The following is a 57,192-nucleotide window of genomic DNA, read 5'->3' as shown; positions in this document are numbered from 1 at the left end:
TTTAACCATGTGGAAATGCTATTGTCCGGTCTCATTTTGACCGGTGTGTTGGCCATGCGCCAAGCTCATGCTGATTGCTCAGTTGAGGTGAGTGGCAGTCGCAGCCGCTGGGCCTTATTTTTGGCCGGTAGTCTGGTGGCGATAGCGTTGACCTATACCTATGTGCTGACTCCCTATATGGGATCTATCGGCATCGTCCTTGATATGCCAGGGATTATTCACATTGTCCCTAGTTCTATGGATTGGATGCATGGAGCCTATTGGTTGCTAGAGGCGGCTAAGGTGCTAACTCTAGGATTCTTGCTACGCTTGTGCTACAGCGATATTGCAGCCCAGTTTAGTCGTCAAAACTAAATTTCGGTATCAGGCCATAAAAGTCGCATTGCCAACAGCGCAAATCCGATTGCAGCAACGCCCTTAACTAGTTGCTCTGGGAGGATTTGCGCTGTCCCTTCTCCCAGCAGAACGCCTAAAAAACTAGCTAATACTAGGGCGCTAGCAGTGCCCAAGAATACAGCTTTGGGGGATGAAGAACTCCCTCCCAACGCAATTGCTGCCAGCTGGCTTTTGTCCCCTAGTTCTGACAAGAAGACGGTGATAAAGCTAACGCTGAGCAGATTCCAATCAAAGAGCATAGATTGCTTTCCAGTCAATTTCTAATTGGGGCGCTTACACACTAAAGACCAATAACATCAGCTACTAAGCCGACAGAAATAATTAACAACAGGATCCCGGCCAGAGTGTCTAAGATATCTGGGGAGACCCGACGGGCTAGCCATTGTCCCACTAGCACCCCTACAAGACTAGTGGAGATTAAGGCTAGAGCAGCCCCTACAAATACGGTTAGGGGTTTATGGGATTCTGCACTGATCAACAGGGTGGCTACCTGGGTTTTATCTCCCAATTCAGCCAGAAAAATAGTAATAAATGTCGACACAAAAACTCCCCAAAACGTTGCCTTTGACGATGCAACTTCAGGCAATTTGTTTGTAGATGACTTTGCTTCCGGAGGGGGGGCAGATGTGGAGGACGTCACAGAAAGATCTTTCATATTTCTTTCATTATCTGCCAGGAAGATTGGAAGAGCAAGGTCTGGAGCGTTTTGGGCTTGAAGTTTGGAATTATCCGACGTTAAAACGTCCCTTGGTCGCAGGTTTATCCCTGTGCAAATAGGTTAAAACTAAGAGCTCAAAACTCAAGATTACTGTTGGTTTTCTAAACCAACGGCTGTGCTAAACCTTTCTAGTTCATCACTTGTGGGGCCATAGACGCCGCTGATTTGTTCCTGACAGCAGTCGATGGCAAAATCATTGACCTCATCCTCGGTGATGCCAAACATTTGTGAAAAAGTGTCTGCTTGGACACGGCAAAAGCTAGGTCGCTGATCATAAATCTTGCATAGGCGCTGTTCGGCATCGTAGTTGATGCACCAGCCATCTGACCCCACCAGTCCCATATAGATGTCTAACTGTTCTGGAGTGAGATAGTCTGCTAATTCCGGCCGATCGGCTGGAGTGAGGTTGCAGCAGGCTCCACAGGTATTAACACATTGCCATGTGGTCATATTCTTCGTCCTTGGTCAGATGGAGATGTGGTTGATACCAGAATAAAGGGCTGAGACCTCGGGATAGAGGCCAACTTTGTTATCAAAGTTTTTGGAATTTTGTAAACTTTCTTAAAAACGATGGGATCGAACCAGGTAAAATAGCGATGCGCTTGAGTGCGCAAAGGTCACGGTTATTTGGTTATCGGAGGTTCAATGGCTCTTCTGGGTTTCCTAGATTTTCTCGGCAATATTAATTTTCTGGTAATAGCTCAGCTCACTGTTCTAGCAATGGTGGTTATTTCCGGTCCAGCAATCGTGTTTTTGCTAGTGGCACGGGGCGGCGATCTTTAAGTACATCAAGAAGCCCGGTATCTCAGATACCGGGCTTCTTGATGTTAAAGTCGCTGGCGCAATATACATTCTGCGATCGCAAGATCGACAGGAGTCGTAACCTTTAAATTGGTTTCTTCGCCTTCGACAATGTGAACATCCAATCCACATTTTTCAAATAAAGCCGCATCATCAGTCACCGACCAACCATGGGTCTGTCCTTTTTCGTGAGCTTCTTTGAGTAAAGTGACATTAAACCCCTGGGGGGTTTGAGCTGCCCAGAGATGGGAGCGATCTGGTGTGGCTTTAATAATGCCGGAGTTATCTACCTGCTTAATCGTGTCTTTCACGGGTACGGCAGCGATAAAACCTTGGCAATGATTAAAGGCATCACTACAGCGCTCAAACAGTTTTGGTGTGGCCAAGCAGCGAGCCCCATCGTGGATTAAAACGTATTCAGCATCGATAGGTAGTGCTTGTAGGCCATTCTTGACCGATTCCTGTCGGGTATCCCCTCCACGGATAAACGCCACAGGTTTTTTGATCTTTAACTTCATTACGATTTCTTGAAATACCGGCTCATCTATGGATTGGCAGATGATGCCGATCCATTCAATTGTGCTAGCAGCAACTGCAGCTTTGAGTGTCCAGCCCATAATGGAATGATCGAGCAGTGACAAAAGTAACTTGTTGCCATCGGCTCTCATGCGTTTGCCAACGCCTGCTGCCGGTATGAGTAGGTGCATACTGTCTCCGCAAATTTCTGCAACGTTGAATCGGTCCCTTACATACTCTCAAAAACCTTAACCAAATGATGATTTTGAGAGGTCGTCAAGCTCTAGAGAAGATTTAATTTAAAGAAGTTCTGGTCAGTCAGAGTCGCTGCGGATCGATAACATTGCGTTACTCAGTAACGAAAAATTTGATGATTTCGCTGTTTAGTGACCTTTCGGCAGTCTTAGGATTGCCAGCTTCCTCTAGAATGAGTAGCGAAGTATTATCCAAAGCCCATGCGCGTCCTGGCTTTAGTCCCTGGTGGAATCAGCGATCAGCTTCAGTTTTTTCCAACATTAACGACCATTCAAGAAACCTACCCTAATGCTGAAATTGCGGTAGTTGTAGAACCTTCGTCTCAGTCAGCTTATCGGGTATCTAAGGCCGTCAGTGAGCTTATTCCCTTTAATTATCGGGGACACAATAGTCCGGCTGACTGGGCTAATTTACTCGGTATTATTCGCGATCATGAATTCGAAGTCGTTCTGTGTGCTAGCGATCGGTGGGAGGAGGCTGTGTTGCTCTGGCTCAGCGGTATCCCTGCACGTATTGGTTACAGCAGTTCCAAGGCTCCCTGGTTATACACCCATAGAGTAACTGCTGATGCCCAGCAGTACCCAGTTAGTCAATACCAAGCACTATTGCAAGGATTGAAATTACCCTCAAACCCTGCACCTATTAAGTTAAATGTGCCAGCAGGTGATATTAGCTGGGCTGATGATCAACGTAAGTCCCTGGGGATGTCAGGTAGTGGGTATGTCGTTATGTATCCTGGTCTGAGTGCCCAGGCAGATGGTTATCCGACGGCTAGTTGGATGACCATTATTGATGATTTTCAAGACAAGCAGCCCCAGTTACCTATCGTTGTACTGGAGACGGTTGATAGCGAAGATGTCGTAGCTTCAATTGGTCGTCAACGCAGTCTTAAGACCGTTGAAGCTACTAACCTTGGACAGATTGCTGCGATTTTAGCAGGAGCTGACTTAGTGATTAGTCCTGATAGCTATGTGAGTCAGGTGGCCATGGCACTTCAGGTATTTACCCTGGTACTGCAGACAAAATTAAGTAGAGCGTTGCCTCCTGCTGATGGAGAAAGCCGCGCTCTGGGTATACAGTCAGCGACTGATAAACTTGCTGACATCAAACCAGGGGATATATTGCAAAAAGTTTGGGGTGGCTAGGCCATTGTTTAAGTAAAAGCTTAAGACTATATACGATGTCTCAGGGGGGACCAGCTTTCGTTCGGTAGTATAACTCTGCCCCATGATGTTGGTCTCAATAATTTCATCCAGTTTTTCACTAAGTTTTAGATGAGGTAAAACCATGGATCGCGTTAAGTCTCAGGCTGCTGTGGTGTCTCAGCTCCTATTTGATCCCAAGACGGCAGATGCTTATAAGAATGTTCTTGCCTTGACGGGAAAAATTATTAAAGAAGTCGCGTTACTCGCTTGGTTGTTAATTTGTTCTGTGTTTGTCTTTGGTGCTTGGTTTAGTGATACCGCCATTAATTCTGGACGTAATGCACGGAAATGGTGGCAGAAGCAACAGACAGTAGATCCTCAGGATGGCGCTCAGACAGCTGCTGCCACGGGTAAGGCTTTACTAGATGTTAGCCAAAATGGAGCCTATTTTTTGTTAGACAAAGCGCGTGAGCAATTAGGTTTGGATAAAGTTGATCGTCCTGCCACAACTGAAGCGCCTAAGACTCAGCCGATTGCTAAAACAGTTACTCAGACTACTGAAACCATGACTGCCGACAAGGTTACTGCTGTTGCTAAGGAAGCTAAGACGGTGGTCACAAAAACTACATCTGATTTCAAAGCATCTGTAGATAGCTCTGTCGCTGAAAAATCTTAGGGGATATAGTTGGCAAGGCTTTTCAGGCTATGTCAAGGTCTTAATCGTCTAAAAAGCCCTGTTTGTAGAGCGGGGCTTTTTTAATTTTTAATATTTGAACACTATTTGAATGGGGTTGCTTCATTGTGCTGATGCTATGGATCTGGTTTGGTAGGAACCAGATCTAATGTTCTGATATCAGTGGGTAAATAGCTTAAGGATTCGGTCACAGCAATAGCCTCTTTGACCGAAATGTTGCTGCAGTTACTTTGACCATAGTCGTGAGTATTAACCAACCCAGCCCCCACTAATCGGTAGAACCCATCGTCTCCCTCTAGCCAATCGGTAAATAGATCGCTTTCTGGTAATTCTCCGGCACCCCCATTCGGAAATTTGCCATGGTACAGACTATAGTCCTTACCAAATAGAGCATGGTCTAAGGGCTCTTTATTTTCTAAAGAAATATCGCCGATGCCAGTGGCGGAATATTCAATGGCAAAACAGCGATCTTGGTTGTCTCGGTATACCAGCCAATAGTAAGGACGACCGGTGGCTGTTTCACCAATGCCGTAATTGGCTAAGGTCATATCTGCAGGTAAGTAGGTGGGAATAGCAATGTTGATAGCTAAACTGACAAGCTGATTGGTCGCGTCGGGTGGTAGCTGAGCTAGGTAGGAGTTGGCTGGTGGTGGCGGTGGTCCATTGTCTGATACGCCTCCGTTTGGCACTGACAAGCGTTCAGTAGGGGCTGTAGGTGTTGCTGGCGCGGCTAGGTCCTCATCATTAATGGGTGGTGGGGTCTGGCAGCTTACCAGGGTAATCATTAGACCTCCCATTAACCCGTTCAGACGGGTCTTGTGGGGAATGGCCCATGAGGTAAATATTGTCATTTTCTGGTCGAATGTCATCGCATACAACATCCTTAATAGGCCTGGCCGTTACGTTGGGTGAAATAATATCCTCCTTCGGCTTTAGGTAAGGCCAGTAAATCATCATCGGGGTATTCAGCGCGATCCCCTGGTGTTCGGTCTCCAATTTCTAGATAGATGGAGATTTCATTGGACCGATTAATTAGATGATGGCCATCGGCTACTCTGGCTGGAAATCCGGCCATCATCCCAGGCTTGAGCAGAGTTTCTCCAACATCAGTAACGAGTACCAGTTCGCCCGAAACCACATAGATAAATTCATCCTGGTGACTGTGCCAATGCCGCAGTGCAGATTGTGCATTTGGAGCCAACGTCGTCAAATTAACACCAAAATTAGTGAGCCCTGCAGCATTCCCGACACGCTGACGAGAACGTCCAGCTACCTTAGTCCTAAAGGGGGCTGGATATCCAGTTCCCTGGCTGACAGGTACTGTAGAAAGATCAATAACCATAGAGCAAACCTATCCAAACAAGATTAGTTGGAAGAATAGCCCACTTCTGCTGAACTGATACCTAAATAAAATTGGCAAATTATGAGTTGGAGCCCTGACCCTGGCTTGGTTGACGCTAACAAATTTGTCTGTAGTTTAATGACATCTGAGTTCATCAGCTCAAAACTTAGGAATGAGGATTTAATTCGAGCCTATTTTTTGACGTACAGGCGTTCCATGGAACGCCTCTTCAGTCCCTAATCAGCAACTTCCGCCATCTCGATAACTTCACCGTCATAGTCTTTGACCAAAAAATTCAAAGGTCGTTCGCGACGAATTTTATGACGGACACCGTGAGTCTGTACTTGCATTAATAGTAGTTCAAGGCAGTCTCGGTCAAAACAGACATGTCGTTGACGATTCTGATGCCCTCGGCTAGCTCCTGAAATGACGTGTAGCTGGGTATTTTTTTTCAATTGATACCAGAGACCCTCGGGAATACCCGCTCCTGATTCTAGCGGGTGGGGCATGCTGCCCATTCCCATCATTGGATCCATGCTAGTTCCCATGGTTTGCTCGTAGTTATAGTAGTAGTGCAGGGGGATATCGGCTGCGGATAGCCCCAGCATCCCTTCATAAAACTGTTGAGCAATATTCAAATCCGAGACCATCACTGTATGGACCTTGGGGGCACTGGTCAAGAACATCCACATGGCACCCGCGTAGGCCACCAAAAGCAATACCATGATGCCTTGGGTGGAAACAAGGCTATCGAGGGGAAGCCCCTGCCATATAGCAGCTATTGGTAAGTCAAAAACAGTGAGGCAAAAATTCATAGGTTTCTGTGAAAAACGATGCTTCTAGCGTCAGAGCACAGTGAGACTGCATCTAGTGTATCAAGGGTGAAACCGACTGGCCTTGGGGGCCATACCGGGTTAACCGATCCTCTAACCATCAGGTCTATTGGGCTACCTATAGCTTAAGAAGGACCTGATGCCAGACCAAAATTTTCCACCGAATCTTTAAGATTCGATGGATCCTGGTTATAGTAATGGCTATTTATACGGTAGTCTCAGTCTGGTTAATGCCGGTCTGTCCAGGCTGCCGGTGATTGGCGGAGTTCCGTTCGCAGTACTGTGGATATTCCTAATTTTCCTGAGTGTGATCATGCTGTTGTTAAGTCGCTTTTTGAATACAGCGACTACGATCTCGTACAGCACTTAAAGCAACATCCTGACGAAGGCAAGTATTTTACCGCGCTCTTCTGTCGCTATAGTCCAGTGGTATATACATTGATTCGCCATTCGGCCCGTTCTATGGTGCAGTCAGAGTATTTGTTTACGCTGACATGGCGGCATATTCTTTATGAGCTAAGTGGCTTGGACTTACCCCCTGATCCGCCAGTGGATTTTTCGTTGCAGGCCTGGTTAGTGAACTTAACGGCGGCTTGTATCAATCAAGCGGCACTGCCTGATGTCGAAGAAATTCATTACAATCTCCAGGAAGCATCTCCACCACTGTGGTGCTATGTAACTCAAGCCCTTGAGCGATTGCAACCTCTGCATCGTTTGGTCATTATCATGGCTCAAACATTTCGTTGGAGTAATACTCGAATAGCGGCGTATTTACAGGCAGAGGGGCAGCGTATTTCTCCCAAATCTGTGTCAGTGCTATTGGCAGATGCTCAGCAGTCGTTGAACTCAGCATTACCAAGTGATATCCAGGCGATTTACTTTGGGGATACTGATACTGTTACCGAAGAAGATTTAGCAGAAGAGTTGGCGGATTTATTGGATGTGTCCGATTTGGAGTTAGACAAGCCAAATCTATCCTCCGAAGCTTGAGCGCTTTAGTTTTTAGATAGGGAGAAACCTGATTGTGCACCGCACAGTTTGCTTTGGTTACGGTTTAGTGCTGATGGCATTAGTCGGTATGCCCGCAGCCTATGCCCAGGATAGTTTGGATGACCAGCTTCGACAGCCGGTTAATCGTGAATTGATTAGCCAACAAAGAGATGTGGCCGATCAACTTTTGCGTCTAGGTGATCGGCAGTCTAACCAGGGTGACTATGAGTCAGCCCTACGAGCTTGGAATCGGGCCGTTGAGATTTATTTCCAAATTGGGGATGCCGCTTCAATGGAGCGGATCTATGGCGATATTGCCAGTGCCTATGCCGAGCAAGGGGACTATAACCAGGCGGAAACAGCCGTTCGTCGTCAACTTGCGATCGCACGCGACAATCAAAGTTTCAGTACCCAAATTTTTGCTTGGAATGCGTTAGGCACATTACGACTGCAGCAAGGGGCGATCTCCTCGGCCACCCAAGCCTACGAAGAAGCCTTAAATATCGCTTATAGCATTGAGGATGCTGAAGGTATTGGTCTATCACTGAGTAATCTAGGCTTATTAGCCTCTATTCAAGAGGACTATGCCGCCGCCATTGACTATTACGAAGTTGCCGGTAATTATCGTATCCGTGCCGGTAATCTAGAAGGTCGTGCTAATACGAGTAACAACCTTGGGGATGCCTACTTTGCCCAAGGTCAACAGAGCCAGGCGATCGGTGCCTATCGACTCGCTTTGAGCTATGGTCGAGATACTGGAGATGTGACTGCTCAGCTCCATGCTATTGATGGTTTGACTGATGTCTATCGTCAGCGCAACGACTGGGAGCAGGTGCGTTACTATCTCGATGAACGTATAGCCCTTACCCTCAATACCGACAACGATTGGGGGCGTTTGATTACCTTTAAGCGTTTGGGCGAATTTTATGAGGCGATGGGAGAACTTTCCCTGGCAAGGGATCAATATCAGCAAGCCTATGAGCTAGCCCTTGTCCTAGAGCAAACCAATCTTGAAGTAGAACTGTTTAATCGGCTTCTAAGTTTTGAGGGTCGTCTAGAGACTGAATGATTAATGCGGTTTGACTTGATCAGTTTATTTCCTGACTTTTTTTCGTCACCGCTACAGTCGGGACTCATTGGTAGAGCCCTCAAGCGGGATATTGCCCAAGTTCATATTACAAATCCTCGGGATTTCACCACTGATAAGCATCATAAAGTCGACGATGAGCCCTATGGCGGTGGTGTGGGCATGGTGATGAAAGTCGAGCCTATTGTGGCAGCCCTGGAAAGCTTACCCCAAGAGCCTCGTCGTGAAGTTATCCTGATGACCCCCCAAGGTGAGCCCATGGCTCAACCCCTGTTTTGGCAATGGTCAACTGACGTGGATCAGCTAGTGATTATCTGTGGCCATTATGAAGGTGTTGATGAGCGTATTCTTGAGGTTGCTACTCGGGAAGTATCGTTGGGAGACTTTGTGCTGACGTGTGGTGAGATTCCAGCATTGGCTTTAATGAACGGTGTAATCCGCTTGTTGCCAGGCACTGTAGCTAAACGAGATTCATTGCACTATGACAGCTTTGAGGCTGGTCTACTGGATTATCCCCACTACACAAGACCGGCTGAGTTTCGAGGATGGCCTGTGCCAGAGGTGCTGCGCTCAGGTAACCATGCTGCGATCGATCAATGGCGTCGGCAGCAACAGATCGATCGCACTCGGGAGCGTCGTCCGGATCTTTTTGAGCGTTGGCAGCAGCATGGATGGGAAAATCAAGATGCGTGAGGGAAAATGCCCTTCCCCGCAAGTATTAAATTGATCCAAGGAGTGTCTTGTGAGTATTCGCATTGGTAATGGCTACGACATCCACCGTTTAGGGCCTGACCGACCCCTGATTTTAGGGGGGGTTACTATTCCCCATAACCTAGGACTAATCGGTCATAGCGATGCCGATGTGCTTACCCATGCCATCATGGATGCCATGTTAGGAGCCTTGAGTTTGGGCGACATTGGTCATTACTTCCCGCCTTCTGATGACCAGTGGAAAGGAGCGGATAGTTTAGAGCTATTGGACCAAGTGCATCAGATGATCAAGGCCCAGGGATGGTCGATTGGAAATTTGGATACCGTTTTAGTGGCGGAACGACCGAAACTTAAACCTCACATTGAGACCATGAGGAATCGGTTATCTGAGCGCTTATCTGTGGCCATGGATCAAATAGGTATCAAAGCGACCACCAATGAGAAATTAGGTCCAACCGGTCGCGAGGAAGGCATTTCTGCTTATGCGGTGGTATTGCTGACACAATAGCCGTATAAATTTTGTATGTTAAAAAGTTTTGAACAATACATAATTGTTCCCAAAAATTTTTTAGAATTTATGAATATTCTTCCGGATGGTGGTTGAGGCTTCACAGCCTATGCCACCATCCGTCTCTTACGCAACAATGCATCTATTTTTTCTGCGCCTAGGTGATCCTGGATGATTGCCTAGGCATAGAAAGCGCTAATTATTTATTGAAGCAGGGTGTCGAGGTGATGTTATGGATGGTTCTACCATTTCAATTCCTCTTAAAGGAGTTTATTCTCCCCATCAGTTGGCTAGTGACGGATTAAGCCGATGTAGGTGGTTTTCTTCTATTCCTCCAGAGCGTATGGGGCTGTATGGAGAATATGATTACCATGGCTTGTCTAAGCGTGTATTTCAATGTCTCAACAAGAATGTGGATGGCGAATTGAGGCGGTTAAAGATCCGTCAGCGTGGGCGGGTTGTGGTGTTGAGTGGACAGCTGGGGTCCCCGTATCAGTTGCGTGAGATCGTGACTTTGGCGCTTTCCGTGGATGGTGTTGATGAGGTTGAAACCTACGGTGTACGGCTGCTTGAGGCCTGCTAGCCGTGTGAGCTTTTCGCTGCAATTGAAGTCTAGAGCTTTGACTAGCTTGTAGGTATTCTTAGGGATTTTTAAGTGATTGTTTCCGTTACTTGATCTGAGGAGAGCCGCAGTCTGATTAGAGACAGCGCCAAAATAATAATAAAAAGTACCAGTCCAATGGTGCAGGCATAGCTCATCTCTAGATCTACAAATGCTTGTTCATAAACGTAATAGACCACGGTTTTAGAGCTACTTCGTGGTCCTCCTTGAGTCATGATGTAGATTTCTTCAAATACCTTTGTGGCAGATATGGCTGAAATGACAGCCACAAGAAACATGTAGGGCCTCATTAACGGTAGGGTAATATCCCAATGTTTTTTCCAGTTATCAGAACCGTCAATGGCAGCGGCTTCGTAAAGGTCTTCTGGAATGCCTTGCAAGCCTGCTAAATAAATCACCATGTAATAGCCGAGGCCTTTCCAGATGGTGACGGCCATGACGCTAAATAGCGCTAAATTAGGGCTGGTTAGCCAGGGAATGCGGATATCTTGCCCTGTTAAACTGGTCAGCAGCTGATTGAGTAAACCAGTTTCAGCATATAGCCATCGCCAAGCAATGCCTGCGACTACCATCGAAATCACTACTGGGGTATAGTAGGCCACCCGAAACCAGGTTATTCCTTTGAGTTGTTGGTTGACCAGGATCGCTAAAATCAGGGGTGCGATCGCAAGTATTGGTACAACACCAATCAAATAAATCAGCGTATTACCCAATGTTTGCCAAAAGGTATTGTCCTGCCATAGACGTACAAAATTTGACCATCCTACCCACACAGGCGGTTGGGTAATGTCATAGCCATATTCCGTAAAGCTCAAGTAAAAGGCCTGTAGTGCTGGCCAAAACACTGTCATCCCCAACACCACCAAAGCCGGTGCCAGAAAGGTATAGGGAATAAGCCACCGAGGGAATGCACGTTTCATCTAGGGAGGGGAATTCTCATGTTGATCAGCCCCTCCCAGCATACGGGATGAAACACCCGTATTGAAATTCCCTGATGCCCTGTGTCTGGCAGCTTATTTTGCTTGGCTGCTGGAGGATTACGCACCTATAGAAAGCGTCGGTAATCCTGCCCTAAAAATAATGCTCGCTCTGCATTACGACGACGTGTCAAACCAGCTAAGACCCTGCCACCTGCCCTATTCCAGCGTGGAAATTCGTTGGCTGCACCATAGATATCGCGACGATTGAGTTTGCGTAGCAGCGTAGAGCTTCGCAGGGCTCCAGCACCTACGTTGTAAGTAAATGACACCAAGGCCGCAAACTGATTGTCATTAATCGACACTCGTACTGCCTGGTTGATCGCATTTTCAAAACGATTGAGATCGGTCTTCAGGAGCGCTTCGGCTTGAGCCTCGCTAATCTCTTGACCTGGCCTGACTCCCCGCGTAGTACCGTAACCAATGGTCCAGACACCAACAGCATCCTGATAAGCTTTCAGCCGCAGTCCTTCAAATGACTTAATCAAACTGACACCGCTGGCGTTTGTCTGGCGTGATGAGCTAGACGGTTGATTGTTAGACGGTGTTGTTGCCTGCCGTGGAATCGGCTTAGGCTCTGGCCCACTCTGAGAAACCGTCATTCCTCGAGGAGAATCACCTCGACTAAACCACGATTTCATGCCACTGATATTGAGCACTTTCTCGTTCGGGTTTGATTTAGAAGGATACTTAGAAATTTTGGAGATGTAGTATCCGCCCTGCATCAAATAGATAGCCTTATCTGTTTCCTTAATCCAAGTACCCATAAATATCTCTCTCGTCTTGCTCTTAGTTGCTTTTACCCAGACTTTACTGTATCTAGATGACTAGAATAAGAAATAGAATGATAACGAAATTTTAGTTTGCCCATGGTTGCTACATCAGCATCCTCCAAAATTACTAACCAACCCGTTGTAAAACGCTTAGCAAATGGTCTAACGATAATTGCTGAGCAGATGCCTACAGCTGCTGTCAACCTTAACATCTGGCTACGGGTAGGATCTCGGGTAGAGTCCGATGCAATTAACGGCATGGCTCATTTTCTAGAGCACATGATCTTTAAGGGCACCCCACAGCTTCAGTGCGGTGAGTTTGAGCGCTTGATCGAAGAGCGTGGTGCGATTACCAATGCAGCCACTAGCCAAGACTATACTCATTACTACATCACGACAGCTCCCAAGGATTTTGCTACGTTGGCACCGTTGCAAGTAGAGCTCTTACTCAATGCCAAACTTCAAGATAGTGACTTTGAGCGAGAACGACCTGTCATTTTGGAAGAAATTCGCCGTTCCGAAGATAACCCACGGCGACGAGTATTCCAGCATTCGATGGCCTTAAATTTTGAGCAACTACCCTATCGACGCACTGTTTTAGGTCCTACCTCAGTGATTGAACGTCTGTCTGCAGGGCAGATGCGTGACTTTCATCGTCGCTGGTATCAACCGCAAAATATGACGGCTGTTGTGGTTGGCGATTTACCAGTTGATCAGCTGATTGCCACTGTGGAGCAGAGCTTTGACCAGGCCCTAACTTATCGCCATCAAGAAAGTATTAAGGAACCCTTAGAAGGCTTACCGATCAGCATTCCCGAAGCTCCATTTGAGTCTATTGCCCGAGCTGACTATACTGATGCCACTTTACAGCAAGCACGGTTGGTGATCAGCTGGCGTGTTCCAGGGCTAAGGCAGCTGTCTGAAACCTATGCTTTAGATGTAGCGGCATCGATTTTAGGCCAGGGACGCACAGCTCGTCTCGTTCAAGATCTGCGCGAAACTCGTTCCCTGGTGAATAGTATTTCTACCAGCAATATTACCTATGGTGAGCAAGGCGTCTTTTACATTTCGGCTAATTTAGCGATTGAGCAGTTAGAGGCTGTGGAGGCTGCTGTATTAGAGCATGTGCAATATCTTCACGAGCAGCCTGTCAGCGAGGCTGAACTCAGTCGAGTCAGGACTCAAGTGGCTAACCGTTATGTCTTCGGTAATGAGACCTCCAGCGACCGGGCCAGCATGTATGGCTACTATCACGCCATGACCGGTGATATCGAGAATGCTCTAAATTATCCAGCATCGATTAAGACGGTTGATGCTGAAATGATTCAAACTGCTGCCCAACGCTATCTACCGATTGATGCGTACGGCGTGTTGAGGCTACAGCCTGAAACGAACTGAAGCAGAGAGGTCATGGCGAAGTAGTAATGGCCATGCGTGGCGTTGTTAGTGCCAGAGATTAGTTATTTGCTACTCCGGGTTTATCTGCCTTAGTCTTAGACTTTGGTAGATGTATTGGTGTTGTGTTTTGGGGTGAAGGGGATGGCTGATATTTGGAGTGATGTTACTGCTCAAATCAGTCAGGTTACTGGACAAGCGTTTCGCGGCAAACAGACGCGCTCTGTGGGAGGCGGATGCATCAATCAAGCTTATGGTTTGAGTGATGGACAGATGACGTTTTTCGTAAAGCTCAACCAGGCTAGCAAGTTAGCTATGTTTGAGGCGGAGTTGGCTGGTCTACAAGAAATACATAGTAGTCAAACGATTCGAGTGCCATTGCCAGTCTGTACAGGGCTGTCAGGAGCAAACTCCTACATTGTTATGGAGTGGTTAGATTTCGGCGGTAGAGGGCATGCCTGGGCTGCCATGGGACGCGATTTAGCAGCGATGCATCGCACGTCCAGTGATCTGGGTTTTGGTTGGCATCGTGCTAATACGATTGGGGAGACCCATCAGCCTAATGATTGGCAGGAAAGTTGGTATGCCTTTTGGCGAGATCAGCGGTTGGGCTATCAATTTCGCTTGGCTAAACGGAGAGGCGGTTCCTTTCCGCAACAACAGGCCCTAATGGATGCATTACCGGAGCTGCTGTCGGAGCATGATCCTATGCCATCCCTGGTACATGGGGATCTTTGGTCTGGAAATGCATCCATTACAACGGTAGGGGAACCCGTTATTTTTGATCCGGCTACCTACTATGGCGATCGCGAAGTCGATCTAGCCATGACAGAGCTCTTTGGCAGCTTTCCAACCGACTTTTATAGCGCCTACGAAGCAGCTTATCCATTGTCAGAAGGCTATGCGACCCGCAAGATTTTGTACAACCTTTACCACATTCTTAATCACTTCAACCTGTTCGGTGGTGGATATGAGTCCCAAGCCAATCGCATGATTCAACAGCTATTGGTAAAAGTGAGATGATTTTTGCCAGGTTATTTTTCTTGTAATCACAGAAAAATATATTTAGCGGCGAATCCGAGTTAGAACACGCCGAGAATTTGATATATTGAAATTCTGCAATTCGGCGGCATGGCCAAGTGGTAAGGCAGAGGATTGCAAATCCTTTATCCCCAGTTCGAATCTGGGTGCCGCCTTTTAAGGACTTTAGGTTCTAAGTTCTGGGCTTTTCTCTTAGAGAAAAGCCTGCAAGATTAGCTTGTGTGTAGCTAGGCGAATATATCATTCAACGTTAAGAACGCAAACTTAGCCTAATCAATATCGTAATAAGTTGCGTTAGCTCGCTTCTGTCGTACCGGTGGAGGGGGTAGAAATTCTTGCTCATAGTATCGATAGCCACTAGGAGGTACAGGCATCTGGAAGGGATATACCACCGGCACAGTGCGCTCTTCACGTCGACGTCCAGAGACTAAAACCATACATAGAAGAATTGCGCCACCGCCCAGGATCATCACTAACAGTAAACCTCCCCCGATCCATAAGAGTGTTGTTTGAACACTATTGGAGGCGACTTGATCGGATTGTTGCGCAACCAGTTGGCCGTTTTGTAAGGATAGGGTATCAACCGAACGTTGATACTCCCTCAGTTGAGAAAGCACAGCGCGCGTTTCTTCTTGCTGCTGCTTCAGCTGGTTTTCCAGGTTGCGAGCCAGCATCTCTTGTTGCACTAGCTGATTTTCTAACTTTGCGGTCAGCTCACGCTGACGGTCAAGGTCCTGCCTGATATCTTCATTGATGCCATCATCAATGGTTTGGATGGGAGATTGCGGTACAGGGACAACAGACTCTAAGGTGGCTGCACTAGGCTGTGTCTTGGGAGAAGACGACGTTTGAAACCCGACTCGTGCCAGTAGCAATACCAACACAGCTACGCCCGTCGTGGCACACCCAGCCACGAACGCAGTGGTATCGGTCATTGACGATTTGGGTGACATTAATTAATTAACTGCTCCCAACAGTTCACTACGACTATGGCTATCTGTCACGACCTGCGGCATCTGTCAGAGATTACTACATACTATTTACTGGTTGGCTTTGTATTCAATCGTCACCCTGGGGGCACCTGAGACCTATGGAATTGTTTAACCTCAGGTGTCAAAGTCTACTTATACTACCGCACGGGATTAAAGTGGCATCTTTATAGCTAAAGATAGATTTTTCCACTGTATTGAACCGCATCAGGACTTTTAACACCCTAAGCATGAAAATGTACGTCCTGATGGACATGATGGCATTCGGTAGTATACCCTATGTTTCCAAGAAAAAGTGATTGCTATCAAGATTTTATGGTCTAAATAGACTGTAATGTTCCATAGAGTTAGTCATTTTCGAGAAAAGATGAAACCATACCTTAGTCGCTACAGTATGTCACGGTTTTATTGAATTTTTCTTGTTTTTATGAGCCTCAGCTCAAACCTTGAGGATTTTATAAAGAATAATAGATTAAAGTCTACTATTTTTATTCCATCTCTTTATGATTTCAATCTTGACAACAAAAGGTTAAATCAATAAGTAATAAGGCCTCTTAGTAGGGTGGGCGTTCTTAGGATGTAGAGGTTATTTGAGGATTCGCTAGCTCATGGATATTGGTACAGAAAAAGTAGCGCACTTATCAAATCGGGTAGATACTCTGCATCAGCTCCTAGAGCAAATAGATTGCAAAGTATCTGATCTGTTAGTGCGTCAAGATACAAGTAGTGATGGTGGGCGACCTAAGTTTGGGGTTAGTCCTCCTGATAGAGTCGTGGCTAATGGTTTGGAAGAGGCGTTTGACCATAAGGATATTTTGAATGATGAGCCTCATTTTGGTCTTGATCAGTTGACTGGGAATCAGGCGCTATCCCCTGAAATACAGGTACAGCGTTTGACAGCTCAGTTGACGGCTGCCTATAACCGCATTGCGGCATTGGAAGAACAACTGCTTGCTTTTCGTCACTAGATAGTTGTAGATGCTGTGGTGGCTTGATGTTGCTAGATTGAATCGAGTGACCACTATCCTTCCTATAGTGGTTTCGACTGTTTAAGGCAGCTTTCTAGTAATGCTTCCATAGCTTGTAAACTTTTAGTTTGCTGCCAGTTTTGGTACAAATGTCCTGCTATTAAACAGCCTCCTGCCCCAACGCCTTCTTTTACATATCCTTGTTCAAAAAGGGTGAACTGAGGATAGTTTGACTGCTTAAATGAAAATTGGCTACTCATAATTGGAGGGGTGGGAACGGTGCGGGCTAGCTTCATCAGCTGGCTAGTGGCATCGTTCATAATCCACTGGGTTGTTCCGATTACGATGTTATTTGAGTTCCATGGATAGCGTGAGCCGAGCTGCTGAAGCATTGTGTAAACAGCAATCATCTGACTGCCGCCAGCAAGAAGAACGCCACTATGCTGGCTAGCGGCTAGGGTCATGCCGAGGGCAAAGGGTTGCATGGGGTCGCCAACGGCTGCGATCGCTTCCCATACGCTTCGTTTGCTTTGGTTGGCTGGTTGACCCTGCAGACCAGTTTCAATTAACTCAGTTTTTTGCTTGTGGTTACAGATGGCATGACTGCTGCCGATTAGTCCGGCTACATTAAACCCTAGAGCAGTCAGTGTGGCCTGAGCGGTGGTAGTACCTGCTACCACACACTCCCCAATAATCAGGTAACTGTCACTAAAGCGTCGACCTAACGTTTTTCCCCAGCGCAGGCCGGCATTAAATAACTGGTCAACTTTGTCTAAAGGGAGTGCCTGTCCAGAGCTGACACAGCGGGCAATGGCCCCATCGATATCTATATGAGGGACGCTAGGGCTATAGGGTAAACCCGTGTTGAATAGGTAAACGGGTAGATTTAATCCGGTTGTTATGGCTCGTGTTAATAGTGCTGGAGAGACGCCTGCCTGGAGTGGAGGTAGGGGGTAGTGAGGATTTGGGCTAGGGCCATCATAGATAAATTCAGCATCAGCCACTGCCGTCATTCTGCGTGCTTTAGGCGTATTGCCAGCTGCTGAAATATCAGGAACGAGAGCTGTTTCTGTAAATCCTAAAATACAGATATAACAAGGGCGTTTCCCTTGATATTTTTGCTGCCAACGTTGAGTAATATCGATGTTTGTATGGTGAGCAATTAGGCAATGGGCGTCTGATGAATTTAATGGCATGGTGAGAGGACTACTCATCAAGGATCTGTTGAACCCATTGAGGGGGCGGTGGCATCTCAATGCCCATCCGTTCCAAGAGGATCCAAGCCGTCAGATGTACCGTAAAGAGGTAGACAATGCTGCTAAAAAACACCATGGAAACAGCTGCAATTTGAATGATGCCAGGACTAACCTGACCGATGGCTCCTAGCCCAAGCAGACCAAAATCTAACAAGCGATTTGTGATCCAATCTGTCAGCTGTACAACCTGAGCGACCAAATAGCCCCATAGATCTTCCCCAGCCATCCATGACAGCAGCCAGATACGAAAAAATATACCTAGGGTGACTATCAACGCTCCGATCGGTAGTGAAATCAACCAGGAAGCTTTATGCCGCCAGTGATAGCCAAGCTGTACCCCAAGCATGCCGTAAGGGATCACATACAGCAGACTGCGGGGGGGGCCAATCAAAATAGCCAAGAGTAAGCCGGATACCAGCGTAGTCATCCAAGCGGAACGATGATTCCAACGCAGATACGCCAGGGCGACAGGTACTGGAAACAAAATGCGTAATAGGGGTCCAGGGGGAAAATAAAGATTAATCAGCCACATCAGGCTAGCTGCACTGGCAAGAAACGCAGTTTCTACCATCGCTACAGGCCCTTTATTGTTCAGATCGTTAGGCTTGGTGACGGTAGGCCCAGGAGAGACAGGAGTAATATCCTCATCCTCTATCCAAGGGCGGTCTAGATCAAAATCGTCAACATCACTGGAGCTAATGCTATCAGCCAACTCTGACGGTTGTATCTCTGACTGATAGTCGTCTGGCTGCTCCATGGTGCTGAGGATACTCCTTTGCTTATGTTTCTAGTCTATTCTCTACGTACTAGAAACTGCTCCAGAAAATAATCGTTGTTGATTTATGAGCCTGTACCCACCTGACAGGTGACATGATCTCAAGGGGTAGCAACACCAGAAAATATTGGTAAATAGAAACTATCTGCTAAACCAGCAGACGGTCTAAGGCATCAATGGATGGAATCCGAATAATATCGCGCTCCCGATTGATCAGCCCTTTTTTTTCAAGCTTACTTAAAACGCGAGTGACCGTTTCCCTGGCTAATCCACTGAGGCTGCTGAGTTCGCGGTGCGGTAAGTTGGGAATTTCAACTCCTTGAGCGCCGAGGGTTCCCTGGCCGTCTGCAAGGAACAGAAGAACGTCTGCTACCCGAGACTGACTGTCTGATTCGCGCAGCCGTAATCTTCGATTGACCTGCCGCAGCCGTCGAGCCATGAGCTTGGCTAGTCGAATGCCTGCCTGGGGTTCACTGTTGAGTAGGGTGACAAAATCTTGGGCTGGCATGCTCCCAATCATAGTTGTTGCTAGAGTAATCACATCGGTGGATCGGGGCACTGCCTCCAAGGGAGCCATTTCGCCAAATAGCTCACCCTTACCCAAAATATTTAAGGTTACTTCCTTGCCATCTAGGTTATAGGTGCGAATTTTGACCCAACCTTCCAGGATGAAGTAAACAGAATTACCCCAGTCATTTTCTAATAGCAGAACCTGGCCCGCTGGATGTCGACGTGTGACAATCTGAGCGGTTGCTTGTTGAACCGTAGATTCAGGTAGCTCCTGAAAAAAAGGAGCGGCTGCGATCAGACTTTCGCCAGCTGAAGTATCTCGGTTACCGTATTTGCTATCCATAGTGTGAGGAAGCCACGGTTGGGTGGACTCAGTTAAACAATATGATGGGACAGTCGAGGGTCAGTCTGCTATGTGACAAAACCAGCTCCACTCAGGCGTCAGGCGCATGATAGAACTTAGCAAAGAACTCAAGCGGATCTCAATGGTTTTCATCTAAGTGATGTGAGGGCTTTAACTCCATGGGTTAGGCCCTAGCCTCAACCCATAGCTTAGTCCTTAAGACGATAACTCTCTGAAACATGCAGGATTAGTTTGTCTTTAGTTCGCCTCTGGTTTGTCTAAAACAGGTTACAGCACGATTGCATCATCTCCCTAACTCAAACTTTCGTTAACTTAACTTCATATCTCAAGCATCAGGTCTAATCACATCGATTAGGATGGCATCCATCTGCAGACGATGCATCCATCTTGATCTACATAGGCTTAGATGGCTCTATCAGGATTTTTCCTCGGATGCTCGTAGATAGGAGGAAATTGTGATTTTTTAGCCAGCCTGCTTTACACTTTGGGCATTCCATTGGTAGAGGCCGATGTGTCTATACTTGGGCTGGTGTGCCCACGCTTGGGCTGGTACTCCTCCGCTTTACAGAGTTCGTTGTTGAAAGGCCGCACTGTGACTTCTCAAAAGGATCAAATCCAACGCCTCATTGCTGAAATTGAAGCTACTCTGGCTAAACCGACTGCCCGCTTGCCGTTGGGTTTGTCGGGCGAGGCTGAACGGCAGCGTCAACTTTTAGGAAAACTATTTAGCTATTTGCAATCCCTGGAGCAGATGTTTGATTCTCCAGGGGGATGGGGGCCGATTGACCCAGGGACGGGGCAGTTTGTGTCTCCTCAGGCTGCTCCAGCCGATTTTGAAGAGTCTGCTTCTCAGGTGCTGCAGGGATTGCTGCTGGAGATGCGATATCTCAGAGAGAACTCCCTTAAACCGATGCGACAGGAGTTGGAGTCGCTACAACAGAGGCGGGATAGTGTACAGGCAGAGCTTAATGTTTTAGAGGCACAACGTAAGTCTGATCCTCTGCAATCGGAGCAGCAGATTGCTGACTTTTTAGAAGTGTTGATGCAGCGGCTCCAGGAGCAGCTATCGACTCAAATGGTGCAAAGTTTTGCTGCGATGGAGTCAGCCGCCATAGAGCAGTTGTCAACTGCCGATAATCCGATGCCGTTGTTATCGGGGCAGCGTCTAGAGCAAGTGCGATTGCTGCAGGCCCAGTCGGATCAGTTGCTATTAAAGTTGGACAATACCTTGACGGTGGTCTTTGACTCGTTGCAAAAAAGCGTTGACAGCTATCGTGAATCCTTGGAAGAAGGGCTGGACCAAATGCATGGCTTGGGCCGTCAAGGCGAAGTCATTTTCCATGCGTTTATTAATCATCTTGCTCAGCAACTGGGTCAGGATGCTTCATCTTATCTGACAGGAGATCTGGGTGCTGCTGTACAGCAAGCGGTGTTGCAAGATCAAGGGGTGGGAACAGGCACCACTGAGGTGGATTTGGGCGCTGTCCAGCCTGATGAGCTTGATCAAGCCTTGGATGATTTGGTTTTGGAGGTAGACGATGGAGCGGACATCGTTGATCCGGGTTTGGATATTGATTCTGATTTGGCTCTATTAGAGGATGGGCTCTTGCCTATTGATGAGGATGACGATATTACCCTGATCCAATCCGACGAGGTGTCTGATGCTGAGGCCGAATTGGCACTGTTGGAGGATGCGATCGCATCGGGCGACGTTGATATTGATGAAGATATTACGCTGATCCAATCTAGTAGCGTTCCATATCCAGGAGTTGACTTAGAAGAAGAGATTACCTTAATACAAACCGAAGACGACCCAGGGCTAAATGTTGATTCCGAACTAGCGCTTTTGGAGGATGCGATCTCATCGTCAGACATTAATTTAGAGGAACTCTCTGTCGCCATGGAGGATGACTTAGAGGTAGATGAATCATTAGACGATCCTGGGCAGACCAATGATGTAAGCACGGTTGATTTAGCAGGATTACCTGGATCGTTTGAGTTGGACTCAGCTCTGGGAGCGATTGATGAGAGCCTTGGCATGCTTGCCCTTGCCGCTGACGATGGCGACTCGTCAGCGCAAGGGGGATTCGATGATGCTTCAAATCCAGATACATTACCCCAGATAGAGGCTGAGGAGGAGCTATTTAATCTTGATGCTGGTTTGGAATTGGAGCCCCAAGCATCAGCTGCAGAACCGTCGGATTTATTGGAAGAGGCGGAGCTGTCAGATGACTTGATAGATCCGGATGAAGGAACCAATGACGTACTATTTTTTGATCCTTCGGATGTGGATGGTGAGAGCACCCAGACATTTGAGCCTAGCATTGTGTCCTTGACGGATACAGATTTGTTTGATGCTAATCAAGTGGCCGATAACTGGTTATTTGATCGAGGTCCCGTTGAAGCGCCAGATGATGCTTCACTATCACCATCTCCAGATGCTTTAGATGATAGGCCGACGGAAATAGGTTTTTTAGAGAGTTCTGGAGACGTTATCCCTGAGGACACTGGTGCGGAAGTACCAGAAGAGGCAACAGTCGAAAACCTCTTTGGTGACAGTCTGTCGAACCAGAATGATATTAGTGACGAGTCGCCTGATGTTAGTGATACGGTGAGCTCCCTGTCAGACCTATTGCCTGATGAACGAACCCCAGAGACGGTCGAGGACTTTCCAGATAATGTCCCTGACGATATTTATATCGCCGCATCGGCAGACGAAGATCTGATTAACTTAGTGGAATCAGGGGCTGAGCAACATCTGTTGATTGACTTTGACGATGGGCAGCTAGTTGAGCAGTTAGATGAGGATTTACAAAAGCTAGCCGATGACACCTTCTCTGCCGATTATGGTGTCGAAGAAGATGACTCTCTTGAACCCTTGGATCAAGTCACTTTGGAAACCATTGTTAATGACTTGAATCTGGAAGATTTGAACCTTGATGCTGAGCCAGTCTCTGAGCTGGTTAACCCTGGGGATAGTGCTATTGAAAGTACAACCCAGGAAGGTAGTGAGCCGGTTGACGAGGCTTCATTGCAAACCGTTGAGGATATGGGACTTGACCTGTTTGAGGGGTTTCCCACTGATACGGTTGATGTGGACGATCCGTCCGATCAAGAAGATGTGGATGTTATGGCTTTGCCATCTGCGCCTGATGATGGTGCTCCAGACTTAGACTTGCTAGGTCTGGGAGTAGATCCGTTAGAGGTGGATGAGTTTGATGATGGTTTGCCCGATTCCCTTGCCGATGAATTGGGTGGATTAAGTGAGCGTTCCAATGCGTTATCTCAGGAGTCGACTGATGAGATTGTCGGTCAGCTCCTTTCTGATTTAGAAGAACCTGTGATAGTTGAGGATGAAGCCTTTGTGGTTCCTTCGGTAGAGGAAACAGAGCCACGATTAGACTCGGCTTCCACGCCAGATTTGCCACCCGATTTATCAGGAGAGGAGCTAGATGCAACGTCTCCAGAAGCTGATGACTTTTTGCAAGCAGAGCAAGCGGCTTTTTGGCAGACAATGGCGGACGATGGGGAAACTCAATCTGTAGAAGCTTTACTATCGAATACAGATGCTGATGTTTTTGAAGGGACAGAAGAGCTAGGGGAAACCTCTATAGAAACGCCATCTGACGATATGTCCCTTGATGCTGTCTCAGCGGATTTGGCAGATGATTTGGACGATTTACTGCTTTTAGATAACTTGCCCTTGTCTGCTCGCGAAGCAGAGTCGCAAGAGGAGCTTGATTTAGGTGATCTCGATGATTTGTTTGGAGAATCGTCAATCACTGATTTGGAAGCTCTCGACGCGACTGCGCAAACCACTCCTGAGGATACTCAGGTGATGGATCCTCTAATGGAATTAGGCTTGGAGCTAGGAACGGGAGCTGACGATGCTCTAGCATCTGAGACGAATGCATTGTTGTCCCAGGTGCCACCAGTGCAGGTGCCTGACGTCGAGGTTCCGGATGTTGGGGAGATGCTAGACGGTGTTGATGATTTAGTCGAGCCGATTTCAGAGGTAGGTATTGGGCCTGAGGATAGTTCAGTGGCCCTCCCAACCCCGCCTGTACCTGTTCCCCCTGTCACGGTACCAGAGCCTCCGACCATAGATATTGATGGAGAATGGTTTTTGGGGTTGGATGTCGGGGCTACAGGGTTATCTGCTGTGCTGATGAATCGGCAAACCGGCCAAGTCTATCCTCTCTACTGGCAAACGGCGGCGGACGATACTAAGCACTTTCGATTACCTGCAGTGGCGGTTATGACATCGGCTCAGGATACGGTTGCTGTGGGCTATGACGCTTTGGGCGATCTAAATGATCTACTGACTGACTCGGGTTCATCAACGCCAGAACTAGTGGGTGTCAACCGTCTCAAGCCATTGCTCAAGGTGGCCGTTGGCCATGGCCAGAACCTACCGACATCGGATCCCTGGCTCCGTTGGTCAGACACGGTAGATTTGCCGCTGCTGCAGGTGCTGCAGGCTATGGTGGCCTTGCTCAAATATCTAGTTGATCGAGGGCAGGTTGTCGGTTTAGAGGGTGATAGCCTCAATCAGGTGTGGGCAAGATTGCAGGGGGTCATTGTGGGCTATCCCACTAACTGGCCTGATACCTACAGCTTTAACTTGCGAGAGGCCGTGTTGGCAGCTGGTTTAATTGATCAGCCTGAGCAAATTTTGTTTGTGGAAGATGCGATCGCAACCATTCTGTCGGGTTTGCCTGATCCCAACGATGGATCTCTGTCCGAGACAGTATCGCTATCGCGGCAGCCCAGCTTGTACAACTGTCAGTGGCAAGAAGGCACCGTGGTCATTAGCGGTGGAGCTGTCATGACCGAGCTAGGCTTGGTCAACTTACCCCAAGATTTAACCGGCCTCAACTACGCTGACTTTGCCCTGCGTGGGTTTGCCTATGCTGGAGATGCGTTAGATCAAGATATCGTTTGTCAGTTATTGTTGCCCGAAGAGCGGCGTCAGCCTCTGACTGACGCGGATGCTACTATCAACTGGGATTGGCAGGGGCATCTTTCTGCTGAGGATGCTGATTGGGCACAACTCAATTTGGATAACCTGACGTTACCGACAATTGGCCATGTGGACTGGGCCCAGCGCTATGCTCTACAGCAGCGACTACTGGGATCTAATTTGGGGCAGAGTTTGTTAGCGGCAGCCCGCCATCTAAAGTTGGCATTACAGCAGCAAAGTCATATTCAGATCGCGTTGGCAGGACAGCGCTGGTTGATTAAGCGACGCCATCTCGAAAACCTCATCTTTTTACCTTATATTCAGCGGATTAACCGCTATCTGAATGTGTTGTTGAGCCACCATAGTGTGGATGCTCAATCCATTAAGCAGGTGATTTGTACCGGTGGCTCGGCATCCCTACCGGCTATTGCGCGATGGCTGCGCCAAAAGTTTCCCAATGCCACCATTATTCAAGATACTTATGCCAGTGAGTTGCCTCAGAGTTGTAGTCGAGTGGCCTATGGCTTAGTGAATTTAGCGCGCTATGGACAGGTGCTCAATGTCACGCGTCAGCAGTATAGTGACTACTTTTTGCTGATGGAGTTGCTCAGGGTCTTTCCTCAGCAACCACTGCCGGTGGGGGCAATTATGCATTTGCTAGAACAACGTGGCATTAATACCCAAGCTTGTCATTTACATATTTTGGCCTTACTAGAGGGACATCTCCCGCCTGGGTTGGTGCCGACCGTCGCGGACCGAGGACTGATTTGCGATCGCACCACTGACTTACCCACCTATCGAGCGTTATTGCAAACACCGCTCTTTAGCAAAACTGTAACCGAGTCAGGTGGACAGATGTATATTCCTAATGAGGCCCAGGCTGAACAGCTGCGCGCTTATGTCAAGCGGTTACTGATTGATAAGGTCCAAACCTTAGAAGAACCATTGATTGCTCAGCTGGAGACTTTTGCCTAATTAGATTTACATAGGTATAGAGAACGTTTGAATACATTCTTAGGACGTTGTAGCAAATGCTGATAGAAAAATAGACAATCCTGTAGGAGCACTCCCTTTTGGCTGCCCTTCTATACTGGGCGCTATCAGCCAGGATTTTGTATAACTAGTGCAAAAGGAAAGCTTTTTCAAAGCTATAAGACAGGGAAGAGGACAATAAATCCTCCTCCCTGTCTTATAGCCATATTAGTTTTGAAGTGACTTTACAGTGCTAATACATTGGCAATATCAAATGCTTGGTAAATTCTCAAGGATGCTTTGAGGAAGTATCTAGTCCTCGTCATCTGAATCCTTATTCTCACCTAATTGAATGAGATGAATATGTTTATAACCAAGCTTAATTTCAAACTCGTCCCCTGGCTTTAACCCCATTTCCTGAGTGTAAGTAGAGCCAATAACAATTTGACCATTCTTGTGAACACTAACGCGATAAGTTGGTTCACGCCCACGCCCATCTTTAGTACTTTCTGGACCTAAAGGTATACCTCTAGCTGCAAGTAAAGCATCATAAAAATCAGTCAGATTTACTCTAACTTGCTTGTCTTTTGTAATGCTGTAATACCCACACTCCTTAGCTTTCTCTCGCTTTGGTAGATGGGTGATCTCCTTCATTTTCTGAAGCAGCGCTTTCCCTGTAAGGGGCGTGGTTTTGGTATCAGCCATCGGATTTGGTGATTTAATGATTAGGTCTAATAAAGAGGTGATGGTAGAAAAGTGCTTAAATTGAGGCTATATAACTCTCAGTTAATGATTTTTGCACAGCACATTTCCAGTTAGGACTCTGATTATAACAGACAAAAAACCTGTTTATCTAGAAGTATTTACAAGCTCAACTCGCACGAGTTTTAACTGTGAATGTTCTCTTCAATAAATAAGATTCTGAATGTAAAGTATTTGAATATATAGACCTTCGTGATGGTAATAAATTATTGTCTTTTAAGATTAGGTATGGCCAAGTTTTGATGAATCCCCCAAATAAAATACTAAACGTTATAGTCGAAAAAATGCTGATGAGATATCCAATCTATATTTCTTTTAGTCTAATGACTATGTCTTAGAAAGTTTGAGTTTAGTGTTTCCTCTACTTTTAATTTGATTTTACTAAGGATATAAACGAAAGTCGAGAACCTTGTAGGAACTGCTGATTCATAAAATTTCAGAGGCCACGATGTCTGCGTCTTAAAGGGATTGAGTTGAAAGTTATGCCAACGATGCGTAATCGATAGTATAAAATTATCAACAGTTTTAATAATCAACATTCTTCATGTTCAGGATGATTATTTTGCCGCCCAGAAAGCTATAGGCTTTAACTGGGATATGTTTGATGGCGAGGCTTTTGGAGCTAAGTTGCTCATTTTTGAGGAGCTATCTCCTGGTTGTTTTCTAGTTTTTTGATTGTGGTATGTCTAAGTCTGACCCGGTAGAGCCTGATGCGTCACAATCTCAATTGTCTGATGTTCCTGGTTTTGGATGGACCACCTATGCAGAACGAATCAACGGTCGTTTTGCCATGGTAGGGTTCTTGGCTTTGTTGCTACTTGAATTCTTTACACGGCAGGATTTCTTTACGTGGTTAGGGTTGCCCTAGCGCACATTCATTTGATATTGTCCTTGCCCTGTTTGGTCATAGGTATTAACAATGACTCGGTATTGCCCCGTGTAGGGTAGCGATATGCGTATAGTTGAGTTGCTATTATTTCGGGCTATATCATCATTCTCAGCAATCTTGTTGCCTTGATTGTCGATTAGCAGTAGATAGGCATCAAAATCCTGACTGGTGAGTGTAATGGTGACTTCTTGGCCCTGTTGTCCACTAAATAGGTATTCATCATAAAGGCTGTTATCAGTTAGGCGACCGTCTTGAGTATTCAGAGTGCCGCTTTCACTTAGAAGGTAGTTTCTGGCACTGCCTAAGCTGCTGATGCGTAGCTCATACTGGCCCTGTTCGCTTGCACCAGAGGAATTAGCAAACACAAAATAGGTGCCATCAGTGGGTAGGGTAATTTCTATGTGAGCATTGAGACTGTTGCCATTGTTATCATTTTCTCCCAGATATTCTTGGTTAGGTCCATAGAGTAATAGATAGGAGTCCACCTGATTGCTGTTCATATCGATACTGATACGCTGACCAGCATGTCCTTCAAAGGTGTAAGCATTGAAGTAACTGTTGTCAGGCAATAGGTTACTGCTGCTATCAAGACGAGCGCGGATGACATTGCCGTCAATGACAATTGGTGATGGAGCACGGTCTATTTGGTGCTGGCGAGATGCGACTGTGCTTGCCGTTCCGTTTTGAACAGCTGTGATAAATGGTCTGACTTGGGGAGTTGAGATCGCAAACCCAATACCAATACTGCCTGCATTTTCCCCGGTTGTAAAAATTGACGTATTCACCCCAATCAGTTCACCATTGCGATTTAGCAAAGGACCACCCGAATTTCCAGGGTTGATCGCTGCATCCGTTTGGAGCAATCCACGTTCTGCATCAATACGGCTAACAATGCCAACGGTAAACGTTCCTTGCAGACCAAATGGATTCCCGATCGCAAATGCCTGTTGACCTACTTGGGTAACACTAGTGGCTAAGGGCACCATGGGAAATATATTATCCCCGCCGTCGATTTGCACCGCTGCCAGATCTAAACTCTCATCTGCATACCCAATGACTTGACCTGTAAACTGACGTCCATCTGCTAAGCGTACAGTTACCTGAGTTGCATCTCCAACAACATGGGCATTGGTTAACACTAATCCTTCTGGGGTGATGATACTACCACTGCCTGTACTATCCCCCGCATCAATGGCTACGACAGCAGGACTTGCTTGCTGATACACCCGTACGTTGGTTTCTTCATCAATCCCTTGGGCTTGGGCTGATGCTAGAATCAACCCCTCCTCCACCTTAAACTGTGCACCCATAACGTTAAACCCAAGGGCACATACCAATAGACCTGTACAGGATTTTAGAAAGATGGATGTCATTGCTCTCTTAGCAGAGTGAACTTCTCTATAAGATACTTTCAGCCCAGAAACCATTCCGGTGATCCAAAAAAGATTTATAATCTTGCCGCCATTTGCTGGGCATAGGCAAAACTTCTCAAAAGCCTCTGTCTCAGAAATATACAGAAGATCGCATCATATCAATCCCATTCAGCTGGTAAGAATCACACAAAGCCTTTATAAACGTATTCAAAATCATTGAGATCAAAAAAGGGGAGCAACTGAGTTGCCCCCCTTTTTTATCTTCTATAAAGATATAAAAGCTTATGCCAGGCCAGTATTGGCTCCAGGTTTGCCAGTTGCTAGTTCTACTTTAACAATCTTGCCGCCCATCTTTTGAATTCGCTGCTGCTCGCGAAACCAGCTGTCGTAGGGAACGAGCTTAGTAAAAAAAGTATTCTGTAGCTCGCGCTGGGTGCGAACACGAGATTGGCTCGGCACACAGGCAGTAACCCGAAACATACGCATAGCAGAGATGTCTCCTACTCTTAAACAAAAACTAATTTTGCAAATTGGTTGGGAAAAGCCTGTCAACTTAAGTGGTGACATTTTGGCTTTAGTTAAATCTGGCTAACTATCAGCTGAACTCAGGTCAAACCAGTCTTTGTTCAGTCTGGTATGCGCAAAGCCTCAAGCTACCTATGTAAAAACGAAGCTATAGCACTATAGCTATGGTTATTTATAACCATACCCTATGAGCTAAGCATAGACTCAAAAATTCGGAAGTCCAATAACCAATGACAAGCAGCCAAAATCTCTCGATAGGGACAGGTTTTGACTACCTAACACTCGCTTCAGACTTCCGAAACAGAGTTAGATCGGTTAGACCGATCCAAACTACATGAGCTTGACCTAGCTAAGGCCGGAGCAGATGTAGTCGAAGTAAACACCCATTTCCTTGCCAGCATCAGAGCCAACCAGGCCAGCAGTAACTTCTTTCATCGCCTGAATCGCTTGAACAACACCGCCTACAGGTACACCCAGAGAATTGTAGGTTTCCTTCAGACCATTGAGTACGCGCTCATCGATAATGGAAGGATCACCAGCCAACATAGCGTAGGTGGAATAGCGGAGAAAGTAGTCCAAGTCACGAATGCAAGCAGCATAGCGACGAGTGGTGTACATGTTGCCACCAGGACGAGTGATATCGGAGTACAGCAGCGCCTTGGCAACAGCATCACGAATGATTTCGGAGGCGTTAGCACCGATAGCAGTAGCAGCCCGAACACGAAGTTCACCAGTCTGGAAATAAGCATTTAGCTTATCCATAGCTGACTGATCAAGGTATTTACCCTGAACGTCAGAAGAATTAATTACAGAAGTAATTGCGTCTTGCATAATCTGTATTCCTTAATGAAATTTGATGACGTGGTCCAACGAGGTAACTCAATGCAGATCTACAGAAGTCCGCCAACAACGTAGTCAAAGTAAGAAGCGGCCTCAGCGGCATCGTCACCAGATAGCAGAGAAGATGCAACGCTCTTCATAAAGCGGACTGAATCAGCTACAGCAGGAATAGATGTGCCTAGGGAGTTATACATTTCCTTAGCACCGACCAAGCCGATTTCCTCAATGGGAGTCACATCACCAGCAACAATGCCGTAGGTAACGAGACGTAGGTAGTAATCCATGTCACGTAGGCAAGTCGCAGTCATTTCCTCACCGTAAGCGTTACCGCCGGGAGAAACAACGTCAGGACGCTTTTGGAAAAGCTGGTCACCAGCCTGTTTGATGATGCGCTCACGGGACTCAGTTAGAACCTGAGCAATGCGTAGACGACGCTCACCAGACGTAACGAAACCCTTGATCCGATCTAATTCACCAGGGCTGAGGTAACGGGCCTCAGCATCGGCATTCACGATAGATTTCGTGACAATACTCATCTATGGATTCCTCCGAAAGAATATATCCAGGTGCAACAACTGATGTTCACCTTGAAAAGACAGGTATTACCTGATTAGGTAAATAACAGTCCTATTACTACTCTAAATCAAATCAAGCAGGCGACCTATGCGCTGATCCAATGCTTAATTCGATTCTTGAAGCATGCCAAATATCAGCTTAGATTTCGAGAAATCTTGTGTTAGCTTAGCTACCTTCCGAAAATATTCTCCGGCATTCAGCTAACTTTCTTAGAGGGTGCGTAACATTTTGTAATGTCATTCCTCAGAATAGATTGATTCCTAGTGTTTTCAATCTATTTACGACTAAATAAACTCAGAGATCTCCCAAGTGCAAGCAGCTTTAGGACGTGATCTCTGAGTATTTAATTAGATCCGTGTATGGATCTAAAATCGTTCTTTAGGTATCAATGGATGCAATGGCCGAGACTGAGGGTGAAAAGCTCGGAACAACTACATCACCGGTTTGACGCGTTAGCTGCTGATATAGACGCTCGGTATTGGGGAAATTAGCGGCTGGTAATGTTGGGAAGCGGCGATAGGGCACCGTATCTTCCCCAAAGAATTCAGCATATTCAGGGGTTTCTACCATGGTTTGAATAAAGCCACGGATCCCTAAGGTTGCCAAAATCTGGTTATACTTTCGAATCTCTATCTGATTGAGAGGGGCACGTCCTAGGAAATGCTTAGTTCCTAGTTCGATCACCTTAGTATTCGGGTAAGGTGCGTAGAACTCCTTTTTATAAAGGTCAGAACAGCCGAGACCTTCGATGAATTCCTTCATGTTGATCTCACCGTTGCTCAACAGACTTTCCAGAGATGTGAACTCAGCCCGAATCACATAGGGAGGAATATCACGCTCAAAGATTTGTCGATAGGCAGCCTGAGTGACTTGCTTCAGGTTGGGCTTGTCATAAAGACTCGTGAGCTTAAAGATCTTCAGCTGAACGCGACGTACGTTCACACCCTGGCCAATACGTTTGCTGACCTCGATATCACCACGGTCAGAGTTAACAGCTCCCAACTCAACAAAGCGCGGAGTTTGAGGCTTGGTTACGGGTCTGATACCGGTTGAGCCAACGGTGCCAGCGCGGAATGAACGTAAGGATTGACCAGATGGCGTAACGTAGCGTTCATAGGGAATGGTGTCATCCCCAAAGGATTCAGTATATTCAGGGCTGTCGATCAGGGTATCAACTAGCGCATAAAAGCCTTGCTTGGCACAAATATCGAAGTATTTGTTAGTTTCTTGGCGACCGTAGGTAGGACGTCCTAACAAACGACGATGAATGTACTCTACCGCCTTCATTACATATAACGATGACCAGTAGGTCTTGCGGAATGCATCGGACTTGGCGATGGCGCGAATAAAATCGCGTAGACAAATATCGCCATTTTCCAGGCGGTTCTCAGCAGATTTGAGCTCTTGTCCTGCATAGATGTCAAAGCCAAAAACTTGGCGATAGGCAGCGCGAATAATTGTCTGAGTCGAACTTTCAGAAAATTTTATGCTGTCCCCATTGCTTGATGGCAGCTGGTCGAGTTTAAAGACCTTAGGCCCAAGACTGCCTGGGGGTTTAGGTCGAGCTGCGGGATTACTCATTTGACTATCGATACCGGCACCTCGACGAATCAAGATACGACGGGTGTCCTTGTTAAATGGAGCCGGACTGTTGTTGGGATCACGAGTCTCTTTTGGAAAGATCGCTCCAAACTGAATTTCTAGTGGATCGTTCCCAGAGCCGTAGGGATGCTGATCCGGCAGTGGCTGGTCGTAGGCAGCAAATGTAGTGAGAAATTGAGGCACCTTACGGAAGGGCGCACTATAGTTCAACAAGTTTTGCTGCGGTCCCCAGTTGCGACATTCCTGTGCTTCTTGGCCTAGACCACGCAGGTATGGAACGGTTTCTTCTCCAAAATAGTCGCCGTATTCATTCGAATCGATTAAGGCATCTACTAGCTTTGGTAGGCCACCTTCAGAAACGATAGAGAAGTATTTCTGGACTTCTTCGCGGGAGCTGGGACCACGACCTAAAATATGGCGGAAGGCTAACTCTAGCGCTCGACTATTGATGTAAGGGTCAAAAAAGTTTTTACGGTAGAGGGGAGACTTCGCCAAACGTCGGATGAATTCCTTCATGGCGATTTCGCCATTTTTGACCTGGGATTCCAGATTAGATATTTCTAGGGAGTAAGCTCGCTTAATATCACGTTCAAAGACTTGACGATAAGCGGCCTTAACCACTGAACTTTTCTCAGCTGTTGAGAGGCCCGGTTTCATTACAAACTTAGGTCGGCGCTCAGCGGCATTGAAATAAATTTGGGGTAGTTCTAGTCCTTGAAGATCTTTAGATGGTCGTTGACGCAGCTTGTTAGAGGGAGCTGGTGCTTTGAATTCCTCAACTAAAACATTGAAATAGGAGCGAACCAGTTCCTGGGCTTCGGCATCCCCTCGAAAATAATTGGTACTTGCACCTCGCATGGTTTGCAAAGCGACTAAGGTTGCGGCTGAGGAACAGGCGTCTTCAATGATCTCGCGTAGACCACGTACGTTGACGGCAATGATGTTGGGATCGCCTGCAACGATGGCGTAGGTCAAGTAGCGTAGAAACCAGCTCATGTCTCGTAGAGACTTTTGCATGTTGCTAGGACCATAGCGTCCAACATTAATGGGACGAAAGCCAGCGGGGGCGCTTCCTAGGTCCCCACTACTACTAACGAGGCCCCTTAGACCAGAAAATAGGCCACCGCTATCACCACTTTCGATCACAATTTCTGCGATTGGAGCGTCTTGACCCTGGGCCGCCATCGCAGGTGCCGATTCAGGGGCAGGACGTTCTAAATATGAAAGTGGGGAACCACCAGTAAAGATACGGTTTGCCGCCTGGGAAACGATTAATTCGGAATATTGAGTGATGATCTGTGCGATCGCAAGTCGCTTGCGACCTGATTTAAAGAAATCAGACAGCTCATCTAACTCACCGCGCTCCATATAGCGGTCTTGCTGCTCGGCCTGAGTGATCGTGGTAACCGGCAAGGTTTGATAAAGTTGTGGCCGCACTAAGGAGCTTCCACCACTAGCTGTTACAGTCATTCCTTTTCAAAGGCTCCCTTCTAAAAATTGATTGCAATATAGTTGATTGCATCAGACCCCTCCCTCAGCGCCAAATAACTCAGATCTAAAAACGATCCAGAGTAGCGGTTAACACCAGCAAGCAGCGCGATGGGCCTATCGGCTCTTAGACAGTTCCAGATTAAAACGATTACGGAACGTCAAGATAGTAGTCTCAAGACTGTGTAACATCTTGTTATTAGCTCACTGAGTCATCATAAAAGACCGCGTGCAAGTGAATGAGAGAAAAGATAAGTTTTGTTACCTGTATTTACGAAGAGTTTCCCAAAAAATGCCACGCTTAGGATGCTGAAGCGATGAGTTTTGGCGCGTTACAGTCCATGCCTTTAGATGGCTGCGTTTTTACAACTGAAGGTTGAACCTTGCCACCCTCAGAACTCTATATCTATAGATTTGCTTGCCCAGCCAGATAAACTCAAAACTCAAAATCTACATTTCCCATGACCTCTGAAAATGAAGCTTCCGTTAGTGCAGCGGTGGCCAAGCTGTACGATACCTATCCCTTTCCACCAGAGCCTTTAATTGATGAACCCCCTCCTGGGTATAACTGGCGGTGGTACTGGCCAACAGCCTATAGCTTTTGTACTGGCAGGCTACCTGCAACCGAGCAAGTCAGAATTTTGGATGCTGGCTGTGGTTCCGGCGTAGGAACAGAGTACTTAGTTCACCTTAATCCCGAAGCCCAAGTCACTGGTATTGATTTGAGTGCTGGTACCTTGGCCGTGGCCCGTGAGCGCTGTCAGCGCTCAGGAGCTGACCGTGTGAGTTTTCATAACCTCAGCATCTATGATGTGGACCAAATTGAGGGCCAGTTTGATCTGATCAACTGTGTTGGCGTGCTCCATCACATGCCCGACCCCATTCGAGGTATTCAGGCGTTAGCCCAGAAGGTAGCCCCCGGTGGGTTGCTTCACATCTTCGTTTATGCCGCATTGGGACGTTGGGAAATCTCTCTAATGCAGCAGGCTATTTCTATGGTTCAAGGAGATCGTCGTGGCGATTATCGTGATGGGGTAGCCGTCGGTCGCCAGATCTTTGATGCACTCCCTGAGAATAATCGCATTGTCAAGCGAGACAAGGAACGATGGGCCTTGGAAAATCATCAAGATGAATGCTTTGCTGATATGTACGTCCATCCCCAAGAGGTGGACTACACCATCGACACACTATTTGAGCTCATTGATGCATCGGGATTGGAGTTTGTCGGCTTTTCTAACCCCCAATACTGGAGCCTAGAACGCCTCATCGGCAAAGCCCCCGATGTTATGGAGCGGGCTAAAACATTGAATCAGCGAGCCCAATATCGCCTGATTGAACTTCTCGATCCTGAGCTCACCCACTATGAGTTTTTCTTGGCTCGTCCGCCTCTGCCCCAGATAGATTGGGCCAATGACCAGAAACTCTTAGCAGCGAAATCGAGCTTAAACCCTTGCCTATCTGGCTGGCCCAGTCAGTCTTTTTTTAATCCTGACTATCAGCTCGTTACAGTGACGGATAACGAATATCAATGTCTGAAAGCGTGCGATGCATCATCGGGCCACCATACAGTTGCTGATTTACTGACCGACACCGCGATTGATCTAACAACTGTTAGATCTCTGCAAAAACGGCAGCTGATCTTACTAACACCTGACGAATAAGGAATAGAACCATAGCATCCCCTTATATTAGTAAGATTTTCTTAATGATGACGCAAAATCTTATCTAACAAAGGGGGATCGCCATTAAGTATTATTACCTTTAAATGATATGATTTTCTTGGCTTGTTAAGGGGGGTTCGCCCCAGCTACAGGCCATACCCAGGCTAGTTTAAGTAATTTTTTTTGTGGACTCGCCAGATAAACCTCTTGAAGATCCATCTTGGGATGGAGAGTCGTCTTTGTCAGATGGCCATGACTCAGCAGATATCGACTCTGATGAGCCATTACTCAAAGGTATTTCGCCCGAGCCTGATCCGTCCATAGAGGAGTATTACCAACTTCAGCAAGAGCTCGTTTTACTCACACTCTTCCTGGCAGTGGTGATATTTGTACCAGTGTGGATGGTTTACTCCCTAAACATAGCTTTCAATTGCCTAATTGGAGCATGTGTCGGTGTAGTTTACTTAAAAATGTTAGCTAAAGGCGTTGAGCAATTGGGTCGCCAGAAAGCTAAGGTGGGCAAGAATCAGCTTGCTCTTTTTATTGGTCTAATTTTAGTGGCATCCCAGTTGGAGCCACTGCATATCATTCCAATATTTCTTGGCTTTTTGACATACAAGGTTGCCATCATCGTATCTATATTCAGATCATCATCGTCGATTTTGTCTGAATTCCTTTAGCTTTCTAAACATCTGGCCTGTTGTCTTTTTGGTCAACCTAACCTGAATGAAGATGCTGAGTTTGCTGCACTTTGATGTGTTGCCACTGGCGAAGCTAGAGGTAGGGCATCACTTTTACTGGCATCTGGGAGGGCTGAAACTCCACGGTCAGGTTTTTCTGACCTCCTGGGTGGTTATCGGCCTACTACTAGTAGCTTCGTTATTGGCGACCCGTAATCCCCAAAGGGTGCCACAAGGGCTACAAAATTTGATGGAGTATGTCTTTGAATTTATCAGAGACATCGCTAAAGCCCAGCTTGGTGAGAAAGAATATCGCGCCTGGCTTCCCTTTGTTGGCACATTGTTTTTGTTTATATTTGTGTCCAACTGGTCAGGAGCGTTACTCCCTTGGCGAGTCATTGAGATTCCTGGCGGAGAATTAGCGGCACCAACAGGTGATATTAATACCACCGTTGCGCTTGCACTATTGACCTCTCTTGCCTACTTTTATGCTGGGTTCAAGAAGCGGGGTTTAGGCTACTTTGCGAAGTATGTTGAGCCTACGCCAATCTTGTTGCCAATTGCGATTCTTGAGGACTTCACTAAGCCACTTTCGCTGAGTTTCCGTCTTTTTGGAAACATTCTCGCGGATGAGTTGGTGGTTGCAGTGTTAGTGCTTTTAGTGCCGTTGTTCATCCCTTTGCCCGTTATGATGTTGGGGCTATTCACGAGTGCGATTCAAGCCCTAGTGTTTGCAACCCTGGCTGCGGCTTATATTCATGAAGCCCTAGAAGGCCATGGTGAAGAAGAAGCGCATTAGGTTGCTTTCTTAGTCCCTGGACCTGTCTTTAATCCGTATTCAATTAACAAGGAAAATAACCATGGATCCATTAGTTGCTGCTGCTTCTGTTATTGGTGCTGGTCTGGCCGTTGGCTTGGGCGCAATCGGCCCTGGTGTTGGTCAAGGTACTGCTTCTGGTCAGGCAGTAGCCGGTATTGCTCGTCAGCCTGAAGCTGAAGGCAAAATTCGGGCAACGTTGCTTTTGACCCTGGCATTTATGGAATCGTTAACCATCTATGGTTTGGTGATTGCACTCGTACTTCTGTTTGCAAATCCTTTTGCTTAAGGATCATCAGATTCAGGGGCGTTAATATACGTCCCTGAAATCATACGGAGGAGTTTAATGTTTGATTTTGATGCAACATTGCCTTTAATGGCTATTCAGTTCGTTCTGTTGACGTTCCTTTTAAATGCGGTTTTGTTTAAACCCATTTTGAAGATAATTGATGAACGGGATGAGTACGTTAGAACCAATCAGGCTGACGCAAAAGCATATCTGGCTGAGACAGAAGCCCTGGCAAAGCAATATGAGCAGGAGTTAGCGGACAGCCGTCGGCAAGCTCAAGCGATGATTGCAGCTGCCCAAGCTGAAGCCAAGGAAACGGTCGCTAAACAGATTGCCGACGCTCAGGCTCAGGCTCAGCAACAGCGAGAGCAAAGCCAAAAAGCTCTGGATGAGCAAAAGCGTGATGCTTTTAAGTCTTTGGAGCAACAGGTTGATTCTCTGAGTCAGGGAATACTGGATAAGCTTTTGGGGTCGCAGGCAGCATAATTTCTAGACAGCTCCTCTGCTTGTTTTGGAATCAATGCTGCAAGTTTTAGGATTATTGGCGCAGTTATGAATATGGTTGGAACCTTTTTTCTATTGGCTACCGAGGAAGGCGGCTTTGGTCTTAATTTCGACATTATAGAGACCAACCTGATTAACCTCACCATTCTGATCGCATTACTGATTTACTTCGGTCGAAGTTTTTTTGGTCAGATTATGGCTGATCGCCAACAGGCGATTCAATCCGCTATCCAAGATGCTGAAAAGCGTCAACGAGAAGCAACATTAGCCTTGTCCAAACAAAAAGAGAATCTCGCGCAAGCGCAATCAATGGCAGCTAAGATCAAAGCAGAGGCTGAAAAGTCTGCTCAGGCTGCTCGTGAAGAGATATTGGCTCAGGCTGTTCGTGACGTTAAACGCATGCAGGATGAGGCTGCTCGTGACCTTTCTTCTCAGAGAGATCGTGTTTTGTCGGAGTTACGTCAGCGGGTTTCGGCATTGGCTATCAATAAAGTAGAGAGCCAACTGAGATCTCAAATGGATAACGCCTTACAGCAGAGGTTAATTGATCAAAGTATTGCTTTGTTGGGAGGTCGTCTGTGAAAGATAGTGTTGTGATTGAGGGCATTGTAAGCCCCTATGCGCAGGCCTTGTTGTCTGTCGCTCAATCAAACGATCTGACTGATCGTTTTGGGCAGGATGCATCTTTTCTCACTGAATTGTTGTCAGTTTCTCCTGACCTCGGCCAATTGCTTGAGAATCCGATCATTAATCCTGATATTAAAAAGAATGTTTTGATGCAACTCGCGGGTGAGCAGGTTCATCCAACGATGCTCAACTTTCTGAAGTTTCTCGTGGATCGGGGGCGTATCCCATTTCTAGTGCGTATCTGTGCCCAATATCAAGAACTGTTGCGGCAACTGAATAAGGCAGTTTTGGCAGAGGTTACTTCTGCTGTGGCTCTATCTGATCACCAGAAAGAAGAAATTCGCCAGAAGGTGCTTGCTATGACGGGTGCAAGTCAGGTTGACTTATCAACCAGTCTCGATCCGGAATTAATTGGTGGTGTTGTTATCAAGGTCGGCTCTCAAGTGGTTGACGCCAGCTTACGGGGGCAATTACGGCGCATTAGTTTGCTCCTCAACAGTCCTGCCTAAGGGCACCTCTCCTTTTATCCCCCCTCATCTTTAACGTTTACTGTACTTACAAGAACAACTCCCATGGTAAGCATCAGACCTGATGAAATCAGTAGCATTATTAAGCAACAGATTGAGCAGTATGACCAGGACGTCAAAGTATCCAATGTGGGTACTGTACTGCAGGTAGGTGACGGTATTGCCCGTATCTACGGCCTGGAACAGTCAATGGCTGGTGAGCTGCTTGAATTTGAAGATGGCACTGTCGGTATTGCCCTGAACCTTGAAGAGGATAACGTGGGCGCGGTACTGATGGGTACTGGCCGACAGTTAAAAGAAGGTAGTTCGGTGAAGTCAACCGGCAAAATTGCTGAGATTCCAGTAGGTGAAGCCATGCTGGGTCGTGTAGTGGATGCGTTAGCTGTCCCTATTGATGGTAAAGGTGATCTTGCGACCACTGAAACCCGCCTGATTGAATCTCCTGCGCCTGGCATTATTGCACGCAAGTCGGTTTATGAGCCTCTGCAGACCGGTATTACGGCTATTGATGCCATGATTCCTGTTGGCCGTGGTCAGCGTGAGTTAATTATTGGTGACCGCCAGACAGGTAAGTCTGCGATCGCAATCGATACCATTCTCAACCAGGCCGACCAGGACGTAGTTTGTGTCTACGTAGCGATTGGCCAGAAAGCTGCATCTGTCGCCCAGGTGGTTGGCGTTCTCGAAGAGCGTGGTGCAATGGATTACACCATTGTGGTTGCGGCTAACGCTAACGATCCAGCTCCTCTACAATTCTTGGCTCCCTACACAGGCGCAGCTCTGGCTGAGTACTTTATGTACAAGGGCAAAGCCACACTGGTTATCTACGATGACCTTTCCAAGCAGGCTCAGGCCTATCGTCAAATGTCCTTGCTGCTCCGTCGTCCACCCGGACGTGAAGCTTATCCCGGAGATGTATTCTACATTCACTCCCGTCTACTAGAGCGTGCGGCTAAACTAAGCCCTGAACTGGGTGAAGGTAGTATGACGGCTCTGCCTATTATTGAGACCCAGGCGGGTGACGTATCGGCTTACATTCCCACCAATGTAATTTCCATCACCGACGGTCAGATCTTCCTGTCTTCTGACCTGTTCAACTCAGGTCTACGTCCTGCCATTAATGCGGGTATCTCCGTATCCCGTGTAGGGGGTGCAGCCCAGACTAAGGTGATGAAGAAAGTGGCCGGTAAGCTGAAGCTAGAGCTAGCCCAGTTCGATGAGCTTCAAGCCTTTGCCCAGTTTGCCTCTGACCTAGATGCGGCTACCCAGGCCCAGCTGGCTCGTGGTGTGCGTCTGCGGGAATTGCTCAAGCAATCCCAGTACTCTCCTCGTTCTTTGCATGAACAGGTAACGGTTGTGTACGGCGGCATTAACGGTTTATTTGATGAAGTACCCGTAGAGAAGGTTGCACCTCTGGTGGCCGAGCTTTGCAACTACATCAACACCAGCAAGCCTGAATTGGTGAAAGAGGTCAACGAAGGCAAGAAGCTGACTGACAAGGTTCAAGACTTGATCAAAGAGGCAATCGCTGAGTGTAAGCAAGCCTTTATGGCGGCATAGGAGGGATTGGCCAATTCCCTCTGGAGAACGTTGTTCGTGTATCTGGGGGGACTGGCCATAGATAACGCATATGGCTAATCTCAAATTTATTCGTGACCGCATCAGTTCGGTCAAAAACACTCGTAAAATTACCGAAGCAATGCGTCTGGTGGCTGCTGCCAAAGTGCGCCGCGCCCAGGAGCAAGTAGAGGCGACCCGTCCCTTTGCTGACCGCTTAGCTCAAGTATTTTACGGTCTTCAAACTCGCCTAAGGTTTGAAGAGGCAGACTTACCTCTACTGAAACAGCGCGAAGTCAAAAATGTGGGCTTGGTTGTTATTTCTGCCGATCGCGGTCTGTGCGGTGGCTATAACGCCAACATTATTCGTCGGGCTGAAAATCGTGCTAAAGAGCTGAAAGCAGCTGGTATTGGCTATCAGATGATTCTGATTGGCCGTAAAGCGACTCAGTATTTTCAGAGGCGGGACTATCCCATTGATAAAACTTTTGTAGGCTTGGAACAGATTCCCACATCTGAAGAAGCGTCTAAGATTGCTGATCAGGCCCTTTCCCTATTCTTGTCGGAAGAGGTTGATCGTGTAGAGCTGATCTTTACAAAGTTTGTCTCCTTGGTGAGTTCTCGACCGGTGACTCAGACCCTACTACCCTTAAACCCAGAAGGCCTCGATAAGGAAGATGAAGTTTTCCGCTTAACGAGTCGTGGTGGACAGTTTAGGGTAGAACGCGATGATGTTGAAACTGAACAAAAACAACTTCCCCAGGAGATGATTTTTGAACAGGATCCGGTTCAAATCTTGGATGCTCTGCTGCCGTTGTATCTCAACAATCAGATTTTGCGTTCTCTGCAAGAGTCAGCCGCTAGCGAGCTCGCTGCCCGGATGACAGCGATGAACAATGCTAGTGATAATGCTAGTGATTTAGTTAAAACGCTGACACTGGATTACAACAAGGCTCGTCAGGCGGCCATTACCCAAGAGATTCTTGAGGTCGTAGGTGGTGCAGCAGCTCTAGGATAAGCTGCTCCTTGGTCGAGTTGTTCTAAGTTTTTAACCCCATATATTTTGGCAGTGTCATGACACTGCCTTTTTTTTGCCAATAAATCGCAATCTTATTTTCCCTTTTTTGGAAAAGGCTATATCCTGTACGTTAGTCAACCGTCAAAGACAGTGCCCATGGTCAACGAGGTATCCCAGTGGCTAGCGGAGATTCAAACGTTGCAGCAGCAGTTGCAGACGCTTGGCCAGGAACGTGATCAGGCCTATGCAAGTGCTGCAAACTGGCGCAGGTTATACGAGTCCGAGTCTGAACAACGTCGCAATGATTCGGAAAGGAGCCAAATGCGGATTCGAGCCTTAGCGAATGAGTTAGAGCTATTTAAACAGACTCCTAGCCAAGGTGAGCCATCTCGTAATTTGGAGCAGATATTGGCCCAGACAGAGCAGGTAGAGTCAGTTTCTGAGCTACGCTCTCAATTGGCGAATGCCCTTACTCTATGTGATCAGCTCTCTAGTGCTCTGAAATCTGAGCAAGCGGCTCATGAGGAAACTCGTCAAAATCTAACTACAGCACTAGGGGATACCATTGACCTAATTGCCAAATCTCCCACTTCTCAGACAGAAACTGGCAGTTCCATCGAATAAGCACTCTATGTCTTTCGTAAAATAGTCGTTAATCTGTTCAGCCCGGAATATTTACTCTATTTTCCTAACTTTCATATAGGAGTTGGGCGTCGCTCTAGTTCTAATGTCATTCGTTTACCGTTTGCCAAGCTCCTCTAAAATTTTTAGGGGCAGGATGTTGTCTCAGTCGTAGAATTTTTTTGTGGGGCCTTTATTCAGACTGTTAAAAGCCTTGTTCCCATTGGATTTGAGCTTTCTTAATCGAGAGATTAAAAAATAGCAAATTCGTTATATATAGGAAAAAATGAGGGACAGATTAAATATTGGTATCTTTTAATTAAGATATGATGGGAACTTTTGGGTTAATATTTCGATGCTACTTGATAAAGTAGCTATTAACTAGGGCGTTGCTCGTTTCGGAGTGTGCTACTGTGTCAAGTCCTAATAAATGGTGACGATGGCATGGCTGTTCATCTCCATAATTCAGCAACGGCATTACTAGCTGCATAAATATGAAAACTGTTTCCGAAACCAAGACTACTTCTGTGTTGGGTATGAGCGCTTCTATCCGCGAAACTCAGCCAGCGTCTGATAATAAAAAAATCTATTTGGCTGAGCTTAAGCGCTATCCTTATCAGCCCGATATCCAAGTTGAGATTTTGCATTTACAAGCTGAAGCAGATGCCTTGCTGCTGCATCTTAAGGCTATGGGATGCCAATAGCTTTCAGGGTTGCACCTAAGCTGCCTAATGGGATGCTTTAGTAGCGGCTTGGTTTAGCTGCCTGTGTCATATGATGTCGTTTATGCTTAGAGCTAATGAATTTGGCCTAGTGTGTTAAGTCTCGTTACTTAAACACCCTAGGCTGTGTTAAGAAAAGCAGCATATTCGATTCTTTGGCTTCTAAAAACGCATACGTTGGGGGACAGTAGCCATTTTGTATCTGTTTCATGAGTCACCAGCGTCATTCTTTGTCGGCCCCTGAGCTGTCGTCTGGCAGCTCGCTGCGTACATTAAATTATGACGATACCTACACATGTCCCGTGTGTGGTCATGGTGAGTTATCGGTGCTTACCTTGACCGATGCATTCGCTTGCAGCTTTTGTCGACATATTTTTACCGCTAATCTGGATGCTCAATCACTCCAAATGGTCGACGGTGTTCAGCCATTGGTCTGGTTTTGGACGGGGGAGCGGTGGCGGCATAATCAGCGTCCTGATGGTCATGTGACGGCGGTTGTTTGGAGCTTTGCATTAGCAATTGCCTGTTTGCCTGCCCTATTGGTGATTGCTTCGAATTACATGTTCCCCCCCATCGATAATGCTGGACTAAATCAGTTTTCTCTGATTTGGACGGTCGCTACACTATTGGCTCATGCTGGGATCGTATTGTGGCTAATTGCTGAGCATTATCAGTGGCCCTGGTATGTGACTGCCAAAATTAAGCTACACCGTTAAATTTAGCGCATAGCTATAAATCGAACATACGTTTAAGACGTTTTCTAGCCCAGATGACTGGATTAGCATCGTCTTCACTGGAATCAACTAGGTTAAGGGCGCGCATTTCACGCTGGCGTTGGGCTAGCTCATCACGATGTTGTGCCATGGCTTGCACAACTTGGTTAGATAGGTCGGGGTAGCGTCTGAGGAGATCGGAGAAGCTAGGCTGGTTGATGACAAATAGCAGAGCATCTTCTGCTACCCGTGCCATGGCAGTACGCGGAACTCCTAGGAGTAGTGCTACTTCTCCAAAGAATTGACCGGGTTCGAGTGTGGCCAAATGACGGTTCAGCTTTTCGGCCAAAATATCAATTTTACCTTCTAGCAAAATGTAAAACGAGTTGCCTGCGTCCCCTTCATGGAAAAGTGTAGTTCCTGTTTGACTCCGTTGACGATGGCCAATCTCAATCAGCTGACGGATTTCTAAATCACTAAAGTTAGCAAAATAGCTGACCTGGCGTAGCATGTCTTTGAGGGTGGTTTGTTTGGGAATAGCAGGTCGGTGATGCTCAAAGGCAATTTGTCGGTTAAAGAAGGGGGGCCTCATGTCTCCAAGGCCTTGGGGGGCTAAATTACGAATCCACACATCCCTTTGGGGAAAGGCAATTTCGATGTTGTACTGTCGCAGATTGTATTCAATGGCGAAGTGGAGCGAACTTTGAATATCGAAGCGTTTGTGCACATCAATCCAAACCCACAGTTCAAATTGTAGAGAGTCTTCACCAAAGGCTAGAAACATAGCTTTGGGCATGGGTTTATCGCATACTGCTGGCTCCATATACGCGGATTTGAGCAGGAGTTCTGTGACTAGAATAGGATCGCTGTCGTAGGATACGCCTACCGGAATTTTGAGGCGAGCAATCGATGTGCGGTGACTCCAATTTAGAACACGATTATTAATCAGCTCGCTGTTGGGAATGACCACATCCCCATCGTCGAGGGTACGAATGATGGTCGAGCGGAGGTTGACTTCGACAATACGCCCGACTAAGCCCTGAAATCGATAGTCATCTAGTTCAATCAGGTCATTAACCTTGAGGGTGCGCTCAAATAACAAAATCAGGCCACTAATAAAGTCATCAGCAATATGTTGTAGACCAAATCCAATACCAACCCCCAAGCCACCTAGGATAATCCCCAATGAGCTGAGGTTTATACCGGTGTATTGGATGGCAATAAAGATGGTGATCACCCCTACGACGTAGCTCACCAACGTGGCAATTGCTTCGCGATTATTGGCGTCAATGCCTACTAATAGATGCCGTTTGAGAAAGCGTTTGACTAACCCAATGATGAAGGAAATGAGGATTAGCCAGATTAGCAAACTGACTAATAGCTTGGGGGTTACTGTCGTGTTACCTAAATCCAACAGTTTGATGTCGAACAGGTCGCCAAGCTTTTGAAAAATATCTGAAAATAGTTCTGACATGGGGGCAGAAATTCAAGGGCTCACTCGTCTGTATCCATCTGAAAGGCGAGGGCTGTTGCAATCGCATCTACTACTCTGCCTACTTCAGTAATCTCCATGGGCAGCCCTTGAATTTTCTGACCTTTTGGTATCAGTGCTCGCTTAAATCCAAGCTTGGCCGCTTCCTTTAGCCGCAGCTCTATCTGGGAGACGGATCGGACTTGTCCCCCCAGTCCAACTTCGCCGATGAGAACTAACGCTGGATCAACGATGCGATCGCGAAAGCTAGCTGCCACAGCAATGGCGATTCCCAAATCCGCCGCCGGTTCCCCCACGCTCAATCCTCCCGACGAGGCCACATAGGCATCCAGCTTAGAGAGGGGAATGCCCACCCGTTTTTCTAGCACGGCCAAAATCTGAAGTAATCGATTGTATTCAATTCCTGTGGCTGAACGCCGGGGAGAGCTGTAACTGGTGGGACTCACCAACGACTGCAACTCGACCACCAAAGGGCGAGAACCTTCACAGGCCACAATTGTGGAAATACCGGGCACCGCCTCATCGCGGTTACCCATAAATAAAGCTGATGGATTAGGCACCTCAGCCAAGCCCTGGGATACCATTTCAAACACCCCTAACTCATGGGTGGCCCCAAAGCGATTTTTAACAGAGCGTAGTAATCGATGACTGGCGAATCGATCTCCCTCAAAGTACAGCACCGTATCCACTAGGTGCTCTAAGACCTTAGGACCAGCAATGGCACCCTCTTTGGTGACATGGCCCACAATAAACAGTGTAATATTCTCCCGCTTTGCCAGCTGCATCAGGGCTGAGGTGCATTCACGTACTTGAGACACGGACCCTGGTGCAGAGGTGAGTTGGTTATAGAACAAAGCCTGAATACTATCGATCACGGCTACCCGTGGTCGGAGAGATTCCAGTTCGGAGAGAATGATTTCGAGGTCGGTTTCGGCCAAAAGATACAGAGATTCTGGGAATTTAGGTTGGGCACTACTACCCACCGTTGTCAATGTTTGCCCCTGTCCCTGCTGCTGCTGCTGACCAATATCAATGCCGAGTCGTTGTGATCTCAACTTTACCTGTTGGCCTGATTCTTCCGCACATACGTACAGCACTGAAGCCTGCGCCGCCAACTGATTGGCAGTTTGCAATAGCAGGGTAGACTTGCCAATCCCAGGGTCTCCACCTACAAGCACGAGAGAACCAGGTACAATTCCTCCCCCGAGGACTCGATCAAGTTCACCATATCCAGATCCAATTCGTGTTTGAGGATGATCAGCAATCTGGCTAAATGTTTTAGCGAGGCGTGGTTTGCTCTCGGGTCGTTTTGTCCGTTTGTTGCTACTGCGGCCGGGGCGGACGGTGGTCGATGTCGGCTCTACCAGCTGTTCAACAAGAGAGTTCCAACTGCCACACACAGCACATTTGCCAAAATACTGCCGCGATTCTGCCCCGCATTCATTGCATACATAAATCGAGCGTGCTTTAGCCATGTCTAGTCATAAAACATATGAACTATATATCCCATGATAAAGACTGCCAAAGGCGAAAAAAGGTCAAAGCAGTCGTTAGATAATCCCCACCACATCAATTACTTTAAGTAAATCTGTGTAAAACTTGTCGATACGAAAAATGCCGATAAGATAACCTACAAATTTTAGATTGTTAAAGAACAACCTTAAGAAACGTTGAAAACCTTACCAATAAAAGACCATAGCCTGTAAAAATCAATACAATGTTAGGTATCTTTAATAAGAACTAATAAAGCCTTAATCAGGAGTCCTTTCATCACAGCGTTTTAGGCATGCGTCTGAGACTTTTTAAACGTGGTGAATCTGTCGGTTTTTCAAGGGAGTAGGGCATTGCTCCTCCCTTCAACGGTCGAAGTCTTCTGCCGTCGCCGTTATGTAGGAGTTCAAGAAACTTTGGAAAGCGTAAAAGAGAAAATCTTGGTCGTCGATGACGAAGCTAGTATTCGTCGTATTTTGGAAACCCGTCTTTCGATGATTGGTTACGACGTCGTCACTGCAGCTGATGGCGAAGAAGCTCTGGATACCTTCCGTCATGAGATTCCCGACCTAGTGGTACTCGATGTGATGATGCCTAAGCTAGACGGCTATGGTGTTTGTCAAGAGCTACGCAAAGAGTCTGATATTCCTATCATTATGCTAACGGCCCTTGGCGATGTGGCGGATCGTATTACGGGCTTAGAATTAGGTGCTGATGACTATGTAGTCAAGCCTTTCTCTCCAAAGGAGTTGGAAGCAAGAATTCGTTCGGTACTGCGCCGTGTTGAAAAAACGGGTACCTCCGGGATTCCTAGTTCTGGTGTAATTACCATCAATAACATTAGAATTGATACTAATAAGCGCCAAGTCTATAAAGGTGATGAACGTATCCGGCTAACGGGAATGGAATTTAGCTTGTTGGAACTTTTGGTGAGTCGTTCCGGTGAGCCCTTTTCTCGGTCTGAAATTTTGCAGGAAGTTTGGGGCTATACTCCCGAACGTCATGTTGATACTCGGGTTGTGGATGTGCATATTTCTCGACTGCGAGCCAAGTTAGAAGATGATCCTAGTAATCCTGAACTAATTTTGACTGCACGGGGTACTGGTTATCTTTTTCAACGTATCGTTGAGCCTGGTGAAGAGTAGCTAAGGCTGCAGGGGTTAAGTTGGCTCAAATGGCCTGTATCTAGATATATGTCTGAGTGCGGTTCTAAGAGCCAGATATTTGGGAACTTTAGCCTAAGCTTTTGTCAGAAAACCTCAGTTGTAAATCTTCACATCGGTTTCAGTCTGATAGAATTTCTTAAAGTTTCTATAGATTCAATCCGATGGGCTTAACTCAAGCGCGGATCGCAGTTGATGCAATGGGGGGCGATTATGCACCTGCCGAAATCGTTGCTGGAGCTATTAGGGCAAGGGAAGAGCTAGATGTTGAGATCTTGCTTGTCGGCGATCCTGACAAAATTAGGGCTTCTGTAGCTGATCCTGACAGTCTAAGTCGGATCGAGGTTGTTCCTGCAGAAGGCACGATTGAGATGCACGAAGAGCCACTTAGCGCTCTGCGAAAAAAGCGTAATGCATCGATCAATGTTGCCATGGATATGGTGAAAAAGGGGCGAGCTGATGCTGTGGTGTCAGCTGGTCATTCTGGTGCGGCTATGGCAGCAGCTCTTTTACGTATAGGTCGGATTAAGGGTATCGATCGGCCTGCTATCGGTGCAGTTTTCCCAACTGTGGTAGCTGGTAAGCCTGTTTTAATTTTAGATGTGGGTGCCAATGTTGATTGTCGCCCTAAGTTTTTGGAGCAGTTTGCTCTCATGGGTAGTGTGTATTCTGAGTATGCCTTTGGAGCGCACAACCCCCGTGTCGGTCTACTCAACATTGGTGAAGAGCCCAGTAAGGGAAATGATGTTGCTGTTCAGGTGCATCAGGCTTTGAGTGACTCAACGGCAATCAACTTTGTGGGGAATGCTGAAGGGCGAGACGTGCTTTCGGGCAATTTTGATGTGATTGTCTGTGATGGCTTTGTGGGCAATGTGTTGTTGAAATTTGCTGAGGCTGTTGGTGAGGCCGCGATGAATATTCTCCGTGAGGAGCTGCCACGCGGTATTTTAGGAAAGCTAGGGGTGCTTATCCTTAAGGGTAATCTCAAGCGCATTAAACAACGTCTCGATCATGCTGAGCATGGTGGTGCCTTGCTGTTAGGGGTTAACGGTGTGGCTGTCATTAGTCACGGTAGCTCGAATGCTCCGTCTATCTTTAACGCTATCCGACTGTCCAAAGAGGCCGTGGATAATGGTGTGATTGGGCATATTCAGGGGCAGTACCAAAAGGTTGCTGCATCAGTGACCAACGGAGACTAGAAAATAATGATAAATGCTGTGGCCGGTGTGTCCTTTATTGGTAGTGGTAGTGCTCAGGTTGAGACGACGCTTAGTAATGAGATGCTTAGCCGCGTAGTTGATACCTCTGATGAGTGGATTTCTACCCGCACAGGCATTAGTCGGCGTCATGTGGCTAACGTGGGTGAATCGCTCACGACGCTTGCGGCCCAGGCCGCTAAAAATGCGATCGCGGCCACCAATCTAACCCCAGACGATATTGACCTGATCGTCTTGGCCACTTCCACACCGGATGACCTATTTGGTACGGCCTGTCAGGTGCAGGCTGCCATTGGTGCCACTCGTGCTGTTGCTTTTGATCTGACTGCTGCTTGTTCCGGTTTTGTATTTGGTGTGGTCACGGCGGCTCAGTTTATTCGCACAGGCACTTATCAGAATGTGCTGGTGATTGGCGCTGATCTGCTCAGCCGATGGGTGGACTGGGAAGACCGGACTACCTGTGTCTTGTTTGGGGATGGTGCTGGTGCCGTGGTGATGCAGGCCTGCGATCGCGACCGACTGCTGGGGTTTGAAATGCGTAGCGATGGCACGATGAATGGCTGCTTAAATCTGGCCTATACAGCCAATGCAGTTCCTTTAACGAATGGAGTTACCACCCAGAAGGGGACGTTTACCGCCATTACCATGAATGGTCGTGAAGTTTATCGTTTTGCTGTGAGCCGAGTCCCTGAAGTCTTAGAAAAAACCCTTTTCCATGCTGGGTTAGCGGCTAACGACATTGACTGGTTGATATTGCACCAGGCTAACCAGCGCATTCTTGATGCCGTTGCCAAACGCCTAAAACTTCCCAACGAACGAGTTGTTAGCAACATGGCTAAGCATGGCAATACCTCTGCTGCATCGATTCCCATTGCCTTAGACGAATGGGTCCGCACCGGTCAGATTCAAGCCGGGCACAAAATTGCCATGTCCGGTTTTGGTGCAGGTCTTACCTGGGGGGCAGCCTTATTGGAATGGGGATTGTAATGTTTTCCTCGGTTCGATTGTCACTGCCCACTCTCTGACTACCACCGGTTTCTTAACACTTTCCTAATTGCTCATTTGCTGAGACAGTGAGAAACGGACAATTACCTTAACGACGATGACGAAGACCGCATGGGTATTTCCTGGGCAAGGGTCCCAGGCTGTAGGAATGGGCAATGATTTGGCTGAAGTGGCCAAAGATAAGTTTGCTGAAGCAGATGATGTTTTGGGTTGGTCAGTCCTAGGTCGATGCCAAAGCGAGGAATTTCAGCTAGCAAACACACTCTATACCCAGCCCTGTCTTTACGTTGTCGAGTGCATCTTGACCGATTTGCTGAAAGCTAAAGGTATTCAGCCAGATATAGTCGCAGGGCATAGCTTAGGTGAATATTCGGCCCTATATGCAGCTGGTGTGTTTGATTTTGTCTCTGGGTTGTGCTTGGTCAAGCGTCGTGCAGAGCTGATGGCCCAGGCTGCTGATGGAGCTATGGCCGCCCTCATGGGTTTTAATCGGGGCGAATTAGATGAAAAACTAGCCATTACCGAAGGCGTCGTTCTTGCAAATGATAATAACTCAGGTCAAGTAGTCATTTCTGGTACGCCGGACGCAGTTGAGACGATCATGGCCGGTGTCAAAGTTAAACGAGCCGTCAAATTGAATGTGGGTGGTGCTTTTCATTCTCCGCTAATGGCCCCCGCTGCCCATGAGTTTGATCAGATTTTGACTGACTTACCCTTCAAAAATGCAACGGTACCAGTGCTTTCCAATGTTGATCCCACGCCCAGTAAAGATGGTGAGGTGCTTAAACAGCGTCTGATGCAACAAATGACCGGAGCGGTTCGTTGGCGTGAAATTTCCTTAAACTTGCCGGAGCAGGGTATAGAGGCCGTAATAGAAGTTGGTCCTGGTAAAGTCTTAGCTGGCTTAATCAAACGCACCTGCCGTAGCCTCACTTTAAAAAATGTAGGCACCTTGGAACAGGTTGGAGCCATTTAAGGCGATAGCCCACTGTAAGCGCGTGAACCATCTTCAACGACAACGCGAACCCAAATTTAGTCTGGCCCTCTATCACCTTTTCAAATGGTCGATAGTCAACCCTATGCTGCGAGCATACTTTCGTGGTCACATCTATGGTGCCGAAAATATGCCCTCATCAGGTCCGGTGCTTGTCGTCGCTAATCATGCCAGTGATTTTGACCCGCCCATAGTCTCTTCTTGTGTGTGTCGTCCTGTCTCATACATGGCCAAGCAAGAATTGTTTAAGGTGCCAGTGCTTGCGCCAGCGATTCGTGCTTATGGCGCTTATCCAGTACAGCGGGGCGGTTCAGCCCGTGGTGCTATTCGGGCTGCCCTTGAACAACTCGATCAAGGCTGGGCTGTGGGTGTCTTTCTACAGGGAACTCGTACTCCCGATGGCCGTATTCCACAGCCCAAACTAGGTGCTGCGATGATTGCAGCTAAAGCTCAGGTACCCTTGGTCCCTGTCAGTCTGTGGGGGACTCATCGTATTTTGCCAAGAGGCACAAAATTTCCGAAGCCTTTACCGGTGACGGTGCGCATTGGCCCGCCGATTGCTCCTCCAGGCTCTAGTAAGGATAAGGACGCTTTAAAGGCGGTGACTGAGTATTGTTGCGATCTCATCCACACCATGCATGACCTTGGGCGTTAATGCAGAGGTTACAATAATTTTTCAGTCAGAGTGATGGGTTCGATAATGGCACAAGATTTAAGACAAGAGCTAGCCAGTATGGTAGCTCCAACCCAATGGAATTGGCTAAAGCCCCATATTGCCCGTGATGCAGTTGTTTTTGTTGATCCTCAGCTTGACCTTGTTGATGTCGGTATAGCGCTCACCAATGACAACGTACAGTCTGTACAGCGCTGGATTGGTGAGCAGCTGATTACCAAACCCAGTAAAGAACAGCTAGAAACCTGGGGCTTCGAAGGACCTACCAATCAGTTGCAGTCCTTGATTGTCCAACCGTATGTTCTGGTCCAAGAGATTCTGAAAGTGGCGGACACTAGCAGTGGCTTCCCTACCTAATCCACAGAAGCCCTCGTTATCAAGAGTTCAAACGCTCCTGTCCCGGCTAGACAACTCGGTGCTTGTCCGATTTTTGCTATTGCTGACCAGTGGCTGGGCATCAATACAGGTACTAACGTACTTTGAGATCGTGGTGGTGATTTTTGTGATTTCCATCATCTTGGCATTTTTGCTGAGTTATCCAGTACGGTGGTGCCGACGCATATTACCCCATAACGTTGCTGTCTTTGTCGTCTTCATGGTGGCCTTGGTTCTGGTGGGTGGGGTAGTGACCACCCTGGCGCTGGCGGTGATTGCTCAAGGTCAGAGCCTGTTAGAAAACGGTACAGACTTTCTTAATTCGCTGTTGCCTTTGATAGAGCAGATTGAAACCACACTACGCCAGTGGAATGTGCAGGTAGATTTGCAAACATTGGGAGAACAACTGCAACTGCAAGCGACTATACTGCTGGGTTCTGGATTAGGTTTGGTTCAGACGTTGCTGGAGAATTTTATTAACGGCATTTTGATTGCTGTGGTGACGTTCTTTATGATGCTAGATGGTCCACAGCTCTGGCGCTTAATTTTAAAAGTAGTTCCCGAACATCATCGACAGCGGTTAACCCTTACCATTCAAAAAAATCTTCTTGGGTTCTTTTGGGGGCGATTGTTACTGTCGATTTTTTTTGCGATTTCTACCTTTGTTGTCTTTTTACTATTGAAAATTCCCTATGCCCTTGTTTTGGCAGTGATTGCTGGATTGTTTGATTTGATTCCTGGAATTGGGGCCACATTGGGTGTGGGTTTAGTGGGCATGTTGTTATTGTCCCAAGGTATAGGCATAGCTATTCAATCAGTGGTTGTGTGTATTTTGTTACAGCAGGTCGAAGAAAATGTGCTACTTCCCCATGTCATGCGAGACTCTCTCAACATTAATCCTGTAGTAATGTTTTTTGCCCTGATTGTAGGTTTGCGAATTGCGGGACTATTGGGCTTGTTTTTAGCAATTCCCATTGCTGGGGTAGTTGTGAGTTTATTGGATGTGGATGAGATCAAAGGACGGTCGGTGTGACGTTTTGTAGAGGTTTTCCATGGAATGCCCCTACAAAACGTCATGGTCAAAACTGAGAACTTGAATCAAGGTCGATACAAATGTTTAGCAGTTCTATTAAGCATTTCAACAATGCTCTGAATCTGTTGACGGTCTCGGGAAAACTCGGCATGGTGATTTTAGAGGTCCCCCACAATGCCGATGACGAAATCTGCACTGAGCCGTCCATCTCTAAATTTAATTCAAAGCCCAATTCCTTGGTTGCAGGCCTTCTGGAAGTTTTCCCGGCCACACACCATCGTTGGCACTAGCCTGAGCGTCTTGGGTTTATTTGCCATTGCTTGGGCTGCGCGTCATCCATTAGGGCTATCACCGGGTACATTTCATGTATGGCAGGGGGTGAGTTCCCTATGGATCACCTGGTTGGCCTGCATTTGTACCAATATTTACATCGTTGGTCTAAATCAGATTGAGGATGTTGCTGCCGATCGTGTTAATAAGCCCTATCTGCCGATTGCTTCGGGGGCGTTTTCTGCTCCCCAGGCAAAAATGCTGGTGGGTATTGCCTGTAGTTGTGCCATCTTATTGGCGGTAGTATCCCAGAGTCTATACTTGATAGTCACTGTCTGGCTTAGCCTGGCAATCGGTACAGCGTATTCGTTACCTCCGCTACAGCTTAAGCGCTTTGCATTTGTAGGCCCTTATTGTAAGTTGCTGGTGCGTGGGCCTGTGGTAAATCTGGGAATTTTTCTGCATGCGTCTAGCCAGTTGGGGTTGATCCCCCAGATCCCATGGCGGATTGGGGCACTGACGTTAGTCGTGGTGGCTTTTAGTGGTGCGATCGCGTTGCTAAAAGGCTTACGTGACAACGAGGCTCAGTCCATTGATGAAACGGAAGCATCCAGAGTTGCGCAGCTAGTCTGGTGGCTATTGACCGTTTGTTACAGCAGTCTCATTATTGCAGCCACATTTATCCCTGGTATCAACGCTGGGTTTTTAATCGTTACCCATGTCCTAGCGTTGATATATTTCTGGTATCTCGGTTATCAGGTACAGCACTCCCCAGGCAATACAGATAATGCAAGCTTTACCTACCGAGAGTATTACCAGTTCATCTGGAAATTATTTTTTATCGAGTACCTGATTTTCCCTACAGCCTGTTTGCTACACCAGATTTAGGCAGTATTTTCTTGGCGTTGTTGATCCGAACTATGATTTCATCTACGAAATGCCGGTACATGGCATGTCTGCCAGATCGGTTCATCCTCTAAATCAGCAACGATATTTTCTTCTAGAGAAGACTTCATGTAATCGTTGTAAGGCAGCTCCCTAATCAAATGGCCTTAAGTTTAATTTGCCCGACTAAAGACCCTGTGCCTTGGGTAGCTGCCATCAAGGCGATTTCGCCAGATATAGACCTGCGCATATGGCCCGACGATGGCGATAAAGCCGATGTCTCATTTACTCTGGTGTGGGCTCAACCCCAGGGTATTTTTGCTCAGTACCCAAACTTGAAGGTTATTGCTTCCATGGGAGCAGGGGTGGATAATCTTTTGCAAGATAGCTCTATTCCTGATCAGGCTACCGTGGTGCGCATGGTTGATCCACGACTGGTGAGTCAGATGGGAGATTATGTCTTAGCTGCCGTTTTAAACCATGTGCGTCAGTTTCCTGACTATGTCCAGCAGCAACAGGCTCATCAGTGGCAGCCTATGCAACCACGGAATATCGACGAAGTTACCGTTGGTGTGATGGGTGTTGGACAAATTGGTAGTGCGGTGGCAGCTCGGCTGAGACGACTGGGGTTTAAGGTTGTGGGCTGGTCTCGACGAGCAAAGGTACTTGCTGAGATCCATGTATTTGCTGGACAAGATCAACTATCAAGCTTTTTAGCGGCTAGTGAAATTCTCATCTGTTTATTGCCGCTCACTGCCGAGACCGAGAACATTCTCAATACAGGTACTCTAGGCCAACTACCCCAAGGGGCTTACGTTGTAAATGTGGCGCGGGGTAAGCACCTGGTTGAAGAAGATTTGCTCTCATTGATAAATAATAACCATCTGGCTGGAGCTTGCTTAGATGTCTGTCGCCAAGAGCCTTTGCCCCAAGATCATCCCTTTTGGTCTCAGCCCAAAATTACGATCACTCCCCACATTGCCAGTTTGACCGATCCAGTCTCTGTCGCGCCTCAAATTGTTGATAACTATCGACGGATGATTACTGGGCAACTATTACTCAATTGGGTTGATCGGCAGCAAGGCTATTAAATAAAGAGGTGTTATTGATCTGAGCGATGTTTTCCTCTGGACGAGGCTACTATAGGGGCTGCCTAACAGGCCGTTTCATCTTCTAAATCAGCAATGGTAAAAAGAAAAAAGCTCAACCTTATGGTTGAGCTTTTTTGAAACGCTTCGAGAAATGCCTGACTAGGCACATAAGTATATGAACGACAGTGAAATCCAGCTGTAGCCCTCCAGTTTAGCCATCAAGGAATCCATTGGGCGGGGCTGATTGAATCGTCCAATCTAAACATATCAAGCTCATAAGATGCATGTTTGTAGCAAAACCTACGAGTTGAGAACTAATTGTGGTTCTGGATGTTGTCCAGAGCCTATGGTGAGCCATATTCCCAATAACGGTAAAATCAACCCTGGAGATTTCAGTTAACAGGAGAGGTCTGTGGCAGAGTTAAAGGCGTTGATTTTTGATGTGGATGGTACCCTGGCAGAAACTGAGCGGGATGGCCATCGTCCTGCCTTTAACCAAGCGTTTGCGGATACCGGGCTGGATTGGGATTGGACTCCAGAACTGTACGGTAAGCTCCTGGAGGTGTCCGGTGGTAAAGAGCGGATTCGTGCCTATGTGCAGGACTATCTCAGTGATTTTCAAGTGCCTGCGGACTTTAGTGACCTGGATGCCATGATTAAGCATCTGCATGCTACCAAGACAACCTATTACAAGCAGTATGCAGCGGCGGGCAAGATTCCTCTGCGTCCTGGTGTGGAGCGTTTGTTGAATGAGGCGCGGAGTGAGGGGGTGAGGCTTGCGATCTCAACCACCACCACTCCTGCTAATGTTCAAGCCCTGCTCGAAAATACCCTCGGTCCAGATAGCCTCAACTGGTTTGATGTTATTGCTGCAGGCGACATGGTCCCCAAGAAGAAGCCTGCCCCTGATATTTTTGAGTACGCCCTAGAGCATTTGGACCTACCTGCTGACAATTGCTTAGCCTTTGAAGACACGAATAACGGTCTCCGTTCTGCTACCCCCACCGGTCTAAAAACCGTTGTCACCGTCAACGAATACACCAAAGCCCAAGATTTTACCGGGGCCAAGTTGGTGCTTAGCGATCTCGGTACTCCAGAAACTCCTTTTACTGTGATATCTGGTGATGCTGGCAATGCCACCTACTTCACTGTTAACCTAGCCCGCCAGCTATTGGCTTAGGTGTCCGTGACAACCATCCTTAGCCTGGAGGAGTTTTGGCATAGTCCAGCTCGCCAACTATTGGCCTATCCCAACGGTGATGAAGATACTGTGCTTCACCGTTGGGCTGAGTTACAGACCTTGAGTATTGATGGCATTTATTCCCATGGCCCAGAGACGTTAGCGGGGCTAGAAATTCTGGGTTTGGGTTACTGCGGTGTCGTGTTTCGGGTGTTGCATCAGGGCGAGGATCGGGTACTCAAGATCCGCCGGGAGTCTGCACCCCAATCTAGCCTGACTATAGAATCAACCATGCTACAGCGGGCTAATGTTATTGGCGTCGGACCAAGCCATATTGCCCACAGCGATAACTTTTTGCTGATGGACTATATTGATGGTCCAATGTTGGTGGACTGGCTGCAAAAATCACATGGTGTTGAGGAGATTCATCACATCGTGGTGCGACTGATCCATCAGGCATACCGATTGGATCAAGCTAGGCTAGATCATGGCGATTTACGCTGTATTACAGCCCATGCGCTGATGCGTGCCCAGGAGCCAATAATCATAGACTTTAGCAAAGCGAGTCTGGATCGACGACCCGCCAATATAACCACATTAGTGCAAGGGTTATTTATCAGTACCCGTATCGCCAAACACTTACGTCCTTGGTTTCCCCATGTGACTAAATCATTGGACTTTGTACAAATTTGTAGAGAGGGATGTACGAAGAAGCGGCAATAGGCGATAAAGAGCAAATAAAAACACACTCTGCCTATTGCCATGACTACTGCAGATTTTATCAACCCGCTTGTCCAATTTCGGAAGCAGCTTTACAGAAGTTTCAGCCACCGCACCGACAGTCTAATGGATTTGTTGGATGCGTTATGTGCCCATAGTGGTGCGAATAGTGTGGTTGAATTAAGTCTCCATCCATTGTTTCGTCGAGCCT

General features: G+C 47.1%; 58 protein-coding genes and 1 tRNA gene (1 of these 59 only partly in view). 38 read left to right on the top strand and 21 right to left on the bottom strand.

The genetic code is table 11. The annotated features are described in order from the left end of the window. On the top strand, nt 1–354 hold the 3' portion of the coding sequence (locus tag IXB50_RS05990; protein WP_215608039.1) for a DUF4149 domain-containing protein. It extends 195 nt beyond the left edge of the window; only the last 354 of its 549 coding nucleotides appear in the window; its start codon lies off the left edge, out of view; the stop codon is at nt 352–354. Here the strand turns inward: IXB50_RS05990 and IXB50_RS05985 are convergent. The 3 genes from IXB50_RS05985 to IXB50_RS05975 form a co-directional block, all read right to left on the bottom strand. Then, entirely contained in the window at nt 351–635 is a 285-nt protein-coding gene (locus tag IXB50_RS05985; RefSeq protein ID WP_215608038.1) for a TMEM165/GDT1 family protein, read from the bottom strand. The genes IXB50_RS05990 and IXB50_RS05985 overlap by 4 nt on opposite strands. A 41-nt stretch (nt 636–676) precedes the next feature. Continuing rightward, complete coding sequence (locus IXB50_RS05980; protein ID WP_215608037.1) at nt 677–1,051, bottom strand: TMEM165/GDT1 family protein; 375 nt, start codon at nt 1,049–1,051, stop codon at nt 677–679. Nucleotides 1,052–1,201: 150 nt separating this feature from the next. Beyond that, nucleotides 1,202–1,564 (bottom strand): YkgJ family cysteine cluster protein, encoded by a 363-nt coding sequence (locus tag IXB50_RS05975; RefSeq protein WP_215608036.1) that lies wholly within the window; start codon nt 1,562–1,564, stop codon nt 1,202–1,204. 195 nt (nt 1,565–1,759) lie between these two features. Here IXB50_RS05975 and psb30 point away from each other — a divergent pair, with 195 nt between their 5' ends. Further along, nucleotides 1,760–1,897 carry a photosystem II reaction center protein Ycf12/Psb30 gene (gene psb30 / locus IXB50_RS05970; protein WP_215608035.1) on the top strand — a complete coding sequence of 46 codons (138 nt, stop codon included), beginning with the start codon at nt 1,760–1,762 and terminating at the stop codon, nt 1,895–1,897. A gap of 44 nt (nt 1,898–1,941) precedes the next feature. Here the strand turns inward: psb30 and ispD are convergent, their stop codons facing one another. Next, nucleotides 1,942–2,622 (bottom strand): 2-C-methyl-D-erythritol 4-phosphate cytidylyltransferase, encoded by a 681-nt coding sequence (gene ispD, locus IXB50_RS05965; RefSeq protein WP_215608034.1) that lies wholly within the window; start codon nt 2,620–2,622, stop codon nt 1,942–1,944. A gap of 264 nt (nt 2,623–2,886) precedes the next feature. Between ispD and IXB50_RS05960 the strand changes: the two genes are divergently transcribed. Together IXB50_RS05960 and IXB50_RS05955 are read left to right on the top strand one after the other, a co-directional pair. After that, nucleotides 2,887–3,831, top strand: a complete 945-nt coding sequence (locus IXB50_RS05960) for a glycosyltransferase family 9 protein (RefSeq protein WP_215608033.1) — start codon at nt 2,887–2,889, stop codon at nt 3,829–3,831. A 142-nt stretch (nt 3,832–3,973) separates the two neighbouring features. After that, nucleotides 3,974–4,507, top strand: coding sequence for a hypothetical protein (locus IXB50_RS05955; protein WP_215608032.1), 534 nt, complete (start codon nt 3,974–3,976; stop codon nt 4,505–4,507). A 134-nt stretch (nt 4,508–4,641) separates the two neighbouring features. Here the strand turns inward: IXB50_RS05955 and IXB50_RS05950 are convergent, their stop codons facing one another. The 3 genes from IXB50_RS05950 to IXB50_RS05940 form a co-directional block, all read right to left on the bottom strand. Beyond that, complete coding sequence (locus IXB50_RS05950) at nt 4,642–5,376, bottom strand: hypothetical protein (RefSeq protein ID WP_215608031.1); 735 nt, start codon at nt 5,374–5,376, stop codon at nt 4,642–4,644. A gap of 32 nt (nt 5,377–5,408) precedes the next feature. Then, the gene (locus tag IXB50_RS05945) at nt 5,409–5,867 is read right to left on the bottom strand and encodes a cupin domain-containing protein (RefSeq protein ID WP_215608030.1); all 459 of its coding nucleotides are present in this window, start codon (nt 5,865–5,867) and stop codon (nt 5,409–5,411) included. A 236-nt stretch (nt 5,868–6,103) separates the two neighbouring features. Next, the gene (locus IXB50_RS05940; protein WP_215608029.1) at nt 6,104–6,682 is read right to left on the bottom strand and encodes a VOC family protein; all 579 of its coding nucleotides are present in this window, start codon (nt 6,680–6,682) and stop codon (nt 6,104–6,106) included. A 300-nt stretch (nt 6,683–6,982) separates the two neighbouring features. On the opposite strand from IXB50_RS05940, the gene IXB50_RS05935 reads away from it, so the two are divergent. The 5 genes from IXB50_RS05935 to IXB50_RS05915 all read left to right on the top strand — a co-directional run bounded on the left by IXB50_RS05935 (nt 6,983) and on the right by IXB50_RS05915 (nt 10,579). Next, nucleotides 6,983–7,690, top strand: coding sequence for an RNA polymerase sigma factor (locus IXB50_RS05935; protein ID WP_215608028.1), 708 nt, complete (start codon nt 6,983–6,985; stop codon nt 7,688–7,690). Nucleotides 7,691–7,724: 34 nt separating this feature from the next. Continuing rightward, on the top strand, nt 7,725–8,759 hold the full coding sequence (locus IXB50_RS05930; RefSeq protein ID WP_215608027.1) for a tetratricopeptide repeat protein: 1,035 nt from the start codon (nt 7,725–7,727) through the stop codon (nt 8,757–8,759). A 3-nt stretch (nt 8,760–8,762) separates the two neighbouring features. After that, nucleotides 8,763–9,470, top strand: a complete 708-nt coding sequence (gene trmD / locus IXB50_RS05925) for a tRNA (guanosine(37)-N1)-methyltransferase TrmD (protein ID WP_215608026.1) — start codon at nt 8,763–8,765, stop codon at nt 9,468–9,470. A gap of 49 nt (nt 9,471–9,519) precedes the next feature. After that, the gene (gene ispF, locus IXB50_RS05920; protein ID WP_215608025.1) at nt 9,520–9,996 is read left to right on the top strand and encodes a 2-C-methyl-D-erythritol 2,4-cyclodiphosphate synthase; all 477 of its coding nucleotides are present in this window, start codon (nt 9,520–9,522) and stop codon (nt 9,994–9,996) included. A 232-nt stretch (nt 9,997–10,228) separates the two neighbouring features. Next, nucleotides 10,229–10,579: a BON domain-containing protein gene (locus IXB50_RS05915; RefSeq protein WP_215608024.1), complete on the top strand. Its 351-nt coding sequence runs from the start codon at nt 10,229–10,231 to the stop codon at nt 10,577–10,579. A gap of 68 nt (nt 10,580–10,647) precedes the next feature. Here the strand turns inward: IXB50_RS05915 and IXB50_RS05910 are convergent, their stop codons facing one another. Beyond that, entirely contained in the window at nt 10,648–11,538 is an 891-nt protein-coding gene (locus IXB50_RS05910; RefSeq protein WP_215608023.1) for a carbohydrate ABC transporter permease, read from the bottom strand. A gap of 125 nt (nt 11,539–11,663) precedes the next feature. Beyond that, nucleotides 11,664–12,362 carry a lysozyme gene (locus IXB50_RS05905; RefSeq protein ID WP_215608022.1) on the bottom strand — a complete coding sequence of 233 codons (699 nt, stop codon included), beginning with the start codon at nt 12,360–12,362 and terminating at the stop codon, nt 11,664–11,666. 102 nt (nt 12,363–12,464) lie between these two features. Between IXB50_RS05905 and IXB50_RS05900 the strand changes: the two genes are divergently transcribed. From IXB50_RS05900 to IXB50_RS05890, 3 genes are all read left to right on the top strand, one after another. Continuing rightward, nucleotides 12,465–13,766: a M16 family metallopeptidase gene (locus tag IXB50_RS05900; RefSeq protein ID WP_215608021.1), complete on the top strand. Its 1,302-nt coding sequence runs from the start codon at nt 12,465–12,467 to the stop codon at nt 13,764–13,766. 141 nt (nt 13,767–13,907) lie between these two features. Then, on the top strand, nt 13,908–14,786 hold the full coding sequence (locus tag IXB50_RS05895) for a fructosamine kinase family protein (protein ID WP_215608020.1): 879 nt from the start codon (nt 13,908–13,910) through the stop codon (nt 14,784–14,786). 102 nt (nt 14,787–14,888) lie between these two features. Beyond that, nucleotides 14,889–14,959 (top strand) — tRNA-Cys (locus tag IXB50_RS05890). A gap of 114 nt (nt 14,960–15,073) precedes the next feature. Here IXB50_RS05890 and IXB50_RS05885 read toward each other — a convergent pair. Further along, on the bottom strand, nt 15,074–15,739 hold the full coding sequence (locus tag IXB50_RS05885) for a hypothetical protein (protein WP_215608019.1): 666 nt from the start codon (nt 15,737–15,739) through the stop codon (nt 15,074–15,076). 662 nt (nt 15,740–16,401) lie between these two features. Between IXB50_RS05885 and IXB50_RS05880 the strand changes: the two genes are divergently transcribed. Further along, nucleotides 16,402–16,761: a hypothetical protein gene (locus IXB50_RS05880; RefSeq protein ID WP_215608018.1), complete on the top strand. Its 360-nt coding sequence runs from the start codon at nt 16,402–16,404 to the stop codon at nt 16,759–16,761. 62 nt (nt 16,762–16,823) lie between these two features. Here IXB50_RS05880 and cobT read toward each other — a convergent pair whose 3' ends face one another. The 3 genes from cobT to IXB50_RS05865 form a co-directional block, all read right to left on the bottom strand. After that, nucleotides 16,824–17,975, bottom strand: coding sequence for a nicotinate mononucleotide-dependent phosphoribosyltransferase CobT (gene cobT / locus IXB50_RS05875; RefSeq protein ID WP_246564136.1), 1,152 nt, complete (start codon nt 17,973–17,975; stop codon nt 16,824–16,826). Continuing rightward, on the bottom strand, nt 17,968–18,774 hold the full coding sequence (locus IXB50_RS05870; RefSeq protein ID WP_215608017.1) for a DUF2232 domain-containing protein: 807 nt from the start codon (nt 18,772–18,774) through the stop codon (nt 17,968–17,970). The genes cobT and IXB50_RS05870 overlap by 8 nt, the downstream gene beginning before the upstream one ends. Before the next feature lie 166 nt (nt 18,775–18,940). Further along, nucleotides 18,941–19,645: a Crp/Fnr family transcriptional regulator gene (locus IXB50_RS05865; protein WP_215608016.1), complete on the bottom strand. Its 705-nt coding sequence runs from the start codon at nt 19,643–19,645 to the stop codon at nt 18,941–18,943. 613 nt (nt 19,646–20,258) lie between these two features. On the opposite strand from IXB50_RS05865, the gene IXB50_RS05860 reads away from it, so the two are divergent. Continuing rightward, a complete protein-coding gene (locus IXB50_RS05860) occupies nt 20,259–25,604 on the top strand; it encodes a hypothetical protein (protein ID WP_215608015.1) in 5,346 nt (1,781 codons plus the stop codon). Nucleotides 25,605–25,913: 309 nt separating this feature from the next. On the opposite strand, the gene IXB50_RS05855 is transcribed toward IXB50_RS05860, so the two are convergent. Next, nucleotides 25,914–26,306, bottom strand: a complete 393-nt coding sequence (locus IXB50_RS05855) for an AbrB family transcriptional regulator (RefSeq protein WP_215608014.1) — start codon at nt 26,304–26,306, stop codon at nt 25,914–25,916. Nucleotides 26,307–27,045: 739 nt separating this feature from the next. Here IXB50_RS05855 and IXB50_RS05850 point away from each other — a divergent pair. Beyond that, nucleotides 27,046–27,231, top strand: coding sequence for a chlorophyll a/b-binding protein (locus IXB50_RS05850; RefSeq protein WP_215608013.1), 186 nt, complete (start codon nt 27,046–27,048; stop codon nt 27,229–27,231). Here the strand turns inward: IXB50_RS05850 and IXB50_RS05845 are convergent. The 5 genes from IXB50_RS05845 to IXB50_RS05825 all read right to left on the bottom strand — a co-directional run bounded on the left by IXB50_RS05845 (nt 27,228) and on the right by IXB50_RS05825 (nt 33,638). Continuing rightward, a complete protein-coding gene (locus IXB50_RS05845; RefSeq protein WP_215608012.1) occupies nt 27,228–28,625 on the bottom strand; it encodes a trypsin-like peptidase domain-containing protein in 1,398 nt (465 codons plus the stop codon). The genes IXB50_RS05850 and IXB50_RS05845 overlap by 4 nt on opposite strands. A gap of 282 nt (nt 28,626–28,907) precedes the next feature. Next, nucleotides 28,908–29,111, bottom strand: coding sequence for a phycobilisome linker polypeptide (locus tag IXB50_RS05840; RefSeq protein WP_215608011.1), 204 nt, complete (start codon nt 29,109–29,111; stop codon nt 28,908–28,910). Between the two features lie 384 nt (nt 29,112–29,495). Further along, nucleotides 29,496–29,981, bottom strand: coding sequence for an allophycocyanin subunit beta (gene apcB, locus IXB50_RS05835; protein WP_215608010.1), 486 nt, complete (start codon nt 29,979–29,981; stop codon nt 29,496–29,498). A gap of 59 nt (nt 29,982–30,040) precedes the next feature. Beyond that, the gene (gene apcA / locus IXB50_RS05830) at nt 30,041–30,526 is read right to left on the bottom strand and encodes a globin family protein (protein WP_215608009.1); all 486 of its coding nucleotides are present in this window, start codon (nt 30,524–30,526) and stop codon (nt 30,041–30,043) included. Nucleotides 30,527–30,944: 418 nt separating this feature from the next. After that, nucleotides 30,945–33,638 carry a phycobilisome rod-core linker polypeptide gene (locus tag IXB50_RS05825; protein ID WP_215608008.1) on the bottom strand — a complete coding sequence of 898 codons (2,694 nt, stop codon included), beginning with the start codon at nt 33,636–33,638 and terminating at the stop codon, nt 30,945–30,947. Between the two features lie 479 nt (nt 33,639–34,117). Here IXB50_RS05825 and IXB50_RS05820 point away from each other — a divergent pair, with 479 nt between their 5' ends. The 12 genes from IXB50_RS05820 (at nt 34,118) to IXB50_RS05765 (ending at nt 43,395) form a co-directional block, all read left to right on the top strand. Further along, nucleotides 34,118–35,317: a class I SAM-dependent methyltransferase gene (locus tag IXB50_RS05820; RefSeq protein ID WP_215608007.1), complete on the top strand. Its 1,200-nt coding sequence runs from the start codon at nt 34,118–34,120 to the stop codon at nt 35,315–35,317. A 185-nt stretch (nt 35,318–35,502) separates the two neighbouring features. Continuing rightward, on the top strand, nt 35,503–35,997 hold the full coding sequence (locus IXB50_RS05815; protein ID WP_326520731.1) for an ATP synthase subunit I: 495 nt from the start codon (nt 35,503–35,505) through the stop codon (nt 35,995–35,997). A 46-nt stretch (nt 35,998–36,043) separates the two neighbouring features. Beyond that, nucleotides 36,044–36,796 (top strand): F0F1 ATP synthase subunit A, encoded by a 753-nt coding sequence (gene atpB / locus IXB50_RS05810; RefSeq protein WP_407658791.1) that lies wholly within the window; start codon nt 36,044–36,046, stop codon nt 36,794–36,796. A 61-nt stretch (nt 36,797–36,857) separates the two neighbouring features. After that, complete coding sequence (gene atpE / locus IXB50_RS05805; RefSeq protein WP_215608005.1) at nt 36,858–37,103, top strand: ATP synthase F0 subunit C; 246 nt, start codon at nt 36,858–36,860, stop codon at nt 37,101–37,103. Nucleotides 37,104–37,160: 57 nt separating this feature from the next. Beyond that, the gene (locus IXB50_RS05800) at nt 37,161–37,589 is read left to right on the top strand and encodes a F0F1 ATP synthase subunit B' (RefSeq protein ID WP_215608004.1); all 429 of its coding nucleotides are present in this window, start codon (nt 37,161–37,163) and stop codon (nt 37,587–37,589) included. Between the two features lie 72 nt (nt 37,590–37,661). After that, nucleotides 37,662–38,189: a F0F1 ATP synthase subunit B gene (locus IXB50_RS05795; protein WP_215608003.1), complete on the top strand. Its 528-nt coding sequence runs from the start codon at nt 37,662–37,664 to the stop codon at nt 38,187–38,189. Continuing rightward, nucleotides 38,186–38,743: an ATP synthase F1 subunit delta gene (atpH, locus tag IXB50_RS05790; protein ID WP_215608002.1), complete on the top strand. Its 558-nt coding sequence runs from the start codon at nt 38,186–38,188 to the stop codon at nt 38,741–38,743. Before IXB50_RS05795 ends, atpH begins: the two co-directional genes overlap by 4 nt. A 63-nt stretch (nt 38,744–38,806) precedes the next feature. After that, nucleotides 38,807–40,321: a F0F1 ATP synthase subunit alpha gene (gene atpA, locus IXB50_RS05785; protein WP_215608001.1), complete on the top strand. Its 1,515-nt coding sequence runs from the start codon at nt 38,807–38,809 to the stop codon at nt 40,319–40,321. 70 nt (nt 40,322–40,391) lie between these two features. After that, complete coding sequence (locus IXB50_RS05780) at nt 40,392–41,336, top strand: F0F1 ATP synthase subunit gamma (RefSeq protein WP_215608000.1); 945 nt, start codon at nt 40,392–40,394, stop codon at nt 41,334–41,336. Between the two features lie 156 nt (nt 41,337–41,492). Then, nucleotides 41,493–41,960 (top strand): hypothetical protein, encoded by a 468-nt coding sequence (locus IXB50_RS05775; RefSeq protein ID WP_215607999.1) that lies wholly within the window; start codon nt 41,493–41,495, stop codon nt 41,958–41,960. 491 nt (nt 41,961–42,451) lie between these two features. After that, nucleotides 42,452–42,661, top strand: coding sequence for a thioredoxin domain-containing protein (locus IXB50_RS05770; RefSeq protein WP_215607998.1), 210 nt, complete (start codon nt 42,452–42,454; stop codon nt 42,659–42,661). A gap of 227 nt (nt 42,662–42,888) precedes the next feature. Next, complete coding sequence (locus IXB50_RS05765) at nt 42,889–43,395, top strand: hypothetical protein (protein WP_215607997.1); 507 nt, start codon at nt 42,889–42,891, stop codon at nt 43,393–43,395. A 13-nt stretch (nt 43,396–43,408) separates the two neighbouring features. Here IXB50_RS05765 and IXB50_RS05760 read toward each other — a convergent pair whose 3' ends face one another. Together IXB50_RS05760 and radA are read right to left on the bottom strand one after the other, a co-directional pair. Then, nucleotides 43,409–44,866, bottom strand: coding sequence for a cyclic nucleotide-binding domain-containing protein (locus IXB50_RS05760; protein ID WP_215607996.1), 1,458 nt, complete (start codon nt 44,864–44,866; stop codon nt 43,409–43,411). Nucleotides 44,867–44,886: 20 nt separating this feature from the next. Beyond that, nucleotides 44,887–46,359, bottom strand: coding sequence for a DNA repair protein RadA (gene radA / locus IXB50_RS05755; RefSeq protein WP_215607995.1), 1,473 nt, complete (start codon nt 46,357–46,359; stop codon nt 44,887–44,889). A gap of 432 nt (nt 46,360–46,791) precedes the next feature. Here radA and rpaB point away from each other — a divergent pair, with 432 nt between their 5' ends. From rpaB to IXB50_RS22010, 11 genes are all read left to right on the top strand, one after another. Continuing rightward, the gene (gene rpaB / locus IXB50_RS05750; protein ID WP_031294240.1) at nt 46,792–47,520 is read left to right on the top strand and encodes a response regulator transcription factor RpaB; all 729 of its coding nucleotides are present in this window, start codon (nt 46,792–46,794) and stop codon (nt 47,518–47,520) included. 182 nt (nt 47,521–47,702) lie between these two features. After that, nucleotides 47,703–48,737, top strand: a complete 1,035-nt coding sequence (gene plsX, locus IXB50_RS05745; RefSeq protein WP_215607994.1) for a phosphate acyltransferase PlsX — start codon at nt 47,703–47,705, stop codon at nt 48,735–48,737. 6 nt (nt 48,738–48,743) lie between these two features. Further along, nucleotides 48,744–49,742 (top strand): beta-ketoacyl-ACP synthase III, encoded by a 999-nt coding sequence (locus tag IXB50_RS05740; protein ID WP_215607993.1) that lies wholly within the window; start codon nt 48,744–48,746, stop codon nt 49,740–49,742. Between the two features lie 115 nt (nt 49,743–49,857). Next, nucleotides 49,858–50,736 (top strand): ACP S-malonyltransferase, encoded by an 879-nt coding sequence (gene fabD / locus IXB50_RS05735; RefSeq protein ID WP_215607992.1) that lies wholly within the window; start codon nt 49,858–49,860, stop codon nt 50,734–50,736. 22 nt (nt 50,737–50,758) lie between these two features. Further along, entirely contained in the window at nt 50,759–51,409 is a 651-nt protein-coding gene (locus IXB50_RS05730) for a lysophospholipid acyltransferase family protein (RefSeq protein WP_215607991.1), read from the top strand. Between the two features lie 33 nt (nt 51,410–51,442). Next, nucleotides 51,443–51,784, top strand: a complete 342-nt coding sequence (locus tag IXB50_RS05725; RefSeq protein ID WP_326520730.1) for a DUF2288 domain-containing protein — start codon at nt 51,443–51,445, stop codon at nt 51,782–51,784. Continuing rightward, complete coding sequence (locus tag IXB50_RS05720; RefSeq protein WP_215607989.1) at nt 51,768–52,835, top strand: AI-2E family transporter; 1,068 nt, start codon at nt 51,768–51,770, stop codon at nt 52,833–52,835. Before IXB50_RS05725 ends, IXB50_RS05720 begins: the two co-directional genes overlap by 17 nt. Before the next feature lie 174 nt (nt 52,836–53,009). Continuing rightward, the gene (locus IXB50_RS05715; protein WP_246564132.1) at nt 53,010–53,993 is read left to right on the top strand and encodes a homogentisate phytyltransferase; all 984 of its coding nucleotides are present in this window, start codon (nt 53,010–53,012) and stop codon (nt 53,991–53,993) included. Between the two features lie 194 nt (nt 53,994–54,187). Beyond that, nucleotides 54,188–55,081, top strand: a complete 894-nt coding sequence (locus IXB50_RS05710) for a 2-hydroxyacid dehydrogenase (RefSeq protein WP_326520728.1) — start codon at nt 54,188–54,190, stop codon at nt 55,079–55,081. 412 nt (nt 55,082–55,493) lie between these two features. After that, nucleotides 55,494–56,261, top strand: coding sequence for an HAD family hydrolase (locus IXB50_RS05705; RefSeq protein ID WP_215607987.1), 768 nt, complete (start codon nt 55,494–55,496; stop codon nt 56,259–56,261). A gap of 6 nt (nt 56,262–56,267) precedes the next feature. After that, a complete protein-coding gene (locus IXB50_RS22010) occupies nt 56,268–56,984 on the top strand; it encodes an RIO1 family regulatory kinase/ATPase domain-containing protein (protein WP_215607986.1) in 717 nt (238 codons plus the stop codon). Nucleotides 56,985–57,192: the final 208 nt, after the last annotated feature.

It is taken from the genome of Leptothoe spongobia TAU-MAC 1115, assembly GCF_018739885.1.
GTDB classification, from domain to species: Bacteria; Cyanobacteriota; Cyanobacteriia; order Phormidesmidales; family Phormidesmidaceae; genus Leptothoe; species Leptothoe spongobia.
Note: the sequence above shows the minus strand (reverse complement) of the source record. Positions and strands in the feature narration are given on the sequence as shown.

Excerpts from the sequence above, each read along its gene's own strand:
- IXB50_RS05985 (WP_215608038.1), bottom strand. The coding sequence starts at position 635 with ATGCTCTTTGATTGGAATCTGCTCAGCGTTAGCTTTATCACCGTCTTC.
- IXB50_RS05980 (WP_215608037.1), bottom strand. The coding sequence starts at position 1,051 with ATGAAAGATCTTTCTGTGACGTCCTCCACATCTGCCCCCCCTCCGGAA.
- IXB50_RS05975 (WP_215608036.1), bottom strand. The coding sequence starts at position 1,564 with ATGACCACATGGCAATGTGTTAATACCTGTGGAGCCTGCTGCAACCTC.
- psb30 (WP_215608035.1), top strand. The coding sequence starts at position 1,760 with ATGGCTCTTCTGGGTTTCCTAGATTTTCTCGGCAATATTAATTTTCTG.
- ispD (WP_215608034.1), bottom strand. The coding sequence starts at position 2,622 with ATGCACCTACTCATACCGGCAGCAGGCGTTGGCAAACGCATGAGAGCC.
- IXB50_RS05960 (WP_215608033.1), top strand. The coding sequence starts at position 2,887 with ATGCGCGTCCTGGCTTTAGTCCCTGGTGGAATCAGCGATCAGCTTCAG.
- IXB50_RS05955 (WP_215608032.1), top strand. The coding sequence starts at position 3,974 with ATGGATCGCGTTAAGTCTCAGGCTGCTGTGGTGTCTCAGCTCCTATTT.
- IXB50_RS05950 (WP_215608031.1), bottom strand. The coding sequence starts at position 5,376 with ATGACAATATTTACCTCATGGGCCATTCCCCACAAGACCCGTCTGAAC.
- IXB50_RS05945 (WP_215608030.1), bottom strand. The coding sequence starts at position 5,867 with ATGGTTATTGATCTTTCTACAGTACCTGTCAGCCAGGGAACTGGATAT.
- IXB50_RS05940 (WP_215608029.1), bottom strand. The coding sequence starts at position 6,682 with ATGAATTTTTGCCTCACTGTTTTTGACTTACCAATAGCTGCTATATGG.
- trmD (WP_215608026.1), top strand. The coding sequence starts at position 8,763 with ATGCGGTTTGACTTGATCAGTTTATTTCCTGACTTTTTTTCGTCACCG.
- IXB50_RS05915 (WP_215608024.1), top strand. The coding sequence starts at position 10,229 with ATGGATGGTTCTACCATTTCAATTCCTCTTAAAGGAGTTTATTCTCCC.
- IXB50_RS05910 (WP_215608023.1), bottom strand. The coding sequence starts at position 11,538 with ATGAAACGTGCATTCCCTCGGTGGCTTATTCCCTATACCTTTCTGGCA.
- IXB50_RS05905 (WP_215608022.1), bottom strand. The coding sequence starts at position 12,362 with ATGGGTACTTGGATTAAGGAAACAGATAAGGCTATCTATTTGATGCAG.
- IXB50_RS05900 (WP_215608021.1), top strand. The coding sequence starts at position 12,465 with ATGGTTGCTACATCAGCATCCTCCAAAATTACTAACCAACCCGTTGTA.
- IXB50_RS05895 (WP_215608020.1), top strand. The coding sequence starts at position 13,908 with ATGGCTGATATTTGGAGTGATGTTACTGCTCAAATCAGTCAGGTTACT.
- IXB50_RS05885 (WP_215608019.1), bottom strand. The coding sequence starts at position 15,739 with ATGACCGATACCACTGCGTTCGTGGCTGGGTGTGCCACGACGGGCGTA.
- IXB50_RS05880 (WP_215608018.1), top strand. The coding sequence starts at position 16,402 with ATGGATATTGGTACAGAAAAAGTAGCGCACTTATCAAATCGGGTAGAT.
- cobT (WP_246564136.1), bottom strand. The coding sequence starts at position 17,975 with ATGAGTAGTCCTCTCACCATGCCATTAAATTCATCAGACGCCCATTGC.
- IXB50_RS05870 (WP_215608017.1), bottom strand. The coding sequence starts at position 18,774 with ATGGAGCAGCCAGACGACTATCAGTCAGAGATACAACCGTCAGAGTTG.
- IXB50_RS05865 (WP_215608016.1), bottom strand. The coding sequence starts at position 19,645 with ATGGATAGCAAATACGGTAACCGAGATACTTCAGCTGGCGAAAGTCTG.
- IXB50_RS05855 (WP_215608014.1), bottom strand. The coding sequence starts at position 26,306 with ATGGCTGATACCAAAACCACGCCCCTTACAGGGAAAGCGCTGCTTCAG.
- IXB50_RS05850 (WP_215608013.1), top strand. The coding sequence starts at position 27,046 with ATGTCTAAGTCTGACCCGGTAGAGCCTGATGCGTCACAATCTCAATTG.
- IXB50_RS05845 (WP_215608012.1), bottom strand. The coding sequence starts at position 28,625 with ATGACATCCATCTTTCTAAAATCCTGTACAGGTCTATTGGTATGTGCC.
- IXB50_RS05840 (WP_215608011.1), bottom strand. The coding sequence starts at position 29,111 with ATGCGTATGTTTCGGGTTACTGCCTGTGTGCCGAGCCAATCTCGTGTT.
- apcB (WP_215608010.1), bottom strand. The coding sequence starts at position 29,981 with ATGCAAGACGCAATTACTTCTGTAATTAATTCTTCTGACGTTCAGGGT.
- apcA (WP_215608009.1), bottom strand. The coding sequence starts at position 30,526 with ATGAGTATTGTCACGAAATCTATCGTGAATGCCGATGCTGAGGCCCGT.
- IXB50_RS05825 (WP_215608008.1), bottom strand. The coding sequence starts at position 33,638 with ATGACTGTAACAGCTAGTGGTGGAAGCTCCTTAGTGCGGCCACAACTT.
- IXB50_RS05820 (WP_215608007.1), top strand. The coding sequence starts at position 34,118 with ATGACCTCTGAAAATGAAGCTTCCGTTAGTGCAGCGGTGGCCAAGCTG.
- atpB (WP_407658791.1), top strand. The coding sequence starts at position 36,044 with ATGAAGATGCTGAGTTTGCTGCACTTTGATGTGTTGCCACTGGCGAAG.
- atpE (WP_215608005.1), top strand. The coding sequence starts at position 36,858 with ATGGATCCATTAGTTGCTGCTGCTTCTGTTATTGGTGCTGGTCTGGCC.
- IXB50_RS05800 (WP_215608004.1), top strand. The coding sequence starts at position 37,161 with ATGTTTGATTTTGATGCAACATTGCCTTTAATGGCTATTCAGTTCGTT.
- IXB50_RS05795 (WP_215608003.1), top strand. The coding sequence starts at position 37,662 with ATGGTTGGAACCTTTTTTCTATTGGCTACCGAGGAAGGCGGCTTTGGT.
- atpA (WP_215608001.1), top strand. The coding sequence starts at position 38,807 with ATGGTAAGCATCAGACCTGATGAAATCAGTAGCATTATTAAGCAACAG.
- IXB50_RS05780 (WP_215608000.1), top strand. The coding sequence starts at position 40,392 with ATGGCTAATCTCAAATTTATTCGTGACCGCATCAGTTCGGTCAAAAAC.
- IXB50_RS05775 (WP_215607999.1), top strand. The coding sequence starts at position 41,493 with ATGGTCAACGAGGTATCCCAGTGGCTAGCGGAGATTCAAACGTTGCAG.
- IXB50_RS05770 (WP_215607998.1), top strand. The coding sequence starts at position 42,452 with ATGAAAACTGTTTCCGAAACCAAGACTACTTCTGTGTTGGGTATGAGC.
- IXB50_RS05765 (WP_215607997.1), top strand. The coding sequence starts at position 42,889 with ATGAGTCACCAGCGTCATTCTTTGTCGGCCCCTGAGCTGTCGTCTGGC.
- IXB50_RS05760 (WP_215607996.1), bottom strand. The coding sequence starts at position 44,866 with ATGTCAGAACTATTTTCAGATATTTTTCAAAAGCTTGGCGACCTGTTC.
- radA (WP_215607995.1), bottom strand. The coding sequence starts at position 46,359 with ATGGCTAAAGCACGCTCGATTTATGTATGCAATGAATGCGGGGCAGAA.
- plsX (WP_215607994.1), top strand. The coding sequence starts at position 47,703 with ATGGGCTTAACTCAAGCGCGGATCGCAGTTGATGCAATGGGGGGCGAT.
- IXB50_RS05740 (WP_215607993.1), top strand. The coding sequence starts at position 48,744 with ATGATAAATGCTGTGGCCGGTGTGTCCTTTATTGGTAGTGGTAGTGCT.
- fabD (WP_215607992.1), top strand. The coding sequence starts at position 49,858 with ATGACGAAGACCGCATGGGTATTTCCTGGGCAAGGGTCCCAGGCTGTA.
- IXB50_RS05725 (WP_326520730.1), top strand. The coding sequence starts at position 51,443 with ATGGGTTCGATAATGGCACAAGATTTAAGACAAGAGCTAGCCAGTATG.
- IXB50_RS05715 (WP_246564132.1), top strand. The coding sequence starts at position 53,010 with ATGCCGATGACGAAATCTGCACTGAGCCGTCCATCTCTAAATTTAATT.